The organism is Nonomuraea sp. NPDC052265 (assembly GCF_044547985.1).
GTDB lineage: Bacteria > Actinomycetota > Actinomycetes > Streptosporangiales > Streptosporangiaceae > Nonomuraea.
This window is the reverse complement of sequence record NZ_JBIUBJ010000019.1, coordinates 56249-110858: the sequence shown is the minus strand read 5'-3', so window position 1 is coordinate 110858 and position 54610 is coordinate 56249. Positions and strand designations below refer to the sequence as shown.

Annotated in this window: 57 protein-coding genes (2 of these 57 cut by a window edge); 26 read left to right on the top strand and 31 right to left on the bottom strand. The window is 72.4% G+C overall.

What is annotated here, in order from left to right; translation table 11 throughout:
- From ACIHAD_RS38455 to ACIHAD_RS38440, 4 genes are all read right to left on the bottom strand, one after another.
- Positions 1-805 carry the 5' portion of a class I adenylate-forming enzyme family protein gene (locus ACIHAD_RS38455; RefSeq protein WP_397359675.1) on the bottom strand. Its footprint begins 710 nt before the window's first position, so only the first 805 of its 1515 coding nucleotides appear in the window; its start codon is at positions 803-805; its stop codon lies off the left edge, out of view.
- A 15-nt stretch (positions 806-820) separates the two neighbouring features.
- A complete protein-coding gene (locus ACIHAD_RS38450; RefSeq protein WP_352319442.1) occupies positions 821-1144 on the bottom strand; it encodes a VOC family protein in 324 nt (107 codons plus the stop codon).
- Positions 1141-1503: a Zn-ribbon domain-containing OB-fold protein gene (locus tag ACIHAD_RS38445; RefSeq protein ID WP_397359674.1), complete on the bottom strand. Its 363-nt coding sequence runs from the start codon at positions 1501-1503 to the stop codon at positions 1141-1143. Before ACIHAD_RS38445 ends, ACIHAD_RS38450 begins: the two co-directional genes overlap by 4 nt.
- A 104-nt stretch (positions 1504-1607) precedes the next feature.
- On the bottom strand, positions 1608-3398 hold the full coding sequence (locus ACIHAD_RS38440) for a protein kinase (RefSeq protein WP_397359673.1): 1791 nt from the start codon (positions 3396-3398) through the stop codon (positions 1608-1610).
- A 178-nt stretch (positions 3399-3576) separates the two neighbouring features.
- Between ACIHAD_RS38440 and ACIHAD_RS38435 the strand changes: the two genes are divergently transcribed.
- Complete coding sequence (locus ACIHAD_RS38435; RefSeq protein WP_397359672.1) at positions 3577-4167, top strand: isochorismatase family cysteine hydrolase; 591 nt, start codon at positions 3577-3579, stop codon at positions 4165-4167.
- Positions 4167-4904 carry an SDR family NAD(P)-dependent oxidoreductase gene (locus ACIHAD_RS38430; RefSeq protein ID WP_397359724.1) on the top strand — a complete coding sequence of 246 codons (738 nt, stop codon included), beginning with the start codon at positions 4167-4169 and terminating at the stop codon, positions 4902-4904. The genes ACIHAD_RS38435 and ACIHAD_RS38430 overlap by 1 nt, the downstream gene beginning before the upstream one ends.
- A gap of 14 nt (positions 4905-4918) precedes the next feature.
- Here the strand turns inward: ACIHAD_RS38430 and ACIHAD_RS38425 are convergent, their stop codons facing one another.
- On the bottom strand, positions 4919-6145 hold the full coding sequence (locus ACIHAD_RS38425; RefSeq protein WP_397359671.1) for a serine hydrolase domain-containing protein: 1227 nt from the start codon (positions 6143-6145) through the stop codon (positions 4919-4921).
- 29 nt (positions 6146-6174) lie between these two features.
- Between ACIHAD_RS38425 and ACIHAD_RS38420 the strand changes: the two genes are divergently transcribed.
- Positions 6175-7083 (top strand): cyclase family protein, encoded by a 909-nt coding sequence (locus ACIHAD_RS38420; protein ID WP_397359670.1) that lies wholly within the window; start codon positions 6175-6177, stop codon positions 7081-7083.
- Positions 7084-7093: 10 nt separating this feature from the next.
- Here the strand turns inward: ACIHAD_RS38420 and ACIHAD_RS38415 are convergent, their stop codons facing one another.
- On the bottom strand, positions 7094-8227 hold the full coding sequence (locus ACIHAD_RS38415; RefSeq protein ID WP_397359669.1) for a cytochrome P450: 1134 nt from the start codon (positions 8225-8227) through the stop codon (positions 7094-7096).
- Between the two features lie 98 nt (positions 8228-8325).
- On the opposite strand from ACIHAD_RS38415, the gene ACIHAD_RS38410 reads away from it, so the two are divergent.
- The gene (locus ACIHAD_RS38410) at positions 8326-8916 is read left to right on the top strand and encodes a TetR/AcrR family transcriptional regulator (protein WP_397359667.1); all 591 of its coding nucleotides are present in this window, start codon (positions 8326-8328) and stop codon (positions 8914-8916) included.
- Between the two features lie 36 nt (positions 8917-8952).
- Here ACIHAD_RS38410 and ACIHAD_RS38405 read toward each other — a convergent pair whose 3' ends face one another.
- Genes ACIHAD_RS38405 through ACIHAD_RS38395 form a run of 3 tightly spaced genes read right to left on the bottom strand, consistent with a single transcriptional unit; the run spans position 8953 to position 12720 of the window.
- Positions 8953-10440: an AMP-binding protein gene (locus ACIHAD_RS38405; protein ID WP_397359666.1), complete on the bottom strand. Its 1488-nt coding sequence runs from the start codon at positions 10438-10440 to the stop codon at positions 8953-8955.
- A 2-nt stretch (positions 10441-10442) separates the two neighbouring features.
- Entirely contained in the window at positions 10443-11510 is a 1068-nt protein-coding gene (locus ACIHAD_RS38400; protein WP_397359665.1) for an LLM class flavin-dependent oxidoreductase, read from the bottom strand.
- A gap of 46 nt (positions 11511-11556) precedes the next feature.
- Positions 11557-12720: an MFS transporter gene (locus ACIHAD_RS38395; protein ID WP_397359664.1), complete on the bottom strand. Its 1164-nt coding sequence runs from the start codon at positions 12718-12720 to the stop codon at positions 11557-11559.
- 72 nt (positions 12721-12792) lie between these two features.
- Between ACIHAD_RS38395 and ACIHAD_RS38390 the strand changes: the two genes are divergently transcribed.
- Positions 12793-13794, top strand: coding sequence for an ROK family transcriptional regulator (locus ACIHAD_RS38390; protein WP_397359663.1), 1002 nt, complete (start codon positions 12793-12795; stop codon positions 13792-13794).
- Positions 13795-13876: 82 nt separating this feature from the next.
- On the opposite strand, the gene ACIHAD_RS38385 is transcribed toward ACIHAD_RS38390, so the two are convergent.
- Together ACIHAD_RS38385 and ACIHAD_RS38380 are read right to left on the bottom strand one after the other, a co-directional pair.
- The gene (locus ACIHAD_RS38385; protein ID WP_397359662.1) at positions 13877-15307 is read right to left on the bottom strand and encodes an ATP-binding protein; all 1431 of its coding nucleotides are present in this window, start codon (positions 15305-15307) and stop codon (positions 13877-13879) included.
- Positions 15304-16953 (bottom strand): FAD-dependent oxidoreductase, encoded by a 1650-nt coding sequence (locus ACIHAD_RS38380; RefSeq protein ID WP_397359661.1) that lies wholly within the window; start codon positions 16951-16953, stop codon positions 15304-15306. Before ACIHAD_RS38380 ends, ACIHAD_RS38385 begins: the two co-directional genes overlap by 4 nt.
- Before the next feature lie 84 nt (positions 16954-17037).
- Between ACIHAD_RS38380 and ACIHAD_RS38375 the strand changes: the two genes are divergently transcribed.
- Positions 17038-17610, top strand: coding sequence for a TetR/AcrR family transcriptional regulator (locus tag ACIHAD_RS38375; RefSeq protein WP_397359660.1), 573 nt, complete (start codon positions 17038-17040; stop codon positions 17608-17610).
- Here the strand turns inward: ACIHAD_RS38375 and ACIHAD_RS38370 are convergent.
- Positions 17600-18361, bottom strand: coding sequence for an SDR family oxidoreductase (locus tag ACIHAD_RS38370; RefSeq protein ID WP_397359659.1), 762 nt, complete (start codon positions 18359-18361; stop codon positions 17600-17602). The two genes, ACIHAD_RS38375 and ACIHAD_RS38370, sit on opposite strands and share 11 nt — an antisense overlap.
- A gap of 24 nt (positions 18362-18385) precedes the next feature.
- Positions 18386-19240: an RNA polymerase sigma-70 factor gene (locus ACIHAD_RS38365; RefSeq protein WP_397359723.1), complete on the bottom strand. Its 855-nt coding sequence runs from the start codon at positions 19238-19240 to the stop codon at positions 18386-18388.
- Positions 19241-19363: 123 nt separating this feature from the next.
- On the opposite strand from ACIHAD_RS38365, the gene ACIHAD_RS38360 reads away from it, so the two are divergent.
- Positions 19364-20251, top strand: coding sequence for a hypothetical protein (locus ACIHAD_RS38360; RefSeq protein ID WP_397359658.1), 888 nt, complete (start codon positions 19364-19366; stop codon positions 20249-20251).
- A gap of 3 nt (positions 20252-20254) precedes the next feature.
- On the opposite strand, the gene ACIHAD_RS38355 is transcribed toward ACIHAD_RS38360, so the two are convergent.
- Both ACIHAD_RS38355 and ACIHAD_RS38350 read right to left on the bottom strand, forming a co-directional pair.
- Positions 20255-20878 (bottom strand): MerR family transcriptional regulator, encoded by a 624-nt coding sequence (locus ACIHAD_RS38355; protein WP_397359657.1) that lies wholly within the window; start codon positions 20876-20878, stop codon positions 20255-20257.
- Positions 20879-20893: 15 nt separating this feature from the next.
- Entirely contained in the window at positions 20894-21742 is an 849-nt protein-coding gene (locus ACIHAD_RS38350; protein ID WP_397359656.1) for a LysR family transcriptional regulator, read from the bottom strand.
- A gap of 169 nt (positions 21743-21911) precedes the next feature.
- On the opposite strand from ACIHAD_RS38350, the gene ACIHAD_RS38345 reads away from it, so the two are divergent.
- On the top strand, positions 21912-22982 hold the full coding sequence (locus ACIHAD_RS38345; RefSeq protein ID WP_397359655.1) for a thiolase C-terminal domain-containing protein: 1071 nt from the start codon (positions 21912-21914) through the stop codon (positions 22980-22982).
- Between the two features lie 6 nt (positions 22983-22988).
- Here ACIHAD_RS38345 and ACIHAD_RS38340 read toward each other — a convergent pair whose 3' ends face one another.
- The gene (locus tag ACIHAD_RS38340) at positions 22989-23939 is read right to left on the bottom strand and encodes an N-acetylglucosamine kinase (RefSeq protein WP_397359654.1); all 951 of its coding nucleotides are present in this window, start codon (positions 23937-23939) and stop codon (positions 22989-22991) included.
- A gap of 79 nt (positions 23940-24018) precedes the next feature.
- Here ACIHAD_RS38340 and ACIHAD_RS38335 point away from each other — a divergent pair, with 79 nt between their 5' ends.
- The 5 genes from ACIHAD_RS38335 to ACIHAD_RS38315 are packed head-to-tail and all read left to right on the top strand — an operon-like array spanning position 24019 to position 28882.
- Positions 24019-24888, top strand: a complete 870-nt coding sequence (locus ACIHAD_RS38335; protein ID WP_397359653.1) for a MurR/RpiR family transcriptional regulator — start codon at positions 24019-24021, stop codon at positions 24886-24888.
- The gene (locus ACIHAD_RS38330) at positions 24889-25623 is read left to right on the top strand and encodes a sugar isomerase domain-containing protein (protein ID WP_397359652.1); all 735 of its coding nucleotides are present in this window, start codon (positions 24889-24891) and stop codon (positions 25621-25623) included.
- A gap of 17 nt (positions 25624-25640) precedes the next feature.
- Positions 25641-27053 (top strand): N-acetylglucosamine/diacetylchitobiose ABC transporter substrate-binding protein, encoded by a 1413-nt coding sequence (ngcE, locus tag ACIHAD_RS38325; RefSeq protein WP_397359651.1) that lies wholly within the window; start codon positions 25641-25643, stop codon positions 27051-27053.
- On the top strand, positions 27053-27964 hold the full coding sequence (locus ACIHAD_RS38320) for a carbohydrate ABC transporter permease (protein WP_397359650.1): 912 nt from the start codon (positions 27053-27055) through the stop codon (positions 27962-27964). Before ngcE ends, ACIHAD_RS38320 begins: the two co-directional genes overlap by 1 nt.
- Positions 27965-28882, top strand: a complete 918-nt coding sequence (locus tag ACIHAD_RS38315; RefSeq protein WP_397359649.1) for a carbohydrate ABC transporter permease — start codon at positions 27965-27967, stop codon at positions 28880-28882.
- Between the two features lie 151 nt (positions 28883-29033).
- Here ACIHAD_RS38315 and ACIHAD_RS38310 read toward each other — a convergent pair whose 3' ends face one another.
- Complete coding sequence (locus ACIHAD_RS38310) at positions 29034-29525, bottom strand: MarR family winged helix-turn-helix transcriptional regulator (protein WP_397359648.1); 492 nt, start codon at positions 29523-29525, stop codon at positions 29034-29036.
- 67 nt (positions 29526-29592) lie between these two features.
- Here ACIHAD_RS38310 and ACIHAD_RS38305 point away from each other — a divergent pair, with 67 nt between their 5' ends.
- The 3 genes from ACIHAD_RS38305 to ACIHAD_RS38295 all read left to right on the top strand — a co-directional run bounded on the left by ACIHAD_RS38305 (position 29593) and on the right by ACIHAD_RS38295 (position 32130).
- Entirely contained in the window at positions 29593-30447 is an 855-nt protein-coding gene (locus tag ACIHAD_RS38305) for an alpha/beta fold hydrolase (RefSeq protein WP_397359647.1), read from the top strand.
- A gap of 164 nt (positions 30448-30611) precedes the next feature.
- Positions 30612-31526: an ABC transporter permease gene (locus ACIHAD_RS38300; protein ID WP_397359646.1), complete on the top strand. Its 915-nt coding sequence runs from the start codon at positions 30612-30614 to the stop codon at positions 31524-31526.
- A gap of 52 nt (positions 31527-31578) precedes the next feature.
- Positions 31579-32130 carry a GNAT family N-acetyltransferase gene (locus tag ACIHAD_RS38295; RefSeq protein ID WP_397359645.1) on the top strand — a complete coding sequence of 184 codons (552 nt, stop codon included), beginning with the start codon at positions 31579-31581 and terminating at the stop codon, positions 32128-32130.
- Here the strand turns inward: ACIHAD_RS38295 and metE are convergent.
- Positions 32121-34265: a 5-methyltetrahydropteroyltriglutamate--homocysteine S-methyltransferase gene (metE, locus tag ACIHAD_RS38290; RefSeq protein ID WP_397359644.1), complete on the bottom strand. Its 2145-nt coding sequence runs from the start codon at positions 34263-34265 to the stop codon at positions 32121-32123. The two genes, ACIHAD_RS38295 and metE, sit on opposite strands and share 10 nt — an antisense overlap.
- An 82-nt stretch (positions 34266-34347) precedes the next feature.
- Here metE and ACIHAD_RS38285 point away from each other — a divergent pair, with 82 nt between their 5' ends.
- Positions 34348-35187 carry a LysR family transcriptional regulator gene (locus ACIHAD_RS38285; protein ID WP_397359722.1) on the top strand — a complete coding sequence of 280 codons (840 nt, stop codon included), beginning with the start codon at positions 34348-34350 and terminating at the stop codon, positions 35185-35187.
- A 7-nt stretch (positions 35188-35194) separates the two neighbouring features.
- Here ACIHAD_RS38285 and ACIHAD_RS38280 read toward each other — a convergent pair whose 3' ends face one another.
- Both ACIHAD_RS38280 and ACIHAD_RS38275 read right to left on the bottom strand, forming a co-directional pair.
- The gene (locus ACIHAD_RS38280; protein ID WP_397359643.1) at positions 35195-35875 is read right to left on the bottom strand and encodes a DNA alkylation repair protein; all 681 of its coding nucleotides are present in this window, start codon (positions 35873-35875) and stop codon (positions 35195-35197) included.
- Complete coding sequence (locus tag ACIHAD_RS38275; RefSeq protein WP_397359642.1) at positions 35872-36543, bottom strand: TetR/AcrR family transcriptional regulator; 672 nt, start codon at positions 36541-36543, stop codon at positions 35872-35874. The genes ACIHAD_RS38280 and ACIHAD_RS38275 overlap by 4 nt, the downstream gene beginning before the upstream one ends.
- Before the next feature lie 97 nt (positions 36544-36640).
- Here ACIHAD_RS38275 and ACIHAD_RS38270 point away from each other — a divergent pair, with 97 nt between their 5' ends.
- The 3 genes from ACIHAD_RS38270 to ACIHAD_RS38260 all read left to right on the top strand — a co-directional run bounded on the left by ACIHAD_RS38270 (position 36641) and on the right by ACIHAD_RS38260 (position 40068).
- Entirely contained in the window at positions 36641-37795 is a 1155-nt protein-coding gene (locus ACIHAD_RS38270; protein ID WP_397359641.1) for an acetyl-CoA C-acetyltransferase, read from the top strand.
- 124 nt (positions 37796-37919) lie between these two features.
- A complete protein-coding gene (locus ACIHAD_RS38265; RefSeq protein WP_397359640.1) occupies positions 37920-39398 on the top strand; it encodes a glycoside hydrolase family 3 protein in 1479 nt (492 codons plus the stop codon).
- A gap of 4 nt (positions 39399-39402) precedes the next feature.
- On the top strand, positions 39403-40068 hold the full coding sequence (locus tag ACIHAD_RS38260) for a pentapeptide repeat-containing protein (protein WP_397359639.1): 666 nt from the start codon (positions 39403-39405) through the stop codon (positions 40066-40068).
- Here the strand turns inward: ACIHAD_RS38260 and ACIHAD_RS38255 are convergent.
- Genes ACIHAD_RS38255 through ACIHAD_RS38240 form a run of 4 tightly spaced genes read right to left on the bottom strand, consistent with a single transcriptional unit; the run spans position 40055 to position 43320 of the window.
- Positions 40055-41092, bottom strand: a complete 1038-nt coding sequence (locus ACIHAD_RS38255; RefSeq protein ID WP_397359638.1) for an NAD(P)H-dependent flavin oxidoreductase — start codon at positions 41090-41092, stop codon at positions 40055-40057. The two genes, ACIHAD_RS38260 and ACIHAD_RS38255, sit on opposite strands and share 14 nt — an antisense overlap.
- Positions 41089-41832 carry a CoA-transferase subunit beta gene (locus ACIHAD_RS38250; RefSeq protein WP_397359637.1) on the bottom strand — a complete coding sequence of 248 codons (744 nt, stop codon included), beginning with the start codon at positions 41830-41832 and terminating at the stop codon, positions 41089-41091. Before ACIHAD_RS38250 ends, ACIHAD_RS38255 begins: the two co-directional genes overlap by 4 nt.
- Positions 41819-42595 carry a CoA transferase subunit A gene (locus tag ACIHAD_RS38245; RefSeq protein WP_397359636.1) on the bottom strand — a complete coding sequence of 259 codons (777 nt, stop codon included), beginning with the start codon at positions 42593-42595 and terminating at the stop codon, positions 41819-41821. The genes ACIHAD_RS38250 and ACIHAD_RS38245 overlap by 14 nt, the downstream gene beginning before the upstream one ends.
- The gene (locus tag ACIHAD_RS38240) at positions 42592-43320 is read right to left on the bottom strand and encodes an enoyl-CoA hydratase family protein (protein WP_397359634.1); all 729 of its coding nucleotides are present in this window, start codon (positions 43318-43320) and stop codon (positions 42592-42594) included. Before ACIHAD_RS38240 ends, ACIHAD_RS38245 begins: the two co-directional genes overlap by 4 nt.
- A gap of 46 nt (positions 43321-43366) precedes the next feature.
- Here ACIHAD_RS38240 and ACIHAD_RS38235 point away from each other — a divergent pair, with 46 nt between their 5' ends.
- Both ACIHAD_RS38235 and ACIHAD_RS38230 read left to right on the top strand, forming a co-directional pair.
- A complete protein-coding gene (locus ACIHAD_RS38235; RefSeq protein WP_397359633.1) occupies positions 43367-44095 on the top strand; it encodes an SDR family oxidoreductase in 729 nt (242 codons plus the stop codon).
- 9 nt (positions 44096-44104) lie between these two features.
- The gene (locus tag ACIHAD_RS38230; RefSeq protein WP_397359631.1) at positions 44105-45034 is read left to right on the top strand and encodes an SDR family oxidoreductase; all 930 of its coding nucleotides are present in this window, start codon (positions 44105-44107) and stop codon (positions 45032-45034) included.
- 19 nt (positions 45035-45053) lie between these two features.
- On the opposite strand, the gene ACIHAD_RS38225 is transcribed toward ACIHAD_RS38230, so the two are convergent.
- Positions 45054-45707 (bottom strand): NIPSNAP family protein, encoded by a 654-nt coding sequence (locus tag ACIHAD_RS38225; protein WP_397359629.1) that lies wholly within the window; start codon positions 45705-45707, stop codon positions 45054-45056.
- Positions 45708-45923: 216 nt separating this feature from the next.
- Between ACIHAD_RS38225 and ACIHAD_RS38220 the strand changes: the two genes are divergently transcribed.
- The 3 genes from ACIHAD_RS38220 to ACIHAD_RS38210 all read left to right on the top strand — a co-directional run bounded on the left by ACIHAD_RS38220 (position 45924) and on the right by ACIHAD_RS38210 (position 47374).
- Entirely contained in the window at positions 45924-46178 is a 255-nt protein-coding gene (locus tag ACIHAD_RS38220; protein ID WP_357983843.1) for a hypothetical protein, read from the top strand.
- A 32-nt stretch (positions 46179-46210) separates the two neighbouring features.
- Positions 46211-46468, top strand: coding sequence for a hypothetical protein (locus ACIHAD_RS38215; protein ID WP_397359628.1), 258 nt, complete (start codon positions 46211-46213; stop codon positions 46466-46468).
- 90 nt (positions 46469-46558) lie between these two features.
- Positions 46559-47374, top strand: a complete 816-nt coding sequence (locus ACIHAD_RS38210) for a RimK family alpha-L-glutamate ligase (protein WP_397359627.1) — start codon at positions 46559-46561, stop codon at positions 47372-47374.
- Here ACIHAD_RS38210 and ACIHAD_RS38205 read toward each other — a convergent pair whose 3' ends face one another.
- The 6 genes from ACIHAD_RS38205 to ACIHAD_RS38180 form a co-directional block, all read right to left on the bottom strand.
- Positions 47375-48121 (bottom strand): SDR family oxidoreductase, encoded by a 747-nt coding sequence (locus ACIHAD_RS38205; RefSeq protein WP_397359626.1) that lies wholly within the window; start codon positions 48119-48121, stop codon positions 47375-47377.
- Positions 48122-48155: 34 nt separating this feature from the next.
- Positions 48156-49361 (bottom strand): RimK family alpha-L-glutamate ligase, encoded by a 1206-nt coding sequence (locus ACIHAD_RS38200; RefSeq protein ID WP_397359624.1) that lies wholly within the window; start codon positions 49359-49361, stop codon positions 48156-48158.
- Between the two features lie 28 nt (positions 49362-49389).
- A complete protein-coding gene (locus tag ACIHAD_RS38195) occupies positions 49390-50685 on the bottom strand; it encodes a DUF2252 domain-containing protein (RefSeq protein ID WP_397359623.1) in 1296 nt (431 codons plus the stop codon).
- Positions 50686-50748: 63 nt separating this feature from the next.
- Positions 50749-51522, bottom strand: a complete 774-nt coding sequence (locus tag ACIHAD_RS38190; RefSeq protein WP_397359622.1) for an SDR family oxidoreductase — start codon at positions 51520-51522, stop codon at positions 50749-50751.
- Between the two features lie 11 nt (positions 51523-51533).
- Positions 51534-52655 (bottom strand): acyl-CoA dehydrogenase family protein, encoded by a 1122-nt coding sequence (locus ACIHAD_RS38185; RefSeq protein ID WP_397359621.1) that lies wholly within the window; start codon positions 52653-52655, stop codon positions 51534-51536.
- Positions 52642-53163 carry a flavin reductase family protein gene (locus tag ACIHAD_RS38180; protein WP_397359721.1) on the bottom strand — a complete coding sequence of 174 codons (522 nt, stop codon included), beginning with the start codon at positions 53161-53163 and terminating at the stop codon, positions 52642-52644. Before ACIHAD_RS38180 ends, ACIHAD_RS38185 begins: the two co-directional genes overlap by 14 nt.
- Before the next feature lie 288 nt (positions 53164-53451).
- On the opposite strand from ACIHAD_RS38180, the gene ACIHAD_RS38175 reads away from it, so the two are divergent.
- Positions 53452-54610 carry the 5' portion of a thiolase C-terminal domain-containing protein gene (locus ACIHAD_RS38175; RefSeq protein WP_397359620.1) on the top strand. Its footprint extends 14 nt past the window's final position, so 1159 of the gene's 1173 nt are visible here — the first part of the coding sequence; its start codon is at positions 53452-53454; its stop codon lies beyond the right edge, outside the window.

Below are 54610 nucleotides of genomic sequence, written 5' to 3'. Positions count from 1 at the left end.
TCGACGACAGGTCCACCCCCTCGTGCTCGGACGACCCCAGCAGGGCCGCGTAGAACGACGGGATCTGCGACACGTGCGTGACCCGCTCGCGCGGCACCACGCGCAGGAAGTTCGCCGGTCCCCAATCCTGCTCCAGCACCAGGCGCATGCCCGCGTACAGGGCCGGGCCGACGATCGCGGGGAAGCCGATGCCCCAGATGATCGCGCCGGTGCCGAACACCGAGTCGGGGCCGCGCGGCACGTCCAGCCAGATCTGGGCGGTCGCCAGGGAGGAGGCGTGGGTGTGCACGACGGCCTTGGGCAGGCCGGTCGTGCCCGAGGTGTAGTAGAGGGCCAGCGGGTCGTCGTGGAAGCCGGCCGGCGGCGGTTCCTCCTCCGGGCCGCCGGCCAGCTCCTCGGCCTCGATCCAGGTGGTGACCTCGGGGAGGGAGTCCCTGATCTCCTCGACGACCCGGGCGACCGTGGGGTCGTACACGAAGGCCGTGCACCCGGAGGCGGCCACCACCGCCCGCAGCGTCTCGACCGGCCAGTACGGGTTGAGCGCCGCCGTCACCGCTCCGATCTTGGCCTGGGCGAGGTAGACCTCGGCGACCAGCAGCGTCTCGTTGAGCAGCGCCGCCACCCGCTGCCCCGGGGTGATCCCGGCCCCGAGCAGGGCGTTCGCGCGGCGGTTGACGGCCCGGTTCAGCTCGTCGTAGGTGAGGCTCCGCTCGCCGCAGTACGTCAGCGCCACCCGGTCGGGCGTGCGCAGCGCTCCCGCGGTCAGGATCGCGTGGCCGTAGTTGCCGTAGGGTGATCGCGCCATGGGGGTGCCTCCAGGTCAGAGGGGCGAGTAGAGCACGAACGTGTTTCCTGAGGGGTCGCGCAGCACGGCCCGCCTCTCGTGCGGCCCGTCCTCGGGCGCGCGCACCACCTCGGCCCCGCGCGCCGCCATCTCGCGCACCGTGACCGCCACGTCGTCCACCTTGTACGACGGCGCCGCCGACGCGGTGACGTGTTCGGCGGGCCCGGCCAGCGCCACGGTGACGCCGCCGCCGTCCAGTGCGGCGAACCGGTCGCCGTCCCTGAACTTCACCGGCAGGCCGTAGAAGGCGATCGCCTCGTCCAGGTCGGCGACGGGGATGAGCACGTTGCCGAGCTTCACACTGGCCTCCAATGCGGCAGATCGTCCACGAACGTCACCCGCACCGGCATCCCGACGCGGACCTCCTCCGGCGCGCACCCCACGACGTGCCCGAACGCGCGCACCCCCTCGTCCAGGTCCACCCACGCCGGCACGTACGGCTCCCGTCCCCGGTAGCCGGGCGCGAACGACCGGTGCACGACGGTGAACGTGTGCACCGTCCCCGTGCCCTTGGCGGGTTCGGCGGCCAGCTCGCCGCCGCCGCACGCCGGGCACGACGGCTCGGGCGGGCAGCCGCGGCGGCCGCAGGACACGCAGCGCTGGATCACCAGCTCGCCACGCGCCCCCGCGGCGCCGGTGGGGGAGGTGTCACCGCTCATCGCTGCCAAGCTAGCGCACGCTTGGTTGACGGACAAGGGCCCGCCGCCGCCAGGCCGGTCGCCCCGGCCCGCAGCTCGTGCCGCTGTCCGTGCCCCGCCCGCTCCTACTCGCCGGGCACCAGCCCGCCCTCCCCCGAGGGGACGCCCGTCGAGGGCGGGAGGGCCGCCTCCGTGGCAGGCCCGACGGCCGGGGACGGCGGTCCCGGCGTGGGGTGCGCGACGGGCTCCCCGCTGGCCGGGGACGTCGAGGTCGACGGGGTGTGGGACGGCGTGGCCGGGCCGGAGCGGGTCGGGGACGGGGTGGGGCAGGCGGGCCCGTCCACGGCGACCTCGCTCACCTGGGGCCCGTTGACCGCCGCCGGCTCGGTCATGACGATGATCCCGAGGTAGGCCCGCACCCCGCAGCCCACGTTCCCGGGCTCGTGCCGGACCCCGCTGGTGTAGGCGGTGCTGCCGCGCAGTGTGAGGGTCTCCTGCCGCACGGTGGCGACCGGCCCGTCGCCGAGCCGCCGCGTGTACGCGATCTGCAGCCGCACCGGCCCCGTGCCGTCCGCGGACACCCTGATCGCGCCCGTCGAACCGCTCCACCGGGTGATGCTCGCCTCCCGCACGGCGGGCGGCGGCAGGGCGCTCCCGCTCTGCGCCTGCGTCGGCACCGGTGGCGGCGCGGCACCGGTCGGGACCGGCGGCGGGCCGGCGGAGACCGGCGGCCCGCCGGTGGAGGCGGGCGGGGGCGCGCTGCCGCGGGCCGTGGCGGGCGCGCTCCTCCGGGGCGTCGGCGTGTGGGCGTCGACCGGCGCCGGGTCCAGCTCGGCCGACGGCTTCGGCTGCGGCATCAGGATCGTGCCCGCCCCGGGCGACAACCGTCCTCCGGAGATGACGAGGGCGATCGCCACGGCGACGACCGTCGCGCCCGCCACCCACAGGTGCGGCGGCAGCGCGGGCAGCCGGACCGCCCGCCCCCGGACCTTGGCCGGGGCCCGCGTCTCCTGCTCGGTCCGGGCCGCCAGCGGGAAGCGCAGCGCGAGCAGCGTGGCCAGCTCGGCGAGCCGGCGGCGGCCCCGCTGCTCCCAGCCGGGCCCGTAGCCCGCGACGGCGTCCTCCTCCAGCTCGGCCGCGAACTGCCGGGCCGAGGCGTACCTGAGCGCCGGGTCCTTCGCCAGCCCGCGCCTGAGCAGGTCGCGCAGGGCGTCCGGGACCACCTCCAGCGGCACCGGCTCCATCAGGTGCAGGTCACGCAGCGCCGCGACGTCCTGCTCGCCGTCGTGTCCACCGTCCGGGCCCCCCTTGTACGCCCGGTAAGGCGGCCGCCCCTTGACCGCCTCGAACAACACGCAGGCCGCCGCGTACAGGTCGGCCGGCGGCCCGGCCCGTCCCTGCGTCCACAACTCCGGCGACATGTACGCCGGGCTCCCCGCCGGCACCCCCGGCTCCTCGGCGTGCACGACCACGCCGAAGTCGGCGAGCTTGCTCGTGCCGTCCGCCTGGACCAGGACGTTCTCCGGCTTGACGTCCCGGTGCGGCACGCCCTTCTCGTGCGCGGCGGCCAGGGCGGCCAGGATGCCCTTGAGCAGCACGAGGGCCGCCTCCGGGGCCGTCCGGCCGTGCTCGGCCAGCAGCGTGCGCAGCGAGACGCCGTCCACCAGTTCCATGACGACGGCGGCCCGGTCCGGGGTCTCGACGTACTCGTAGAGGCGGACCACGTTGGAGTCGTCGATCTCGACGAGCTGATGGCTGTCGGTCCTGAAGCGGTCCATGAACTCGGGGTCCCTGCGCAGGGTGGCGTTCAGGTATTTGATCGCGACGTAGGCGCCGGTGGACTGGTAGGTGGCGAGGAACACGCGGCCGGTACGGCCCGCGCCGAGCTGGCGAACTTCACGGTAACCAGGGACCAAGTCCAACCCCCATCAGGCATGCCGTCGTGCATTCGACGGTCTCACCCGGGGTGTGGGTTGTCACGTCTGGAGAAATTTCCCCGTTTGTGGTGAAAAGTGACGCCCAGTGAGGCGAGGGGGGCGGTGTTATGCTGAGGCGAACCCAAGCAAGCGCTCGGCTAAATGATGGAGGCTGCGGGTGGAGCGGTCGGCCGTGCTGGTGATGGAGATGCAGCGGGGTGTCGTCGGCGATCTCACGAAATTCCCGGAACTCGTGGCGGCCTGTGCCCGCCACGACGTCGTGCCCAACGCCGCCCGCGTCCTGCGCACGGCCAGAACGGCCGGCCTCCCGGTGATCCACTGCACGGCCGCCTTCCGGCCGGACCGGGCGGGCTCGCACACCGGCAACTGCCCGTTCATCGTCTCCCTGCTCAAGGACCCCGCGCACATGCTGGAGGGCACGGCCGCCGTGGAGGTGCTGCCCGAGCTGCGCGAGGACGGCGACCTGGAGAGCCGGCGGCACCACGGGTTCTCGCCGTTCACCGGCACCTCGCTGGACATGACGCTGCGCTCCCTGGGCGTCTCGTCCGTGGTGGCGATGGGGGTCTCGGTCAACCTGGGCATCCCCGGGCTGGCGCTGGAGGCGGTCAACCTGGGCTACCGGGTGACGGTGGTGAAGGACGCGGTGGCCGGCATCCCCGAGGACTACGCGAAGGCCGTCCTGCGGAACACGATCGGCCTGCTGGCCACCCGCGCGGCCGCGGCCGACCTGGTGGAGGCGTGGACGTAGTGGACGGCCTGCGCCTGGACGGCCGCGTCGCCGTCGTCACCGGGGGAGCGGGCGCGATCGGCACGGCCGTCGCGACCGACCTCGCCGCGCTCGGCGCCCGCGTCATCGTCGCCGACGTGGACCTGGAGGGCGCCCGCCGGACGGCCGGCGCCCTGGCCGGGGCGCGGGCGCTGGCCGTGGACCTGGCCTCGCCCGCCTCCGTCGAGGCGTTCTGCGCCGAGGCGGGGCCCGTGGACGTGCTCGTGCACAACGCCGGGGTGTCGGTCGTGGAGCCGTTCACGGCGAGCGACCCGGCGGACTGGGACCTCATGTGGCAGGTCAACCTGCGTGGCCCGATGCTCATGACCAAGCTGCTCCTGCCCGGCATGACGGCCGGGGGCTGGGGGCGGCTGGTGTTCGTCTCCTCCGACGGGGCCAGGGCCGGGTCGGGCGGCGAGGGGGCGTACGCGGCGACCAAGGCGGGCCTGTTCGGCCTGGCCAAGACGCTCGCCCGCGAGGCCGCCAGGGGCGGGGTGACCTCGAACGTGGTCTGCCCCGGGCCGACCGACACGCCGATGCTCCGGCGGGTGTCCGAGGCCGAGCCGGGGCTCGTGGACAAGATCGCCAGAGGGATCCCGCTGCGGCGGCTGGGCACGCCCGCCGACGTGTCGGGGCTGATCGCGTACCTGTGCACCGACCGCGCCGCCTACATCACCGGCCAGACGCTGTCGGTGAGCGGCGGCGTGACCATGCAGTGAAGCGCGCCGTGGGGTCACAGGGAGCGGTACACGGCCTCGATCAGGCGCAGGCCGCGCAGGTTGCCGGTGAGGCTGTCGGCCATCCGGTTCATCACGTACCCGAAGGCCAGGCCGCGGCCGGGGTCGCCCACGCCGAGCGAGCCGCCCATGCCCGAGTGGCCGAACGCCGTCCCCGACGGCATGGGGAACGTGAACGACGGGCGCATGTAGCCGAGCCCGAACGCGGTGTCCATGAACAGCACGCGGTCGGGGCCGCTGACGCGGGGGCGCAAGGCGTCCTGGAGGGTCGCGGAGGTCAGGAGGTCGCCGCCGACCAGCGCGCGGTAGAACCCGGCCAGGCCCTTGGCGGTGGTGACGACCCCGGCGGCGGGCCAGCCGGCGCGCAGGATCACCGGGTTGTTCGCGCCGCCTTCGAGCAGGCGGATGGCCGGGTTGCCGAGCGCCCGGTTCATCAGGCTGCCGGGATCGAGCGCCGCCCGGGTCATCTCGCCCAGCAGATCCCGCCCCCCGCCCGCGGCCCCGCCGGCTCCGGGCACGGTCCCTCCGGCACCCGGCGCGGAAGCCTCGGAGGCGGGCGCGGAGGCGGGTGCGGGGGTCTCGGGGGAGGGGCGGGGGCGGGTGGGGGCCTTGAGGCGGGCGGCGCGGGGGATGACGTCGTCGGGGGCCCCGACCCAGAGGTCCAGCCCCAGCGGCCCGGCGATCTCCGCCGCCACCAGCTCGCCCACCGACTTCCCGGTGACCCGCCGCACCACCTCCCCGACCAGGAAGCCGTACGTCAGCGCGTGATAGCCGTGCGCCGTCCCCGGCTCCCACAGCGGCCTCTGGCCGGCGAGCCGGGCCGCGATGGCCGGGTGGTCCTCGAACTCCTCCACCGGCACCGGCGTCTCGATCACCGGCAGCCCGCAGGAGTGCGTCAGCACGTGCTCGACCGTGACCGCCTCCTTGCCCCCGGCGACGAACTCCGGCCACACGTCCGCGACGGGCGCGCTCACGTCCACCAGCCCGCGTTCGGCGAGCCGCAGCAGCACGGTGGCCGTGATCGCCTTTGTGCACGAGTACGCGAAGGCCGGGGTGCCGGCCTCCCAGGCCCGTCCCGTGTGCCGGTCGGCGACCCCGGCCCACAGGTCCACGACCAGCTCGCCGTCGAGATGGACGGCCACCGCCGCGCCCAGCTCCTCGCCCTCGGCGAAGTTCCGCTCGAACGCCTCGCGCACGCGGGAGAACCGGGGATCGCAGTACATCAGACCTCCGCAAGAAAGGAAGCGCTTACTTGGTGCACGAGCCTAACAACTGGGGACGATTCGGCCCAGACGATCAGCGCGGAACCCTCAACCTGCTGACCCCCGCCCTCGTCCTGGAGGCCCTGCGCAGCGCCGTCACGGGCGAGGTGCTGAGCCTGGCCATGCCGATCAGGGGCGCCACCTCCTCGGCCGCCCCCACCACCGTCCCCCACCTGCGGGGCCGTCCGCTGCCGCAGCACTTCATGTCCGTGGACGGCGGCGACTACGCCGCGGGCGCCCGCCCCGTCGGAGACGGCCTGTGCGTGGCCGACGACGCCCTGCTGGTGACCCACCACGGCACCACCACCCACATGGACGCGCTGTGCCACATGTGGACCGGCGACCGGCTCTACAACGGCCACCCGGCCGCCCGGGTCCGCTCCTACGGCGCCACCAGGTGCGGGATCGAGCACGTGGGCGGCGTGGTGGCCAGGGGCGTGCTGTTCGACGTGCCCCGGCGCCTCGGGCTCGACCACCTGCCGGCCGGCTTCCGGATCCCCGCCGGGCTGCTCCAGGAGATCGCCACGCCGCGCCCCGGGGACGTCGCGGTGGTCCGTACGGGCTGGCCGCTGGTCTGGGAGCGGTCGCGCGAGGAGTACTGGGCGGGGCAGCCGGGACTGTCGGCGGAGGCGGGCGCCTGGCTGGCCGCCCGGGACGTGTCGGCGGTGGCCTGCGACAACGCGGCGATCGGCGGCCTGAACGACCGGCAGCTCGCCGACGAGTGCGCCGCCGACGACCTGCACCTCATCCTGCTCCACCGGCACGGCGTCCACCTGGTCGAGATGCTCTGGCTCGAAGAGCTGGCCGCGGCCGGACGGACGGAGTTCGTGTTCGTGGCCGCGCCGCTGCGCATCGAAGGAGGCACCGGCAGCCCGATCACCCCGCTCGCCGTCCTGTGAGCCGACCGGGTCACCAGGTGACGGGGAGGCTCCGGACGCCGTACACCGAGGCGTCGTGCTTGACCGGCACCTCGGTCGCCGGCACGGCCGGTCTCAGGCCCGGGAAGCGATCGAACAGCGCCCGGTAGCCGATGCGCAGCTCGATCCTGGCGAGCTGCTGGCCGAGGCACTGGTGCACGCCGTACCCGAAGGCCAGGTGGCGGCGTGCCTCCGGACGGTCCGGGATCAGCCGGTCGGGGTCGGCGTACACGGCCGGGTCGCGGTTGATCACGGGCAGGGACAGGGCCACGGTCTCACCCGCCCTGACCGTCACGCCCGCCACCTCCACGTCCTCCAGGGCGGCTCTGGACGGCGCGCCGAGATGCAGGATCGACAACCACCGCAGCAGCTCCTCGACCACGCCCTCCTCGTACGGGCGCCCGTGCTCCAGCAGCGCGAACACCCCCAGCGCCAGCATGTTCGCCGTGGTCTCGTGGCCCGCCACCAGCAGGATGACCGCGAGTCCGGCGAGCTCGTCGTCGCCGAGCTCGCCGGTCAGGTCGCCGATCAGGCCGCCGTCCGGCTCCAGGCGCCTGCGGCGGGCCAGCTCGCGCAGGTAGCCGACCAGTTCGGCCAGCGCCCCCGCGCCGTCCGCGCCGAAGGTGACCAGCCGGGCGCTGAGCTCCTGGAACAGGCCGTGATCGGCGTACGGGACGCCGAGCAGCTCGCAGATGACCAGCGACGGGATCGGCAGCGCGTACGCCGTCACGAGGTCGGCCGGCGGCCCGGCGGCGGCCATGGCGTCGAGGTGGTCGGCGGCGATGCGCTCGATCCGCGGTTCGAGCAGGCGCATCCTGCGCAGCGTGAACCGGCCGGTGAGCAGCCGGCGGTAGCGGGTGTGCTCCGGGGGGTCCATGGCCGCGAAGAAGCCCGGTGGCGCGGGCGTGCCGATCCCGGCGGGATTCGGGTGCACGGCCTGGTGCTTGAGCTCCTGCCGGGCGCTGAAGCGGGGATCGCCCAGCACCGCGCGGGCGGCCTCGGCCGTGGTGGCCAGCCAGCCGAGATGGCCGTCGGCGAACTCCAGACGGCTCATCGCCGGAAGCCCCGCCAGCCCGGCCGGGGGATCGAAGGGACATTCCGCCGGACGTTCGATGGGAAGTCGCATAATTGTGAGAGTAGACTCTCAAATGAGAGTTGTATAGCAATATCCATCGGTCTCCGACGAGTGGACGATCGGGACGCCGGCCCGGAGAATGCCGTGACATGAGCGAACGACCCGCCCAGGGCCTGCGCGAGCGGAAGAAGGCCAGAACCCGCGCCCTGATCCAGAAGGAGGCGCTGCGCCTGTTCCGTGAGCAGGGCTACGCGGCGACGACCGTCGAGCAGGTCGCCGAGGCGGCGGAGGTCGCGCCCAGCACCGTCTTCCGTTATTTCCCGACGAAGGAGGACCTGGTGCTGCTCGACCAGTTCCCGCCCTTCGTCGAGGCGCTCAGGGCCGTGCCCGCCGAGGTCGGGCCCGTCCAGGCCGTACGCGCGGCCATGCGGGCGGTCACGGACGCCCAGACGCCGCAGGAGATCGCCGACGGCATGGAACGGGAGAAGCTCATGCTCACCGTCCCCGAGTTGTGGGCGGCCAGCCTGGAGAACGTCACCGGCGTGCTCAGGACGCTGCGGGAGGAGCTCGCGGCGCGCCAGGGCCGGGACGCGGGCGACCCGGAGATCAGGAACGTCACGGGGGCCGTCACGGGCGTGATGGTGGCCCTGTGGTTCGAGTGGGTCCGGAACCCGGCCATGGACGGCCCCGCCGAGCTGGACAAGGCGCTCGCGCACCTGGAGGCCGGGCTCCCGGTGTAGCCCGGCCCGCTTCGGCAGGCCGGGCTCCGGCGCGGGTCAGGCGCCGGGGTAGTTGCCGCCGCCGTACGCGGCGTCGAGGGCGTCGTAGTCGGGGGTGAAGCCCTGCTTGGGGATGGCGTCGGCGAACACCACCGCCCTGGGCCTCTTGTACGCCGCCAGCTCACCCCTGACGTGCGCGACCAGGTCCTCCTGGGTGGCGGCGGCGTCCGGCTTGAGCACCACGACCGCCTTGACCGCCTGGTGCCAGTCGGGGTCGGGCACGCCGATCACCGCCGCGTCGGCGACGGCCGGATGGGTCCTGAGCGCGCGCTCGACCTCGGCGGGGTAGATGTTCTCGGCGCCGGACTTGATCATGCGGAGCCGGGGGCCGATGAAGGTGATGGTGCCGTCGGGCTCGCGGCGGCCGAGGTCGCCGGTGTGATGCCAACCAAACCGCGACTTCGCCGCATTTAAGTCGGGCCGGGCGAAATATCCGGAAAAGAGGGTCTTGCCCCTCGCGCAGATCTCGCCCGCCTCGCCCACCGGCACCTCCACGCCCTCCGGATCCAGGATGCGCACCTGGACCAGCGGCGACGGCCGTCCCGCGAACCCCGCGCCGCCCTCGGCCAGCCCGAGGAAGGTGAGCATGCCGCCCACCTCGGTCTGCCCGTACCCGCCCATCTTCGAGCGGCACCAGGGCGAGTCGTCCACGGTGATCATGTCGTCCCACTCGGCGGAGTGGGCCACGAAACGCAGCGAGGACAGGTCGTACTTGCCGCCCGCGTTCGCCGCCGCGACCGCGTCGATCATCGGCCCGAACAGGAACGCCTGCGTCACCCGCTCGGCGTCGACCAGCCGGCAGACCTCCTCGGCGTCAAAGGCGGGCGTGAACACGTTCGTGCCGCCGATCTGGAGGGTGGCCAGGCAGAACATCATCGTCCCGACGTGGAAGAGCGGCCCGTCGTTGAGGAAGGTGAACCCCGGCTCCATCTGGCGTACGACGAGCAGCGTGGCGCTGTGGGCGACCAGGGCGGCGCTGCTGAGCAGGGCGGCGCCCGGCCGGCCCCCGAAGGCGGCGGTGTAGAGGGCGAGTACCGGTTCGGCGTCGTCCACCTGCGGGAACTCCCGCGGCGAGCCCCCCGCGACCAGCTCCTCGTACGCCTCGCCCGCGCGCACCCACGTGGCCGCGTCCGCCAGCTCGGCGGCCGGGTCGGAGTGCTCCCAGACGACGACCCTGGGCGCCAGGTCGGACAGGACGAAACGCAGCTCGTCCGCGGACTGCCGCCAGTTGGCCGGGCAGAGCACCGCGCCCAGGCGGGAGCAGGCCAGCAGCAGCTCCAGCACGGCGTGCGAGTTCTGGCCGAGCCACATCACCCGGTCCCCGGCGGCCACGCCGCGCCCGGCCAGGGCGTCGGCCAGCCGCGTGACGCGGTCGTCCAGCTCGGGGTAGGTGAGCCGCACGTCCCCGTCCACCACGGCGGTGACCTGAGGGCGGCTGCGGGCGTGGTCGGCCAGGACGTCGGACAGCGTCAGACTGTGGATCATCGTCATCCTCCTGCGGGGGCGAAGGCCGGCATGACCTCGGCGGCGAAGAAGCGCATGACCCGCTTCATGTCCTCCAGCGGCATGGGCCTGGTGCTGCCGAAGTCGCACAGGAGGTCGGTGAAGCCGGCGTCCCTGAGCAGCGAGACCTGCTCGATCACCCGGGCGGGGTCGCCGATGACCTCAAGCTGCTCCCAGCGGAAGTCCGGCGAGACCGAGCCGCCCTTGAGGTAACGGTCCTGGTAGTACTCGAAGCCCTGGGCGGCCTTGCCGGTCCGCGGGTCGATGGGGGCGCTGCGCTCGTTGAAGATGCGCGAGCGGTCGAAGGAGGCCTCGAACCTGGCCTGGTCCTCCCGGGCCCGCTCCAGCGTGGGGGCGACGTACACGCTGCGGGCCACCACCAGGTCCGCGCCCGCCGGGTGGCCGGCCCGCGCGGCCGTCTCCCGCCAGGTCTCGGCCGCCTTGACGACCTTGCGGAACGTCGCGGCGGGGTCGGCCAGGACGGGCAGGCCGCGCTCGGCGTACATGGTGACGGTCTCGGGGGAGACGGCGGCGACGTGCAGCGGCGGGTGGGGCGACTGCAGCGGGCGGGGCGCGAGCGAGACCTCGGCGCCGGTCCGGTAGAACTTCCCCTCGTGCCGGTACGACTCCCGCGTCCACAGCCCGAGGATCACCTCCAGCGCCTCGTTGAACCGGTCGCGCGCCTCGGCCAGGTCGATCCCGAAGCCCTCGAACTCGAAGCTCTGGTACCCCCGGCCGATCCCCAGGTCGAGCCGCCCGCCGGAGAGCACGTCCACCTGCGCGGCCTCCTCGGCCACGTGGATCGGGTTGTGCAGCGGCAGCACGACGATGCCGGTGCCGAGCCTGATCCGGGAGGTGCGGGCGGCGGCGTGGGCGAGCATGGTGAACAGGTTGGGCGCCACGCCGTAGTCGCGGAAGTGGTGCTCGGCCAGCCGTACCCCGTCGAAGCCCAGCTCCTCGGCCAGCTCGATGAGCTCCAGATGGTAGTCGTAGACGTCCTTGAAGCTCTGCCCGTCGAAGCGGTGGAAGAGGTGGAAGGTCGAGAACTTCATGCGGCGGCCTCTCCGTATCTAAACCAAGCGCTCGCTTGGGAGCGTATCACGCCGATTGCCGCTCCTGGGCCACCTCGGCGGCGGCCGGGCGCGGCCGCAGCACCGGCGCCAGCACCGTGAGCGCCACCAGCACCCCCGTGATCAGCGTGAACGCCGCCGGGTACGACACGCTGTCGGCCACCCAGCCGGTCACCGCCGGCGCGGTCAGCCCCGACAGGTACGTGATCGTCGCGACCCCGGCGACCCCCTCGCCCGGTGTGGGCCCCGCGTTCCCCGCCGCCGCGAACACCAGCGGCACGATGACCGCGACCCCCAGCCCGACCAGCGCGAACCCGGCGACGCCCAGCGCGGGCGTACGGGCCAGGACCACCAGCACACCGCCCGCGACCGCGACGATCCCGCCCGCCCGGACCGCCCGCACGGGGCCGGTCAGGCGCACCACCCGGTCGCCCGCCAGCCGGGCCCCGGCCATGCAGAGCATGAAGATCGTGTAGCCGGCGGCGGCGACCCCCGGCCCGGCGTCGGCGACGTTGGTCAGGTAGACCGCGGCCCAGTTGGAGCTGGCGCCCTCGGCGAACGTGCCGCAGAAGCCGACCACGCCGATGGCCGCGATGGCGCGCGAGGGCAGGGCGAAGCGGCGCGGCGCGGGTGCGCCGGCGGCCTGCGGCCCGTCGGGCAGCAGCCCACGCCCGGCGATCCCGCCCAGGACCACCAGGACGGCGGCGACGGTTCCGAGGTGCAGGCGGGCGTCGATGCCCACGTGCGCGGCCAGGGTGCCGAGGCCGCCGGCCGCCAGGCTGCCGACGGCCCACATGCCGTGCAGGCCCGAGATGACGGGCTTCTTGAGGTGGCGTTCGAGGGTGACGCCGTGGGCGTTCATGACGACGTCGCACATGCCCGCCGACGCGCCGTACAGCAGGAAGATGGCGAACAGCCATGCGGGCGCGGGGGCGAAGGCGGGCAGCGCGAGGCCGCCGCACCACAGTGTGAGCAGCACCCGCGTGGTGGCCCGGCTGCCGAACCGGTGGGCCAGGCGACTGGCCAGCGGCATCGCGGCGAAGGCCCCGATCGAGGGGCAGAGCAGCGCGAACCCGAGCATGCCGGCGCTCAGGTGGACGTGCTCCTGGAGCCAGGGGATGCGGGTGGCGAAGCTGCCGGCGACGGCGCCGTGGGCGGCGAAGACGGCCGCGATGGCGCGATGAGGGCTCATGTCGGGAAAACTATCAGGCAACCTTCCTGATGAAAAGACTATCAGGCAGCCTTCCTGACTATTATGGGCGGCGTGAAGACCGCGACCCCGTCCATGGCCCGTGCGATCAACGACCGGCTCGCCCTCGACCTGCTGCTGGAGCACGGTCCGCTGACCGCTCCGCAGTTGCGCGAGCTGACCGGGCTGTCCAGGCCCACCGTCTCCGACCTGATCGAACGGCTCAAGGGCGGCGGTCTCATCGAGGAGGCCGGCGAGCGCGGCGAGGACCGGCGCGGCCCCAACGCCCGCCTCTACGCGCTGGTCGCCGGCCGGGCCCACGTCGCCGGGGTGGACCTGCGCCGCACGGCGATCAACGTCGCGGTCGCCGACCTGACCGGTCGCGTGGTCGGGTCGGCCGTCCGCGAGATCTCCGGTGACCTGGCCGTCCTCGTCGCGGCCACGGTCGCCGAGGCCGCCGCCGGCCGTCCGCTGGACAACGTGGTCATCGGCGCGCCCGGCCTGGTCAAGCCCAAGGACGGCGAGCTGACGGTGGCCAACGACGTGCCCGGATGGCGGCCCGGCCTGGTGACCGGCGTGCGCGAGCGGCTGGGCGTGCCCGTCGTCCTGGAGAACGAGGTGAACCTGGCCGCCGTCGCCGAGCTGCGCACCGGCGCGGCCCAGGGCAGCGACGACTTCGTGCTGCTCTGGCTGGACGACGGCATCGGCGCCGCGGTCGTCCTCGGCGGACGGCTGCTGCGCGGCGCGTCCGGGGGCGCGGGCGAGATCGGCTTCCTCGACGTGGAGGGCACGCCGTTCTGCCTCCTGCTCCAGGCCACGACCCGGCCCGAGGAGTGGGCGCGCCGGGTCGCCAAGGGCGCCTTCGCCTTCGTCACCCTGCTCGACCCCGGCCTGGTGGTGCTCGGCGGGGCCAAGGGCCAGGAGGGCGGCGACGAGCTGGCCGGGCGGATCGCCGTACGGCTGCGCGAGCTGTCGCCCGCGCCCACCGAGGTCAGGGCCACCCGGGTCGAGGGCAACGCCGTGCTGGAAGGGGCCGTGCTGACGGCCCTCGACACGGCACGGGACAACGTCTGGTGACCCGCGCCGCGCCGGAAGACCCGGCTCAGAGGGCCGGGTCTCAGCGTGCCCGGCTCAGCGTGCCCGGCTCAGCGTGCCCGGCTCACTGGGTGGCGACGGGCTCGCGCAGCGGCAGGCGCACCTCGAACCAGGTCTCGCTCGGCACCGAGCGCACCTTGAGCTCGCCGCCGTGCCGTCCGGCCACGATCCGGTAGGAGATGTCCAGCCCGAGCCCGGTGCCCTCGCCCACGCTCTTGGTGGTGAAGAACGGCTCGAAGATCCGGTCCTTGATCGCGTCGGGCACGCCGGGGCCGGTGTCGCCGATCTCGACGATCGCCTCGTCCTCGTCGTGGGCCGTGCGGACGGTCAGCGTGCCCTCCTCGCCCATGGCGTCGAGCGCGTTGTGGATCAGGTTCGTCCACACCTGGTTGAGCTCGCCGGCGTAGCACGGGATGAGCGGCAGCGTGCGGTCGTAGTCGGTGACCACGCTGACGCCCGGCGGGATCTTGCCGCGGAAGATGGCGATCGTGCTGTCGAGCAGGTCGTGCACGTCGATCATCTGGAACGGCGCCCGGTCCATCTGCGAGTACTGCTTGGCCGAGCGGATCAGCGTGGTGATGCGCTCGGTGGCCTCGGTCACCTCGTTCAGCATCTGGGAGATCTCGATGGCCTCGGCCAGCCAGTGGAGGGCGGCCGGGGTGTGCTCCTCGCCCACCTTGCCACGGATCTTCTGCAGGTACTCGGCGGTGAAACCGGCGTTGACCAGCGCGGGGGCCAGCTCCCACGCGTCCTCGACGCCGACGTCCTCCAGCGCATCGGCCAGCTCGTCCTCGGCGTCGGAGATCTCCAGCGGCGAGCGCTGCGGCTGGTTGCCCAGGTTGCTCGTGCACGCCTCCTGGGCCTCGATCAGGGTGCGCAGCTTCTCCGGCGGGATGCCGTCCTCGGCGAGCTGGGCGAGCTGGATGCGGGAGGCCTTGATCAGCGAGCGCAGCTCGCTCACCGCGCGCACGGCCGCCGCCGCCGGGTTGTTCAGCTCGTGCGTGAGCCCGGCCGTGATCGTGCCGAGCGCGGTCAGCCGCTGCCGCCGGTCGATGATCTCCCGCTGCATGCGCCCGCCCGACATCATGCCGTCGAGCAGGTGCATCGCCATCGGGAACCACTCGGCCACGATGTAGGCGAACTTCTTGGCCGGCAGCAGGAAGATCCGCGAGGGCGCGGTCGCGCGCAGCGTGTGCTGGTAGGTCTCCGGCGCCCGGTCGCCCAGGTACGCCGAGGTGGCGCCGCCGTAGACGCCGGGCTGGGAGGCGCGCGGCATGGCGACGGTCCCGGCGCTGACCGTCTCGTTGATCATCTGCACCTCGCCCTCCAGCAGCACGGCGAAGCACTCGGCCGGCTCGCCCTGCCGGACGATGTCCTCGTCCTGGGCGTACGAGCGCACCCGGCCGCTGGCGGCCAGCTTGGCGAGCTGCTCGTCGGTCAGCCGCTCGAACAGGAAGAGTTTGCGCAGTTCGTCGATGTCGACGGTGTCGGTCATTGCTTCTCCAGATAACGATGCACCAGCGCGACGGCCATCGCGCCCTCACCGACGGCGGAGGCCACCCTCTTGATCGACTCGGCCCGTACGTCGCCCGCGGCGAACACGCCCGGCACGTTGGTCTCCAGGTAGTAGGGCTCGCGGCGCAGCGTCCAATTGCGCGGACGCCTGCCGCCCTGCACCAGGTCGGGCCCGGTCAGCACGAACCCCTTCGCGTCCCGCTCGACCGTCTCGCCCAGCCAGGACGTGTACGGCTCGGCCCCGATGAACACGAACAGGTACTGGGCGTCGACCGTGCGCTCCTCGCCCTTGGTCGACAGCGTGAGCCGTTCGAGGTGGTCGTCACCGGCGCCGCCGACGACCTCGGTCAGGAGGCTGACCTCGATGTTGTCGATCGCGTTGATCTGCTCGATGAGGTAGTGGGACATGGATCTCTCCAAACCATCACTCCTCACCAACAAATGGACCTTGCTCGCGAATCCCGCCAGGTAAACGGCCGCCTGCCCGGCCGAGTTGGCCGCGCCGACGATGTAGACCTCGTTGTCCTTGCACGAGGGCGCCTCGGTCAGCGCGGCGCCGTAGAAGACGCCCCTGCCGACGAACTCGTCCAGGCCGGGCGCCTCCAGCCGCCGGTAGGTGACGCCGGTGGCCAGGATCACCGCGTGGGCGGCGATCTCCCCGCCGTCCTTGAACCCGATCACCCGCGCCTGCCCGCGCGGCTCCAGATGGGTGACCTTGCGCGCGCTCAGCAGCTCGGCCCCGAACTTCAGCGCCTGCCTGCGCGCCCGGTCGGCGAGCTGCTGCCCGGACACGCCGTCGGGGAAGCCCAGGTAGTTCTCGATCCTGGAGCTCTGGCCCGCCTGACCGCCCGAGGAGTGCGCCTCGACCAGCACCGTGTTCAGCCCCTCCGACGCGCCGTAGACCGCCGCGCCGAGGCCCGCGGGCCCGCCGCCGACCACGATCAGGTCGTAGAAGTCGGTGGCCGGGGTGGTGGACAGCCCGACGGCGGTGGCCAGCGTCGCCTGGTCGGGGGACTCCAGCGTGGTGCCGTCCTCGGTGACGACCAGCGGCAGGTGGCAGCCCTCGCCGGCGGCCTTCACGAGCTGCGCGCCCTCGGGGTCCTCGGCCAGCATCCACTGGTAGGGGACGTGGTTGCGGGCCAGGAAGTCCCGCACCTGGTACGAGCGCGCCGACCAGCGGTCGCCCACCACGCGCAACTCCGGACGCGCCGTCCGGTCGGTCCGCATCCAGGCGTCGAGCTGGCCGTCGATCACCGGGTAGAACTTCTCGTCCGGCGGGTCCCACGGCTTGAGGAGGTAATGGTCGAGGTCGACCACGTTGATCGCCTGGATCGCGGCGTCGGTGTCGGCATAGGCGGTCAGCAACACCCGGCGCGCGTACGGATACATGTCCATGGCGGCCTCGAGGAACTGCACGCCGTTCATCTGCGGCATCCGGTAGTCGGCCAGGATCGCCGCCACCTCGTCGCCGCGCAGCCGCATCTCCTTGACCGCCTCGATGCCGTCGCGGGCCGTCTCGGCGCGGACAATCCTGTACTCATGGCCGTACCGGCGCCTGAGGTCACGCGCCACCGCCCGCGACACCCCCGGGTCGTCGTCAACCGTCACGATGACCGGCTTGTCCATTCCCCTACCTTCTCCCCAATGGTCTCTAAGGGAAGGATGTCATGCACGCGTGGGTTGGTGAGCACTCGCTCATATCATGGGCGGATGAGCACCCGCGAGCGCATCCTCGACGCCGCCGAGCAGGCCATTCGGGAGTTCGGCATCTCGGGCGCGACGACCAGGCGCATCGCCCAGGCGGCCGGCTGCTCCGAGGCTCTGCTCTACAAGCACTTCGCCGGCAAGGAGCAGATCTTCCTCGCGGTCCTGCTCGAACGGCTGCCCGCGCTCGCCCCCGCGCTGGCCCGGCTGCGGCTGAGCACGGGGGAGGGCGACCTGGCGGCCAACCTCACCCGGTTCGCCGTGGCGGCGCTGGAGTTCTACACCGAGGCCGCCACCATCGCCTCCGGCATGCTGGCCGACCCCTCGCTGCTGGCCCGGTTCAGGCACATGCTCGCCACCACGAACACCGGCCCCCACCTGCCGATCCGCTCGCTGGCCGAGATCCTTGAGGCCGAACGGGCCGCGGGCCGCGCCGACCCGGGCCTCGACCCCGGCGCGGCGGCCGCCCTGCTGATGGGCGCCTGCTTCCACCGCGCCAACCTGTCCTACTTCGTCGACCCGGCCGACAAGGACGAGGAGTGGGCGGCGGGCGTCGTCGCCACCCTGCTCAGGCGATGACCCGGCTGGCGCCGCCGTCGACCAGCATCGAGATCCCGTTCACGTACGAGGCCCGCTCGCTGGCCAGGAACGCGATCACGTCCCCGACCTCCTCGGCCTGCCCGACGCGCCCGACGGGCACGGCCCGGCCGCGCGCCTCGACCACGTCGTCGCCGCCCGACACGCCGCGCAGGCGTTCGGTGTCGATCGCCCCCGGCAGCACGTTGTTGACCAGCACGCCGTCGCCGCCCGCCTCGCGGGCCAGCGTGCGCACGATCCCGGCGACGGCCGGGCGCATGGCGTTGGACAGCGCCAGCCCGTCGATCGCCTCGCGGACGGACGAGCTGGTGACGGTGACGATCCGGCCCCAGCCGCGCGAGCGCATCTCGGGCAGCACCGCCCGGATCAGCCGGACGGTGCCGAGCAGGTTGCGCTGCACGGCGACGTCCCAGTCCTCGAGGTCCACCTCGTCGGAGCGGCCGGTGGGCGGGCCGCCCGCGTTGGCCACCAGGATGTCGACCGGGCCGAGCACGTCGCGCGTCTCGTCGGCCACGCGCTGAGCCGCCGCCGGGTCCTCCACGTCGGCCAGCACGGCGTGCACCACGCCACCGAACCGCTGCAGCTCCACCACCGCGTCCGCGAGCCGTTCGGGGTCGCGCGCGCTGACGCACACGTCGCAGCCCTCGCGGGCGAGGCTCGTGGCGGCGGCCAGGCCGATGCCCGCGCTGCCGCCGGTGACCAGGGCGACCTTGCCCGAGATGCCGAGATCCATAAGGCGACTATAGTGACGGGCCGATCAGCTCGGCCGCACCCGGGTCAGCTTGTCCGGGTTGAGCATGCCGTAGAGCCCCTGGATGCGGCCGTCGCGCACGTCGAGGGCGATGAGCTGGTCGTTCCCCGCCACGTGCGTCCACAGGGCGGGGCGGCCGTTGGCCTCGACGAGGTGCGCCCGGCTGAAGTCGTAGCGGGCCACCAGGCCGCCGATGAAGGCGCTCACCTTGCGCCGGCCCAGGATCGGCCGCAGGGCCGCCCTGACCTTGCCGCCGCCGTCGTTCCACATGACGACGTCCTCGTGCAGCAGCTCGGTCAGCGCGTCGAGGTCGCCGCCGCCGGCCGCCTCCATGAACTTCGTCAGCAGCCTGGCGTGGTCCTCGTTCGTCGGCGTGAACCGGTCACGGCCCTGCGACACCCGGACCGAGGCGCGGTGGTGCATCTGCCGGGCGTTGGCCACCGACGAGCCGACGATCTCGGCGATCTCGTCGTACGGCAGCTCGAACGCCTCCCTGAGCACGAACACCGCCCGCTCCGGCGGCGACAGCTTCTCCATCAGGTGCAGGGTCGCGTACGAGACGGTGTCGCGCAGCTCGGCCGTGTCCAGCGGCCCGGCCTGGCCCGTCGCGACCGGCTCGGGCAGCCACGGCCCCGTGTACGCCTCCCGCCGCACCCGGGCCGAGCGGAGCTGGTCGAGGGCCAGCCGCGAGACCACGGTCAGCAGGAACGCGCGCGGCTCCCTGATCCGGCTCCTGTCGGTGCCCTCCCACCGCAGCCAGGCCTCCTGCACGACGTCCTCGGCGTCCCACATGCTGCCGAGCAGACGGTAGGCCAGGCCCAGCAGCATCGGCCGGTATTCCTCGAAGTCCACGTCCGGCATCATGCCGTGTCATCCGGCAGGGCGGCCTGGCGGGGTCGCGGGAGGGTGGCCAGGCCCCGCAGCCCGTGCGGGCGCGTCCGGTACGTACAAGACCCGGAGCCGTCCGGTGGGCACGATGGCCTCATGAACGTGAATCTCCCGGCGGTCGCCGGCTTCATGGCCACGCACGCGCGGCTCCTGGACCGGCGCCGCTACCACTTCCTCATGGAGGAGACCGGCCCGGCCTCCGTGCTCGACGCCCTCGACGCCTACCGCAACCCCGACGGCGGCTACGGCTGGGGTCTGGAGCCCGACCTGCGCTCGCCGGAGAGCCAGCCGGGCGCGGCGCTGCACGCCTTCGAGGTGTTCGAGGAGATCGGCCCCGGCACCGCGCCGCAGGCCGTCGCGCTGTGCGACTGGCTGGGATCGGTGACGATGCCCGACGGCGGGCTGCCGTTCGCCCTTCCGCTCACCCTGGCCGAGGGCACCGCGCCCTGGTGGGCGGGCGCGGACCACGCCACCTCGTCGTTGCAGATCACGGCCGTCTCCGCGGCGGCGGCCCACGCCGTGGCCGCCCACGATCCCGCCGTGGCCGCGCACCCGTGGCTGGAGCGGGCCACCCGCTACTGCCTCGACGCGATCCAGGCGCTGGAGGAACGGCCGCACGCCTACGTGCTCTCCTTCGCCGTGCACTTCCTCGACGCCGTCCACCGGACGCGGCCCGAGGCGGCCGGGCTGCTCAAGCGGCTGGCGGCGCACATCCCCGACGACGGGCGGGTGCCCGTGGAGGGCGGCACCGCGCAGGAGCGGCTGAACCCGCTCGACTTCGCGCCCTACCCGGGGCGGCCGGCGCGCGAGCTGTTCGCGCCCGAGGTGATCGCCGCCGACCTCGACCGGCTGGCCGGGTCGCAGCGGGACGACGGCGGCTGGGCCGTGGACCACGCGGCGATCTCGCCCGCCGGCGCGCTCGAATGGCGGGGCGCGGCCACCGTACGGGCCGTCAGGATCCTGCGCGCCAACGGCGTGCTCTGACCGCTAGCGGAGGCCCACCCGGTGGGCCGACTCCGACTCCTGGGCCATGCGGCGCAGCGTGTCGAACGCCTTGCCGTACAGGACGGTGCCCAGCACCAGGGCCTCCACGGCGGCGTCGCGCGGCCCGTCGAAGGGGATGGTGGCCATCTCGACCTCGGTCACCAGCTTCCTGACGGCCTCGACGTACGGCGTGAGGTCGACGTGCAGGCCGAGCTGGCGCATGCGGACCAGCGTCTGGGCCAGCTCGTCGCGGGTGGGGGCGTCCTCGGTGACGGTCCAGCCGACCTCGTCGAGCAGCCGGTCCACCTCGGTCCGGGCGGCCCGCCACTCCTCGCTCTGCTCGGGCTCGACGGTCGGGCCGAGCGCGTAATGCGCTATTCCCAGCATGTGGTGCATGGGGAGCGTCTCGTCCTCGACGGCGGCGATGACCTGCTTGATGGCGGCCACGGGGAGCCTGCCCACCTCCAGGAGGGCCCGGATCAGGCGGAGCCTGCGCAGGTGGGACTCGTCGTACTCGGCGCGGGTCGCCGCGGTCTGCTCGCCTTGGTGCAGCATGCCCTCACGCAGGTAGTACTTGATCGTGGGGATGGCGACACCGGATCGGGCGCTCAGTTCTGAGATGCGCATCGTTAGATAATAGCGCTATCCAGATCGGGCGACGTGGCGGGCCGCGCTCACCACCTCGTGGACGTCGGCCTGCCGGTTCCACAGGAAGACCGCCTCCAGCGGCGGCACGTCCTCCTTGATGGGGACGAACACGAGCGCGTCGGGCACGGTGCTGCCCTCGTGGACGCACAGGCTGTAGCCCGCCCCCGCGCCCACCATGTCGATCACCAGGTCATGGGTGGCGGCGGCCGGGCCCAGCCGGGGATGCAGCCGGTGCCGGACGAACCCCTCCAGGAACCGCCGGGCCCCGGCGACCGCGTCCGACTCCGGCATGATCAGCGGCTCCGAGGCCAGGTCCGCCAGCGACAGCGCCTCCCGCCCGGCCAGGGGGTGGTCGCGCGGGAGCAGCGCGCGCACGGGGAAGCGGTGGACGAGCATGCGCGCCACGCCCCTGGGCAGCGAGCCGGGGGCGTAACCGAGGCCGGCCTGCAACGTGCCGTCGGCGATGGAGACCATCTGCTCGGCCGTGCTCATCGGCGCGATCCGCACCGGCACGTTCTGGAGCTGCGCGAGCAGGCGGGCGGCCACGTCGGCCAGCCCGTCGGCCACGCCCAGCCGGGTGGTGCGGCCCTTGCTGCGGGCGGCGGCCACGGCCCGTTCGTACGCGTCGAGCGCGACCGTGGCCTGGGCCAGGAACGCCTCGCCCGCCTCGGTGAGCCGCACGCCACTGGACGAACGGCTGAACAGCTCGACGCCAATCTCCTTCTCCAGCGCCCTGAGCTGCTCGGACAGCGTGGGCTGCGCGATGTGCAGCGCGGTCGCGGCGCGGCGCAGGCTGCCGGCGCGCGCGATCGCCATCGCGTACCTGACGTAGCGTAGATCCATCTCTCACCTCGGGGTGATGATGATGGGCTATCGGCTGATCACCTCTCCGTATTACAAGACGTGGCAGCCCGCGTGAAGACGTCCAGTCACGGCTTCTGTGCTCCCGCTGGTCAGGACCTCGTGGCGGCATTGCCAAGCAAGCGCTTGTATTGCTGTGGTAGCGTGCGGTATGCAGTCCTTCGCCGGGTGCGCGGCCGTGGCCGGGATCGGGATGACGGCGCTGACCAGGCGGTCGGGGCGCGGCGAGCTGGAGCTGGCCGCCGAGGCGTGCCGGGCCGCCTGCGCGGACGCCGGGATCGCGCCGGGCGAGATCGACGGGCTGCTGAGCTACCACATGAACGACTCCGCGCCGGTCGTCCAGGTCGCCCGCGCGCTGGGGATCGAGCGGCTGCGCTGGCACAACGACATCGCCGGGGGCGGGACGCAGGCGGCGTCCGTGCTGGGGGACGCGGCCATGCTGATCCACGCCGGCGTGGCCAGGAACGTCCTGGTCTTCCGGGCGCTCAACGGACGGTCGGGAACGCGGATGAACACCGCCTCCACCGGCCCCCTGGAACGCCACACCTACGGCCTGGCCGGGCCGATCCCGCTGTTCGCCATGGCCGCGACCCGCTACCTGCACGACACCGGCCTCACCGCCGAGCACCTGCACGCCGTGGTCGACCAGTCCAGGCGGAACGCCGCCGGCAACCCCCGCGCCCTGCGCCGCGACCCCCTGGACCTGGCCGCCTACCTGGCCAAACCGTACGTCTGCACGCCGCTGCGCACCGCCGACTGCTGCCTGGAGACCGACGGCGCGTGCGCGCTGGTGGTGAGCGGCGTCCTGGACGGGCCACGCATCCGGGCGGTCGTCCGCGGGGGCGGGCCGGGGTGCTCCTCCATGGACCGCTCGCCGGACGTGACGGCCGTCTTCTCCTCCTACGTCGCGCCCCTGTTGTGGGAGGCGTCCGGCATGCGGCCCTCGGACGTCGAGGCGGCGCTGCTCTACGACGCCTACTCCTGGCTGGTGCCCCGGCAGTTGGAGGACTTCGGGCTGGTGGCGCGGGAGGACCTGGGGGCGTACCTGCTGGAGCGGCGGCACGCCTGGGTGAACCCGCACGGCGGCCTGCTCTCCGAGGGGTACGTGCACGGGCTCAACAACGTGGCCCAGGCCGTGCGGGAACTGCGCGCCGGCCGCGGGACCGCCCTGGTGACCGGCTTCGGCGGCAGCTACGGCAGCGCGGCCCTCATCACCCGTTGAACGTGCTCAGGGAGTGAGCGTGAACGCGGCGTGCGAGGCCCTGCCGTCGTCGCCGGGCAGCACGCCGCGGGCCGCCAGCCAGGCCGCCGCGCCCGCCGCGTCGCGCGCCGTCGCCACCCGCTCGCCGGACAGCCGCGCCAGCACGGCCCGGCGCACCGGCCCCTCGCTGGTCAGCACGCTGCCCGCGAGCACGACGTCCCCCGAGACGTGCACCCGGCGCAGGGTGGCCACCAGGCGGTCGGCGGCCTCCTCGGCGACCTTGAGCGCCATCGGGTCGCCGGCCTCGGCCGCCCGGCTGACCAGGGCGGACAGGGCGGCCAGCCGCATGTGGTCGGCCTGCGCCAGCCGGACGAGCCGGTCGGCGACCGCGCGCGGCGACCCCGGACGCTCCTCGCCCAGGAAGTGCTCCACGACGAGCGCGACCAGGCTTCCCGGGGCGGCCGTCACGCCCTGGTCGAGCGCGGAGACCACGGCCTTGGCGGCGGCCCGGCCGATCCAGAAGCCCGAGCCCTCGTCGCCCAGCAGCCAGCCGAGCCCGTCGGCGATCGTGTCGATGCGGTGGCCGGTGATCCCGGCCGCGACCGCGCCCGTGCCCGACAGCAGCAGCGAGCCGTCGGGCTCGGCGGTGCCGGCGGCGTAGGCCACCGCCACGTCGCGCTCGATCAGCGGGCCCGCCTCGATGCCGTGGCCGGCCCACACCTGGGCCAGCTCGGGGACCAGCGTGTCGACCTGGCCCGCGACCCCGGCCAGCGAAGCCACGACCAGGCCGCCGTCGTGCGGCCCCAGCGCCTGGCCGAGCGCCGTGCCGATCGCCGCCACCGCCTTGGCCAGGCCGTGTGCCGAAGGGTTGCCGGCGCCCGCCCGCGCGTAGCCGACCCGGGTGCCGTCGAGGGTGTGGACGGAGACGCGCGTCGAGGTGGCTCCCGCGTCGACACCGACCACCAGCGATTTGGTCACGGTCAAATTCTGGGGGTTGACGTGACCGGGAAGCAAGAATAATTTTCGCCAGAAGACCGAGTATTCGGAAGGAATATTCGTGACTTCAGGAGCACTTGGGCGCGTCGAAACGGAACTGCCCGGTTTGCCGGAGGCGTTGCGCCGGGTCGGCGAGGTGATACTCGGCGATCCCGCCGAGGCCGCGCGGTCGACCATCATCGCGCTGGCCGAGCGGGCGGGCAGCTCGCCCGCCACCGTGACGAGGTTCTGCCGGGCCTTCGGCTTCTCCGGCTACGCCGAGCTGCGGGTCGCGCTCGCCACGGAGACCGGCAGGGCCGCGCAGGCCGGCTGGGGCGCCGGCGTCGGGCACGAGATCGGCCCCGACGACCCGCTCGACGCGGCCATCGAGGTGATGGCCGCCGCCGACGCCAGGCTCATCCAGGACACCGCCGCCCAGCTCGACCTCGCGGTGGTCGCCCAGGTCGCCGACGCCGTCGTCAGGGCCCGCCGGGTGCTCCTGATCGGCGTCTCCACCAGCGGGAACGTCGCCACCATGCTCGAAGGCAGGCTGCGTCGCATCGGCATCCCCGGCTGGAGCGCGGGCGACGCGCACGTGGCGCTGTCGGAGGCGGCGCTGCTCGGCGCGGACGACGTCGCCATCGGCATCAGCCACCGGGGCCGTACCCGCGAGGTCATGGAGGCGCTGGCCGAGGCGGGCAGCCACGGCGCGACCACGGTCGCGGTCACCTCCTTCGCCCGCTCGCCGCTGGCCGAGCTGGCCGACCTGGTGCTGACGACCGCCAGCAGGGAGACCACGTTCAGGCTGGGCGGGCTGGCTGCCGTGCACTCGCAGCTCTTCGTGCTCGACGCCGTCTACGTGGCGGTCGCGCAACGCACGTACGAGCGCACCAACGAGGCGTTCGAGCTGACGATCAGCGCGGTGGAGAGCCACCGCGTGGAGAGAGGCTGAATGAGGTACGCGTCCACGGCCCTCGCCCTCGCCGGACGGGTCGCCGAGAGCCAGGCGGAGCCGGTGCGCCGGGCCGCCGCTCTGATCGTCGCCGCGCTGCGCGACGGCGGGGTGGTCAACGCGTTCGGGTCGGGGCACTCCGAGGCCATCGCCATGGAGATCGCCGGACGGGCCGGCGGCCTGGTGCCCAGCAACCGCCTCTCCCCGCGCGACCTCGTCCTGTACGGCGGCCGGCCCCCGAGCGTGCTCACCCCCGAGCTGGAACGCGACCCGGCCGTCGCCCACGAGATCTACGACCTGGCCCCCGTCGAGCCGCAGGACGTGTTCGTCCTGGTCTCCAGCTCCGGCGTGAACGGCACGGTCGTGGAGCTGGCCACGCTGGTCAAGGAGCGCGGCCACCCGCTCGTCGCGATCACGTCGGTCGCGCACAGCACGCGCATGACCTCGCGCCATCCCTCGGGCGGCAAGCTCATGGACCTGGCCGACGTCGTGCTCGACAACGGCTCCCCGTACGGGGACGCCGTTCTCGACCTGCCGGACGGCGGCACGTACGGCGCGGTCTCCACGATCACCTCGGCGCTGCTCGCGCAGATGGTGGTCACCGAGGCGGTGGAGGAGCTCGTCGCCCTGGGCGAGCGGCCCCCCGTCTACCTGTCGGTCAACGTGACCGGCGGCGACGAGCACAACAAGGCCCTGGAGAGCCGATACGCAGGGCGCATACGACGAGGATCATGAAAATCTAGGAGCCATCAATGTCTGACACCCCCCATATCAGTCGTCGTCATCTCCTGCGCGGCGCGGCTCTCGTCCCCGTCGCGGGGGCGCTGGCCGCCTGTGCCACCCCCGCCGCCAAACCCACGGCCACCGCCTCGTCGGCCCCGGTGGCGACCAGCGCGGCCAACCCGTTCGGCGTGGCGGACGGCAAGCCGCTGGAGGTGTGGATCTTCGACGGCGGCTTCGGCCAGGACTACGCCAAGACCATCCACGAGCCGCTGTTCACGTCGAAGTACCCGAAGAGCACGATCAAGCACAACGCGACCAAGGAGATCACCAAGGTCCTCCAGCCGCGGTTCGCCGGCGGCAACCCCCCGGAGGTGATCGACAACTCCGGCGCCAACTTCATGGACTTCGGCGCCCTGTCCCAGGACGGCCAGCTCCAGGACCTCACCGCGCTGCTCGACGCGCCGAGCTGGGACGATCCCGCCGTCAAGGTCAGGGACACCATCGACCCGTCGGTCATCGAGATCGGCACCTACGACGGCAAGTTCAGCGTGCTGGGTTACGTGAACTACATCCACGGCATCTGGTACTCACAGAAGGTGTTCAGGGAGAACGGCTGGGAGATCCCCAAGACCTGGGACGAGTTCACCAAGCTCTGCGAGACGATCAAGAAGTCCGGCAAGATGGCGCCCTTCACGTACGCGGGCAAGTTCCCGCAGTACCTGTACGAGCCGCTGCTGACCATGGCCGCCAAGATCGGCGGCAACGAGGTGCTGGTCAACATCGACAACCTGGAGGACGGCGCCTGGACCACCGAGGCCATGAAGACCGCCGCCACGGCCTGGGCCGAGGTGGGCGCCAAGTACCTCATGGAGGGCACCACCGGCCTCGACCACGTGCAGACCCAGACGGCCCAGAACAAGTACAAGGTGGCGATGCTGCCGTCCGGGTCGTGGCTGGAGAACGAGCAGAAGAGCACCACCCCGCCCGACTTCGAGTACGGCATGTTCCCGATCCCCGACGTCACCGGCTCCGACAAGATGCCGTACGGCACCCTGCACACCCAGCCCGGCGAGAACTTCATGGTCTCGGCCAAGAGCCCCAACCCCCAGGCGGGCGTCGAGTACCTGCGCGGCATGTTGTCGAAGAAGGCGGCCGGCGACTTCAGCGAGATGGTCAAGACGGTGACCGCGGTCAAGGGCGCGACCGAGGGCCGGACGATCTCGCCCGGCGTCACCAGCGCCTCCAAGGCCGTCGCCGACGCGGGCGCCAACACCGTCTACTACCGCTGGTACACCTGGTACGGCCAGCTCAAGGACGAGGGCATCGCGGCCACCGGCGAGCTGATGTCCGGCGGCCTGACGCCGGAGAAGTACCTGGAGCGCATGCAGAAGAAGGCCGACGAGATCAAGAACGACTCCTCGATCAAGAAGTACAAGCGCTGATGTTGTTCAACAGGTATCGCCGTGGGCTGTTCATCACCGCGTTTCTGGCAGCCCCGGTGATCCTCTACCTCGTCTACGTCATCTCGCCGCTGCTCCAGGCGTTCAAGATCTCGATGACCGACTGGCGCGGCGTGACGGCCACACCGGACTTCATCGGGCTGGACAACTTCGTCCGGCTGTTCAAGGACGGCGTCTTCTGGAAGGCCGTCACCCACAACGCCATGCTGCTCGTGCTGCTGCCGCTGCTCACGATCGTGATCGCGCTGTTCTTCGCCTTCCTGCTCAACGTGGGCGGGCGCAAGGGCTCGTCGGGCATCGCGGGCTCGAAGTTCTACCGCGTGGTGTTCTTCTTCCCGCAGGTCCTGGCGGTGGCCGTGGTCGGGGTGCTGTTCCAGCAGGTGTTCCGGCCCGACGGCAGCGGCATGCTGAACGGGCCGCTGATCGCGCTCGGCGCCAAGCCGGTCGGCTTCCTGTCGGACCCGGACGTCGCCTTCTGGTCGGTGCTCGGCGTGCTGGTCTGGCAGGCGGTCGGCTTCTACGTCGTGCTGTTCTCGGCCGGGCTGGCCTCCATCCCACGCGACATGTTCGAGGCGGCGCAGATCGACGGCGCGGGCCGGTTCAGCCTGTTCTTCCGCATCACGCTGCCGCTGCTGTGGGACACGATCCAGGTGGCCTGGGTCTACCTCGGCATCCTGGCGCTCGACGCGTTCGCGATCGTGTGGGTGATGACCGACCAGCACGGCGGCCCCGACTGGTCGACCACCGTCATGGCCGCCGAGATCTACCGCAACGCCTTCCAGTACTTCCGCTTCGGCTACGCCTCGGCCCTGGGCGTCATGATGTTCTTCTTCACCGTCGGCTTCGCCATCCTCTCGCTGCGCCTGTCACGCCGCGAACGAATCGAGTACTAGATGACAACGACGACCACGTGGACGGTGGCGAACTCCCGCAAACTGGCCCGCCAGGAGCGCCGGCGGCGGCTCGGGCCGATGGCCGTGCTGTCCCACGTCGCGCTCCTGGTGTGGACGGTGCTCGTCGTGGTGCCGATCCTGTGGACCTTCCTGGCCTCGGTGAAGAGCGAGGACGAGATCTTCGGCGAGGCCTGGGGGCTGCCGGCCAAGCTCAACTGGGACAACTTCGCCCGTGCCTGGGAGCAGGCCCACATCGGGCAGTACATGCTCAACAGCGTCATCGTCGTCACCTTCAGCGTGGCCGGGACGATGCTGCTCGGCTCGATGGCCGCGTACGTGCTGGCGCGTTACCCCTTCCGCGCCAACCGGCCGATCTACTTCCTGTTCGTCTCCGGGCTGGCCTTCCCGGTCTACCTGAAGCTGACGCCGCTGTTCTTCGTCGTGCAGAACATGGGGGCGGTGCCGCTGGTGGGGCCGTACATCGGGCTGAACACGCACGCGGGGCTGGTGCTGGTCTACATCGCCTACTCGATGCCGTTCACGGTGTTCTTCCTGACGGCGTTCTTCCGGACGCTGCCCACGGCGGTGGGGGAGGCGGCCATGGTGGACGGCGCGTCGCACACCCGCGTCTTCTTCCAGATCATGTTGCCGATGGCCCGGCCCGGCATCATCAGCATCACGATCTTCAACGTGCTCGGCCAGTGGAACCAGTACCAGCTCCCGCTGGTGCTGTTGCAGGACCGGGACAAGTGGGTGCTCACGCAGGGGATCGCCGACATCTCGACGGCCGCCGGGTACGACCAGGACTGGTCGGCCCTGTTCGCCGCCCTGACGCTGGCGATCCTGCCGATGCTGGTCGTGTACACGGTCTTCCAGCGCCAGATCCAGTCCGGCCTGACCTCGGGAGCCCTCAAATAGGGGGTGTCGCCGAGCTCAATGGTCTTCGCCGAGGGGGCGCCAGCGGCCCGGTCGTTGGACTGGTTGACGAGGATGTCGTCGTCGTAGCGGAACAGCGAGGCGTACAAAGTGGTGGAGTGCCGACCACGCTCACCTTCGCCGAGCCGTTGACCTAGTGCTGGGCGGCGCGTTCCAGGGTGACGGCCTCGTGCACGTCGTTGAGGAAGCGCTCGATCGTCGCCTGCTCCGTGGCGTCGAACCGGCCCATGAGGGCGACGATCTCCCGGATGAGCGGGCCGAAGAAGCTCCAGCCGAGTGCGACGGCGCTCTCGTCCACCTTCAGCAGCACCCGCCGGCGGTCTCGGGTGTCGCGTTCCCGGCGTACGTGACCGAGTCTCTCCAGGCGGTCGATCACCGCCGTGGTGCCCGCGGAGTTGAGGCCGAGGTGCGCGCCCAGCGTTCCGGGGGTGGCGGGGGAGCCGGTGCGGGCGGCGTCCAGGAGGCAGATGAGGGCGCGCACGTCGGTCGGGTGAAGGGCGTTCCCGGCGGCGAATCTTTCTCCCATGCGGTCGATCTCCACGGTGATGGCGCGCAGCAGATGGACCAGCCGCATCCCGGCGTCCTGATCGTCCACGTTCCCGGCATGCTCCCGCCGCATCGTCATGCCACCAGTATGGCATTATCTCGCTGAACGAGATTGTTGTTGAGCGAGCTATTCAGCGAGGTGCGGCATGTCCGACGCGGCCACGGCCTTCCTCTCCGCCTACGACGCGGTTCTTGAACGCTGGCCGGTTCCGGTCGAGGCGATCGATCTGCCGTCGGCGTACGGCACGACCCGGGTGAACGCGTGCGGCCCCGCCGACGGCCCGCCGCTGGTCCTGCTGCACGGCGGCGGCACCACGGCGGCGATGTGGTTCGCCAACGTCGCCGCGTTCGCACGGCGTCATCGGGTGTACGCCGTGGACCGCATCGGCGAGCCGGGGCGCAGCCTCCGGGGCGAACGCCCTCCTCGGGACGTCGGCGACCTGCTCGGCTGGCTGGACGGGGTGCTCGACGGGCTCGGGATCGACAGCGCCGCGGTGTGCGGGCACTCCCACGGCGGGTGGATCGCCCTGACGTACGCCCTCCACGCGCCCCGGCGGGTCCGGCGGCTCGTCCTCCTCGACCCGACGCGGTGCTTCGGCGGGTTCCGGGCCGGATACCTGGCCCGCGCGTTGCCGTTCCTGCTGCGGCCGACGGCCTCGCGCGCGCGGGCCTTCCTGGCGTGGGAGACCGGCGGCGCGCCCGCCGACCCCGCCTGGCTGCGGCTCTACGGCCTGGCCGCGGAGTTCCCGGACACGAAGGTCGTCACCGGGAAGCGGCCCGAGCCCGGATCGCTGCGCGTGCTCACCACGCCGGCCCTCGTGCTCGTCGCCGGGCGTGGCAAGGCGCACTCCCCGCACCGCGTCGCCTCCGCCGCCGCCCGCCTGCTGCCGCACGCGCGGACCGCGGTGCTGCCGCGCCTGTCCCATCACGCGATGCCGTGGCACGAGCCCGCCGACCTCAACGCCCGCGTCGTCGATTTCCTCGACGGACGAGCCACCTGACTCGACGTCTGCGCCTCCGACCCCCTCAGCCTCCGACCCCCTCAGCCGCCGGCCCCCTCAAGTGGAACCGCGTCCCTCGGAGGCGCGCGAGGACGCCCGTCCCGCCGCCCCGGAACCTAGACTCCTTGGCATTCCGCGATCGCAGCAGGCCGTGAGGAGACTCCATGTCATCAGCGCCCGAGCAGAACTCACTCGCCGCACTCGCGACCCGTCACGGGCTGCGGCGATCCGTGGCCCGGCCGGACATGCACGTCTACCTGCGCCGATTATGGGAGCGCCGGCACTTCATCCTGGTGTACGCGACCTCGCGCACCGCCTCGAAATACTCCGCCTCCGCGCTCGGGCAACTCTGGCAAGTGGTGACGCCGCTGCTGAACGCCGGCATCTACTGGGTCATGTTCGGCCTCGTCCTGGGCGGACAGGACCACATCGAGAACTACGCGGCGTTCCTCGTCACGGGGATGTTCGTCTTCACCTACAGCCAGCGGTCGGCCTCGGCGGGGGCCAAGTCCGTCTCGGGGAACCTCTCGCTCATCCGCGCCCTGCACTTCCCCCGCGCCGCGCTGCCCCTGGCCTACACCCTTCAGGAACTGCGGCAGTCGGCCATCTCCATGGGCGTGCTGCTCGTCCTCGTGGTCGTCATGGGGGAGTTCCCCACCTGGTTCTGGCTGCTGATCCCGGTCGCCCTGCTCCTGCAGACGATGTTCAACACCGGGCTGAGCCTGGTCCTGGCGCGGTTGGGGGCCTCGCTGCGCGACGTGAACCAGCTCCTGCCGTTCGTCCTGCGGACCTGGCTGTACGCCTCCGGGGTCTTCTTCTCGATCCAGTACAAGATCGTGGGATATCCGGACCCGGTCACCGGCAAGCCGGTCGGCGGGGTCGGGCTGCCGCAGTGGGTGGCCGACGTCATGTATCTCAACCCCGCCGCCTCCACCATCGAGTTCATGCGCGACATCCTGATCCACGCCTCCAGCCCTCGCCAGCTCGTCTGGCTGAGCTGCGCGTTCTGGGCGGTCGCCGGACTGGTCCTCGGGCTCTGGTATTTCTGGCGGGCCGAGGACACCTACGGGCGCGGGTGAGGGCCGGAAAAGGGTTCGCGTGTGGGGGGCGTGCTCTGGTTTGCTCCACATCATGACGTCTGCGTGGGTGGGCGAGCGCGTGCGCCTGAGAGCCATCGAACCGGAGGACTGGGAGGCGTTCCTCTCCTTCGACGAGGACACCGACGCGGCCAGGAACGGCTGGCGGCTGCACCCGCCCCGCTCGGCCGCCCAGGCGAAGAAGTGGGCCACCGAACTGGCCGAGCAGGAGTCCGACCTGGACGAGCTCCGCCTGGTGATCGCCGCCGCGGACGACGGCCGCCCGGTCGGCATGATCAACACCCACGAGGTCGAGCGCATGCACGGCACGTTCTGCTACGGCATCTCCGTCGGCACCCCGTACCACCGCAAGGGCTACGCCACCGAGGCGGTCGTCCTGCTGCTGCGCTACATGTTCGCCGAGCGCCGCTTCCAGAAGGCCGAGGCGTGGGTCTACAGCTCCAACGAGCCGTCGCTGACCCTGCACCGGCGGCTGGGCTTCGTCGAGGAAGGCCGCCGGCGCAGGAGCCGCTTCGCCGCCGGGCGTTACGACGACGAGGTCCTGTTCGGGATGACGGTCGAGGAGTTCACCGCGCTCTACGGCTGAAGCTCGGCCCGCAGCCGCCGGGTGGCCTCGACGACGTGCGCCAGCGAGGCTTCCACCTCCTCGTACGTGCGCGTCTTCAACCCGCAGTCGGGGTTGACCCACACCCGCTCGGCCGGCAGCGCCGCCAGCGTCCTGCGCAGCAGGCCCTCGACCTCGTCCGCGCCGGGCACGCGCGGGGAGTGGATGTCGTACACGCCGGGCCCGAGGCCGCGGCCGAACGCGCGCACCGCGCCCAGGATGCGCGCCCCCGAACGGGCCGACTCGATCGTGGTGACGTCGGCGTCCAGGCCGTCGATGGCGGCCAGGATCTGGTCGGCGTCCGAATAGCACAGGTGGGTGTGGATCTGGGTGCGGTCGGCCGCGCCCGAGGTGGCCCGCCGGTAGGCCGTCACCGCCCACTCCAGGTAGTCGGCCTGCGCGGCCCGCCGCAGCGGCAGCAGCTCGCGCAGCGCGGGCTCGTCCACCTGGATGATCGACACCCCGGACGCCTCCAGGTCGCGCACCTCCTCGCGCACCGCGTCGGCGACCTGGAACACCACGTCGCGCAGCGGCAGGTCGTCGCGGACGAACGACCAGGCCACGATCGTCACCGGCCCGGTGAGCATGCCCTTGACCGGCTTGTCGGTGAGCGACTGCGCGTAGGAGGCCCAGCGTACGGTGATGGGCCCCGGACGGCCGACGTCGCCGTGCAGGATCGGCGGCCGGGTGCAGCGCGACCCGTACGACTGGACCCAGCCGTTCCTGGTGACCGCGAACCCGTCCAGGTGCTCGGCGAAGTACTGCACCATGTCGTTGCGCTCGGGCTCGCCGTGCACGAGGACGTCCAGGCCGAGGCGCTCCTGCACCCTGACGACGCGCTCGATCTCGGCCTCGACGCGCCGCTCGTAGCCGTCCTCGGACAGCGTGCCGGCCACGACGGCCGCCCGCGCCGCGCGCAGCTCGCCGGTCTGGGGGAAGGAGCCGATGGTGGTGATCGGCAGCGCGGGCAGGCGCAGGTGAGCGGCCTGGGCGGCGGCCCGCACCGCGTACGGCGCCCGCTCCTGCGGCGCGGCGGGGGCGGTCAGCGCCACCGAGGGCCCGGCCGGGACCGGCCCACGGAAGTCCGACCGGGCCAGCGCCACGACCTCGGCCACCTTCTGCTCGGCGAACGCCAGCCGTTCCCGCAGCGCCGGATCGAGGTCGGGTTCGGCGTCCACGTCGTAGGGCACGTGCAGCAGCGAGCACGACGTGCTCACCGTCACCCGGTCCGCCCGCACGCCGCCCAGGGCGGCCAGCGCGCGTTCCGGCGAGGTGCGCCAGACGTCCCGGCCCGACACCACGCCCGCGACCACGGTCTTGCCCGGCAGGTCGGGTACGGCGCCGCCGCGCACCAGGTCCACGCCGACCGCCTCCACGGGCGTGCCGGCCAGCACCGGCAGCGCGGCGCCGAGGTCGCCGAAGTAGGAGGCCACGAACAGCCCCGGGCGGGAGGTCGCCGACCCCAGCCGGTCGTAGGCGCCGCGCACGGCCTCCAGCTCCTCGGGCGTGCGGTCGCCGACCAGCGCCGGCTCGTCGAGCTGCACCCAGGCGACGCCCTCGGCGGCCAGCGCCGCGAGCAGCTCCTCGTAGCAGCCGAGCACGTCCTCCAGCCGATCGGGCGCCCCGGCCAGCAGCAGGAACGTCACCGGCCCGACCACGACGGGACGCGTCTCGTAACCCAGCGCGCGGGCCTCGCGCACCTCGGCGAGCGGCTTGGAGGCGTCCAGCTTGAAGACGGTCTCCGGGCCGATCTCCGGCACGATGTAGTGGTAGTTGGTGTCGAACCACTTCGTCATCCGCAGCGGCGCCAGGCCCTCGGTGCCCCTGGCCATCGCGAAGTAGGGGTCCTCGGCCGCGCGGTAGCGCTCGGGCACCGCGCCCAGCAGCACCGCCGTGTCCAGCACGTGGTCGTACAGGGAGAAGGTGTTGGACGGCAGCCCTTCGAGGCCGAGCTCGGCCAGCCTGCGCCAGGTCCGCTCCCTGATCTCCGCGCCCGTCCGCTCCAGCTCCGCCCGGCCGGACCGCCCGTCCCAGTACGACTCCAGCGCCCGCTTCAGCTCCCGTCGCGGCCCGATCCTCGGATATCCGAGCACCGTGGACGTGGGGAATGGCGACATCTCAGCTCCTCGATCACGTCGGTCAGATGGCGGAATCGTGTCGGGCGCCGCCGAGGTCATGCATCATCGATAAGTGCTGCTTATGCTCAAGGAGATCCACTGCTTCCTCCTGGTCGCCGAGCGGCTCGGCTTCTCGGCCGCCGCCGCCGACCTCGGTATGTCGCAGCCGGCCGTCAGCCAGGCCATCACCCGGCTCGAACGCGCCGCCGGGGTCAGGCTCTTCGAGCGCAACGCCCGCGAGGTGCGGCTCACGGCCGAGGGGAAGGGCCTGCTGCCGTACGCCCGGCAGATGCTCGAATCGGCGCAGGCGTTCACCGCCGAGGCCGCCAGGCTGGCCCGCCCGACCATTCATCTGGCTTATCCACCCCTGGTGGGGACGCTCGCCGCGCGCATCGCCAGGCGGCTGGCCGGGCGCGCTCCGGCGATCGGCGTGGAGCTCGTCGTGGCCGGCCGGGGCGCGGCGGCCCAGGCACTGGGGAGCGGGGAGGTCTCGGCCGCGATCCTGGCCACGCCGGCGCCCGCGCAGTTCGTCACGGCGGCCCGCTTCCACGTCACCGTGGACCATCTGGCCGTCCCGCTCGGGCACCGGCTGGCCGGGTACGGCAGGGTCACGCCGGACGATCTGGGCGGGCAGGTGCTGCTGACGCCGGGCAGCCGGCCGTGGGCGGGGCTGCCGGGGCGTTCGCGGATGGTGGCCGACGACGACTTCGCCGCCGCGCTCGACCTGGTGGCCGCCGGGGCGGGGCTGCTGCCGATCCCGCAGCTCCTGGTCAGGGCCGTCAGGCGGGAGGACGTGCGGTTCGTGCCGCTGGAGGCGGGGGAGCTGCGCATCACCTACGCGCTGGCCTGGGCGCGCGAGCGGGTGACCCCGGAGCTGATGGCGCTGGTCCAGGCGGTGCAGGACGCGCTGTGGACCAGGTGAGGAGGGTCTAGCCGGCGGGCAGGTTCTTCAGCGCCTCCCGGCGGCTCAGGCCCGAGATGCCCTTGGCGCGGACGTACCGGACGACCTCGTCGGGGTTGGTCTTGGCGTACTCGCGTAAGGCCCAGCCGATGGCCTTGCGGGCGAAGAAGTCGGTGTCGGACAGGCTGGGCTCGATGCAGGCGTACAGCAGGGCGGTGTCGGTGCGGGACTTGAAGCGGTTCTGGCACAGGATCGCCGTACGGCGCTTCCACAGGTCGTCGGCGGCGGCCCAGTCCAGCATGAGCGGGCGCATGGTGTCGGGGAAGGCGGTCAGCAGGCCGCCGACGCGGTGGGTGGCCAGCTCGTCGACCAGGTCCCACCAGGCGCCCGTGACGACCATCTCCTCGTACATCGGCACGGTGTAGAGGGTCTGGAAGTCGCGGTAGTAGTGGTAGCCGGTCAGCTCGACGGCGGCGTAGCGCTCCTCGCGGTACTCGGCCTCCCGCCACAGCGAGAGCACCGCGCGCCGCCACTCCGGCGCGGAGTCGATGCGGTGGTCGGCGAACACCCGCCTGAGCGCCGCCCGCCTCGGCGTCGCCTGCACGCCGAGGAAGGGCATCTCCGACTTCATGTACGCGCGCATCGGCTCGGCCTTGTGCGGCTCGGCGATCTCCTGCAGTGCCAGCCGCACCGCCTTGCCGAGGCTCATCCCTGGCGCTGGGTCGTGCGCTCGCCGGTGGCGAGGCCGTCGAACAGCACGGTGATGTAGTGCTCGGCCAGGGCGGTGGTGTTGAGCCTGCCGCCGGGACGGAACCAGCGCACGGCCACCCAGATGGTGTCGCGGATCATCCGGTAGGTCAGCTTGGGGTCGACGTCGGCCCTGAACAGCCCGGCCGCCTGGCCGGCCTTGATCTGGGCCACCCAGATCTGCTCGACCTCGTCCTCGGCCTTGACCAGGTAGTTGAAGCGCTCGAACTGGCGCAGGTAGTTCCAGTCGTTCTGCATGACGGTGATCGCGGCGCGATGGGGCTCCAGCGTGCCGAAGCCGATGCGGACCATCTCCGACAGGACCGTGCGGGCGTCGGCGTTGTTGTCGACGGCGGCGCGGTAGCGGGCGATGAGGTCGTCGAGGAAGGTGGACAGCACCTCGTCGACGATCGTCTCCTTGGAGTCGAAGTGGTGGTAGAGGCTCCCGGACAGGATGCCCGCCTCGTCGGCGATCTCGCGTACGGTCGTGGCCTGGAAGCCCTTGCGCGCGAAGAGCTCCGCGGCGAGTTTGACGAGGTGGTCGCGCCGCTCTGACGCCGCCCCCGAGGAGGTGGCGCGCTGGCGCTTCGCCGGTGACGTGGTGGTGCCGGAGTTCTTTCGCGTGGTCACGTTTCCATTATGAGCCCTCAGACAATCGCTTGTTCACGCATCAGCCCCAGCTCATACGGCGTTACCTTGCGTACCAAGCGCTTGTTAGGATGCGAAGATGAACGAGGCTTACATCGTCGCAGCCGTCCGCAGCCCGGTCGGGCGCAGGAACGGCGGGCTGGCCGCGGCCCACCCGGCCGACCTGGGCGCGCACGTGCTGCGCGAGCTGATGGACCGCGCGGACGCCGACCCCTCCGCCGTCGAGGACGTGATCTTCGGCTGCGTGGACACGATCGGGCCGCAGGCCGGCGACGTCGCGCGCACCTGCTGGCTGGCCGCCGGGCTGCCCGAGGAGGTGCCGGGCGTCACCGTGGACCGCCAGTGCGGCTCCTCGCAGCAGGCCCTGCACTTCGCCGCCCAGGCCGTGCTGTCGGGCACGAGCGACCTGGTGGTCGCGGGCGGCGTGCAGAACATGAGCATGATCCCGATCTCCTCGGCCATGCTGGCGGGCCGGCCGCTCGGGCACGAGAACCCCGTCGCCGGGTCCAAGGGCTGGGCCGCGCGGTACGGCACGGCGGAGGTCTCCCAGTTCGCCGGAGCCGAGCAGATGGCGGTGGCCTGGGACCTGTCGCGCGAGGACATGGAGCGCCATGCCTACGAGTCGCACCGCCGCGCGTTGCGGGCCGTGGACGAGGGGCGCTTCCGGCGCGAGATCGTCTCCTACGAGGGTGTCGCCGACGACGAGGCGCCGCGCAGGGACACCACGCCGGAGAAGATGGCCGCGCTGAGGCCGCTGGCCGAAGGGGGGCGGCTCACGGCGGCGCTGGCGTCCCAGATCTCCGACGGCGCGGCGGCGCTGCTGGTCGCCTCGCCCCGGGCCGTACGCGACCACGGGCTGACCCCGCGCGCCCGCGTGCACCACCTGTCGGCGCGCGGCGCGGACCCGATCATGATGCTCTCCGCGCCCATCCCCGCCACGGCTCACGCCCTGGGCAGGACCGGCATGGCCATCGACGACTTCGACGCGATCGAGATCAACGAGGCGTTCGCCTCGGTCGTGCTGGCCTGGATCAAGGAGACCGGCGCCGACCCGGCCCGGGTGAACCCCAACGGCGGCGCCATCGCGCTCGGCCATCCGCTCGGCGCGACCGGCGCGGTCCTGACCGTGAAGCTGCTGCACGAGCTGGAGCGCACCGGCGGCCGGTACGGCCTGCAGGCCATGTGCGAGGGCGGCGGACAGGCGAACGTCACCGTCATCGAGCGCCTCGCCTGAAAGCCGCGCGGCGGCGATCGGAGTGGCCATTTCCGGCAATGGTTGAATTCGACACGGAAGGAACCGGGCTGACATCAGAAAATGCCTCTAGCAAATAGGAAACTTTCCTATTAGATTTCGGTTCATGCCCCTCAGCGGTGACCTTCTTCGCCTTGCCGACGCCGTCCTTCTCCCCGGCTTCGTCGGACGGACGCCTCCGGACTGGATCCTCCGCCGACTCGGCGAGGGGCTGGCCGGTGTGGTGCTGTTCTCCCGCAACATCGCCGACCCCGCCCAGGTGGCCCGGCTCACCGCCGCACTGCGCGCGGAGAACCCCGCGGTGCTCGTCGGCACCGACGAGGAGTCCGGCGAGGTCACCCGGCTGGAAGTGAGCACCGGCAGCAGCCGTCCCGGCGGGTACGCGCTGGGCGTCGTGGACGACGTCGGCCTCACCGAGGCCCTGGCCAGGGACCTGGGCGGCGAACTGGCGACGGCCGGCATCACGATCGACTTCGCCCCCTCCGCCGACGTGAACTCCAACCCGGACAACCCGGTCATCGGCCTGCGCGCCTTCGGGGCCGACCCCGCGCTGGTGGCCCGGCACACCAGGGCGTTCGTCCGGGGCCTGCAGTCGGCCGGGGTGGCCGCCTGCGCCAAACACTTCCCCGGCCACGGGGACACCACCGTCGACTCCCACCACGGCGTGCCCGTGGTGGCCGACGCCGGCATCGAGGAGGCGCTCTTCCCGTTCCGGGAGGCGATCAAGGAGGGGGTCAGGTCGATCATGACCGGCCACCTGCTCGTGCCCTCCTACGACGCCGAACTGCCCGCCACGCTCAGCCCGAAGGTCCTCACGGGCCTGCTGCGCGAGGAACTGGGCTTCCAGGGAATGATCATCACGGACGGCATGGAAATGGCCGCGGTGTCGGGGGCGTACGGGATCGGGGGCGCCTCCGCCCGGGCCCTAGCCGCGGGGGCCGACGCGATCTGCGTGGGCGGCGAGCGGGCCGACGAGGCCACCGCCGTCGAGGTCCGCGACGCCATCGCCGCCGCCGTGACCGAAGGACTGCTGCCCGAGGAGCGACTGGCCGACGCCGCACGCAGGGTCCGCGAGCTGGCCGCCTGGACCACCTCCTCGGGCAGCCCCGTACCGGAGGACGGCTACCTCGGGCTCTCCGCGGCCCGCCGGGCCGTACGCGTCACCCGCAGGTCGACGGTGGCCGTGCTGCCGCTCACCGGGGCGGCGCACGTGGTCGAGCTGACGCCCGAGATGAACCTGGCCATCGACAAGGGCACCCCGTGGGGCGTCGGCGAGCCGCTCGGCCGGCTGCTGCCCGGCACCGCCGTCACCCGGCTCGCGGCCGGGGACACGACCGGGGCCCGGCTGGAGCGGCTGATCGGCGAGGCGGCGCAGCGTCCGCTGGTGATCGTGGTCCGCGACGCCCACCGCTACGCCTGGCAGGGGGAGGCGCTGCGGCACCTGCTCAGCGCCCGCCCGGACGCCGTCGTCGTCGAGATGGGCCTGCCCGCCCGCTCCGACCTCGGCGCCGTGCACATCGCCACGTACGGGTCGGCGCGGGTCTGCGGCCAGGCGGCGGCGGAGGTGCTCACCGGTACGCTGTGACACCGTGAACCTCGACGGCGAAGACCTCTCCCACAGCCGCCCCGCCCTCCACGGCGACGGGCCGCACGTCTTCCGCGGCTGCGACCTGACCGAGGCCGACCTGTCCGGAGCCGCGCTGGCCGGCGCCCGGTTCGAGTCCTGCGTGCTCGACGGCGCCGACCTGCGCAAGGCCGACCTCGACGGCGCCGTCTTCACCGGCGGCGGCGGCATGCGCCCGAGGTTCAACGACGCCGACCTGATCGACGCGACGTTCACCGACGTCGACCTGTCCTCGGCCCAGTTCGGCGGCGCGCTGCTGACCGACACCTCCTTCACGGGCTGCCGCATGATCGGCGCCGCGCTCACGGCCTCGCGCGGCACCGGCTTCAAGATCGCGCGCAGCAACCTGACGCTGGCCAACCTCGGCGGCTGCTCGCTGCGCGGCGAGTTCATCGAGGGGGTGCGCTTCGACGACGCCGACCTGTCGGGCTGCGACTTCACCGAGGCCACCTTCAGCGACTGCCGGCTCATCGGCACGCGGCTGCTCAACACCACGTTCGCCAAGGCCGACCTGCGCGGCGCCGACCTCGGTCAGCCCGACGACGCCAAGCTGCGCGCCTTCACCGGCGCGATCATCAACCAGGCCCAGGCCAACGCGATCCTCGCCGCCCGGGGCATCACCGTCCTGTGAGCCGGGCCAGGCTCCCGCGCACGTCCTCGGCCTCGGCCATCACCCGCTCGATCAGCTCGGCGCACGACGGCAGGTCCTCGATCACGCCCACCACCTGACCGGAGGCCATCACCCCGAGGTCGGCCCGCCCGTCCACCATCGCCGCCCGCAGCAGCACCGGCGTGTTGGCCGCCTGGAGCACCTGCGCCCAGGTCAGCTCCCGGCCGCGCCGCATCCGCCGTCCCTCGCGGACCAGCGCGGCCCACGACAGGCCGGACAGCCGCCTGAACCGGGCGCCGTTCAGCACCGCGCGCAGCAGCCGCGACCGTTCCAGCGAGGCCACGAACGGCGTGCTGAGCACGCGGTGCGGCACGCCGTCCACCGCGGTCGTCACGACGGTCTCGCGGGCGGCCAGGTAGACGTCCTTGACCCCGCCGGGCACGGGGGACTCGCGGGTCAGCAGGAACCGGGTGCCCATGGCGACGCCGCACGCGCCGTAGGCCAGCGCGGCGACCAGGCCCCGGCCGTCGAAGAACCCGCCCGCCGCGATCACCGGGATGTCCACCGCGTCCACGACCTGCGGCAGCAGCAGCGTGGTGGCCAGCGGGCCGGTGTGCCCGCCGCCCTCGCCGCCCTGGACGATCACCGCGTCCACGCCCCACGCGGCCACCTTCTCGGCGTGCCGGCGCGCCCCCACCGAGGGGATGGTGACGACCCCCGCGTCCTTGAGCCGGGCGATCAGCTCCCGCCGGGGCGCCTGGGCGAACGACGCCACCCGCACGCCCTCCCTGATCATCACCTCCACCCGCTCGGCCGCGTCGTCGGCGTCGGAGCGGATGTTCACCCCGAAGGGCGCGTCCGTGCGCTCCTTCACCCGCCTGACCGCCGCCGTCATCTCGGGCACCGACATGGTGGCCGCGCCGATCACGCCCAGCCCGCCCGCCGCCGAGACGGCCGCGGCCAGCCGGGCGCCCGCGACGTACCCCATGCCGGTCTGGACGACGGGATGGCGGCAGCCGGTGAGCTCGGTCAGGGCGGTCCTCACGCCGCCACCTCGCGGTCGCGCGCCCGGCCGGGATCCAGCCGGTCCAGGACGGCCAGCTCACCGGCGTCCGGCTCCCGCGTCGCGGGCACGTCCGGCGGGATGACCAGGTCGAAACCGGTGGCGGCCACCACGTCGGCCACGCTCACGCCCGGATGGGTGGACACCAGGCGCATCGAGCCGTCGGCGGTGGCGAAGTCGAGCACCGCCAGGTCCGTCACCACCCGCCGCAACTCGTGCGCGCCCCGGTCGGTGCCGAGCCCGCTCACCATGTCCACCTCGGGCACGAACACCCGCCGCGAGTGCCGCGGGATCCAGTAGCTCGTCGGGTCGCACCGCGTGTTCCCCGGCGCCCCGCGCACCCCCAGGAGCTGGGCCTTGGGCCGGGCCCAGTCGCCGATGCAGGAGATGTTGCTGTTCCCGTGCCGGTCGATCTGGCTCGCGCCGAGCATCACGTGCCGCCGGCCGTTCAGTACCAGCCACAGGTGCTCGCGGAACGGCAGCCAGCCCTCCACCACCCCGGGCGCCGCCCCGAGCGCGGGCACGTCGCCGGTGAGCAGGCAGACGCCGTCGTGGGTGAGCAGATCGGGCTCGAACGTCAGCCGGGCCAGCCGCGCGGCCAGCACCGTGACCGCGCCGCCGATCCCGGCCGCCAGGATCTCCCCGTCGCCCCTGAACGCCTCCGCGCAGGCCAGCACGCACACGTCGGCCCTGCTCACAGCCCTGCCTTCAGCTCTGCTCATCGAGGCCGCCCGCCACGTAACGCCGCTGCCGTTCCTCGTCGCGCCCGTAGTCCGGCTCGCACGAGGTGAAGCCCGCCCCGCCGGGCGCCTCGACCACGCCGGTCACCATCGACCGGCTGATCAGCAACGACTGCACCGGCCCCTCCTTCAGCAGGTCGGCGGTGTCCACCAGCCGCTCGCACGACACGTAGCAGCGCCCGGCCGCCTTGGCGTACAGGTCGTCGAAGTACGGGTCGGGGCCCAGGTACTGGGCGTTCCCGCGGGCGTCGGCCCGGTTCAGGTGCACCAGCGCCACGTCCATGGTCAGGGCGGGCACCGCGACCAGCTCCTCCCCGTCCCCGTACGGCGAGCGCACCGTCCGCAGGTCCGGGTTGACCCGCATCACGCCGGACCCCAGCCCCGCCCGCGTCGGCAGGAACGGCAGCCGGTGCGCCGCCGCCAGCAGCCCGAACATGAACATGCCCTCGTCGTACTCGGCGAACTCGATCGCGCCCGCCTGCCGGGCGGCCCGGAAGTGCGGTTCGAGGGGGATGGAGTCGAGCGTGACGAACGGCGCCACGACCTTGCGCACCTTGCCCGCCGCGCACAACATGCCGACGTCCGGGCCGCCGTAGGAGACGATCGTCAGGTCCCGGACGGGCGTCCGCAGCAGGCCGTCCACCAGGGCCATGGGCTTGCGCCGCGAGCCCCAGCCGCCGATCCCGACCGTCATCCCGCTCTCCACCGAGGCCGCGACCTCCTCGACGGACATCACCTTGCTCATCGGAACCGCTCCCTGTGCTCGTCGCCCATGCCCATGAGGTTCAGCTCGAAGGTGAAGCCCTGCTCGAAGCGGTAGCTGCGCCGGACGTCCACGGGGTCGATGCCGTTCAGCGACTCCTTGGCGCGGCGGATCACGTACGGGTCCTTGGCCGCGATCTGCCCGGCCACCTCCATGGCCGTCTCCCGCAGCTTGTCGCGCGGCACCACCTCCAGGACCGAGCCGAACGCGCGCAGCTCGGCCGCCGTGACGTTCCTGCACGTGTAGACCATGGCCCGCATGAGGTGCTGGGGCACCAGCCGGGCCAGGTGCGTGGCGGCGCCGAGCGCTCCGCGGTCCACCTCGGGCAGCCCGAAGTAGGCGTCCTCGCTGGCCACCACCACGTCCGCGTTGCCCGCCAGGCCGACCCCGCCGCCCAGGCAGTGGCCGTGCACCGCGGCGATCACCGGCACCTCGCATTCGTAGACGGCCGCGAACGCTTCGAAACACTGCCGGTTCGCCCCGACCAGCGCCGTGTGCCCGGGATCGGCCTGCATCTCCTTGATGTCCACGCCGGCGTTGAACCCGCGTCCCTCGGCCCGCAGCACCACCACCCTGGTCGCCGGGTCGCGTCCGGCCGCGCGCACCGCCGCCGCCAGCTCGGCCCAGCCCTGGACGGTCAACGCGTTCACCGGCGGCACGTCCACCACGACCTCGGCGACCGGCCCGTCCCGCAGTGTGATCCCCATCGCGCTCCCTGGTCGCACCTAACGCTTGCTTGGTACGGTAGCACCCGTGACGGTCACTTACGACTACACAGGCAGGTCCGTGCTGGTGACGGGCGGCACCCAGGGCATCGGCGCGGGCATCGCCAGGGCCTTCCGCGAGGCGGGCGCCGACGTGACGGTCTGCGCCAGGAAGGACCCGGGCCCGCTGGACGGCCTGCGCTTCGTCCGGGCCGACGTGCGCGAGCCGGAGGACGTCGAGCGTCTGGTCGCCGCGTTCGACCGGCTCGACGTGCTGGTCAACAACGCCGGCGGCACGCCGCCCGCGCCCGTGTCGGGCACCTCGCCGCGCCTGCACGCCCGCGTCATCGAGCTCAACCTGACCGCCCCGCTGCTGGTCTCCCAGCGGGCCCACCCGCTGCTGGCCGCCGCCCGCGGGGCGATCGTGATGATCGGCAGCGTCAGCGGCGCCCGTCCCTCGCCCGGCACCGCCGCGTACGGCGCCGCCAAGGCGGGCCTGCACCACCTGGCCCGCTCCCTGGCCGCCGAGTGGGCCCCCGAGGTCAGGGTCAACTCGGTCGTCGTCGGCCTGGCCGACACCACGGCGGCCGAGCGGTACACCGGCCACGGGCGGGCGGACGCGACCATCCCCGCGGGCCGCCCCGCCACGCCCGCCGACGTGGCCGCGGCGTGCCTGTGGCTGGCCGCCCCCGGCTACGTGACCGGCGCAGAGGTACGGGTGGACGGCGGCGGCGAGATCCCCGCCTGGCAATTCCTAGCTTCCGACGATATTTCCTGATATCTGTGCATGATCCCCTTGGGAGGTCTTGTGGGCATTTGCGCTGGCCGCGTGGTGATCGTGACAGGCGCCGGACGCGGCATCGGCAGACAGCACGCCCTGGAGTTCGCCCGCCAGGGCGCCCGCGTCGTGGTGAACGACCTCGGCACCGCCCGCGACGGCGGCGGCGCGTCCGCCGGCCCGGCCCACGAGGTCGTCGCCGAGATCGAGGCCCTCGGCGGCCGGGCGGTGGCCAACTGCGACGACGTATCCGACTGGGCCGGCGCCGCCCGCCTGGTCAAGACCGCCGTCAGCGCGTACGGCCGGCTGGACGTGCTGGTGAACAACGCCGGCTTCCTGCGCGACCGGATGCTGGTCTCGATGACCGAGCAGGACTGGGACGACGTCGTCCGCGTGCATCTCAAGGGCCACTTCCTGCCGCTGCGGCACGCGGCCGCGTACTGGCGGGAGCGGTCGAAGGCGGGCGAGGAGGTGTCCGGCAGGGTGGTCAACACCTCGTCGGGCGCGGGCCTGCTGGGCAGCGTCGGCCAGGCCGGCTACTCGGCGGCCAAGGCCGGGATCGCCGCGCTCACCCAGGTCGCCGCCGCCGAGCTGGCCCGGTACGGCGTCACGGTCAACGCCATCGCGCCCGCCGCCCGCACCCGGATGACCGAGGAGGTGTTCGCGGCGACCATGGCCAGGCCGGAGTCCGGCTTCGACCCCATGGACCCGGCGAACGTCGCCCCCCTCGTGGTCTGGCTCGGCTCGGCGGCCTCCGCGCACGTGACGGGCCGGGTGTTCGAGGTCGAGGGCGGCGCGATCTCCCTGGCCACCGGCTGGCGCCACGGCCCCGCCGTGGACCGGGGCGTCCGCTGGTCACCGCGGGAGGTCGGCGAGGCCGTCGCCACGCTCCTGGAGGCCGCGCCCGCCCCCGAGCCCGTCTACGGCGCTACCCCCTGACGCCCTCCTGAGAAGGGCGTCAGCGCATCGACGACCGGGCGGTGGGACGCAGGCGGAAGCGTACCGGCGGGGCGGTCAGGCGGGCCTCCAGCATGGGCAGGTCCGCCTCGCGCTCGTCCTCGGGCCGGGCGAAACGGGTGAACCACACGAACACGTTCTCCCTGGTCCGGACGGGCAGGCGGGGAAAGGTGTTCTCGGCGTGCTCGCTCTCCAGGCAGCCGACCGGCGGCGTACCGGCCTCGGCCAGCGCGGGTGCGACCCGCCGGGCGAAGAACCCGGCGAAGCCCTCCTCGACGTGGCAGATCGTCGCGACGTAGAGCGCGGCGGGCGGTCCGGCCGCGCTCGTGGGCGGCCGTTCCCAGGAGGGAGGCGGCGGGCCGGACGGGCGGAGCAGGAGCACGTCGTCGGAGTCGATCATCGTGGCGTTGGCGGCGTCGCGGTGGGCCTTCCAGACCGGGCCGTCGTAGAAGCCCTCCAGCGCCGCCCGCCGCGCCACCATGTCGGGGAAGGCGCGCAGCCAGGTGAAGGTGTCGGGGGCGTCGAGGTCGCGGAAGGTGCCGGCGACCCGCATGCCGAGCGCCTCCTGCGGCTCGACGAACTCGCGCTCGAACAGCGTGATCAGCGTGTCGCGCCGCCCGGGGTGAAGGGTGTACCGCCGCAGTTCGTAGATCATGGCCGGGACCTTAGGGGCGCATCGCTGCCATCTCATGTCAGGGTACGCCACGAACAATGTTCTGATCACTCCTAGCTACCGAACGGCAACGCAGAGTTATATAGTCGCATTGACCTTGATCCCAATGGGTCACAGAAGGTCAAAAGGGGTGCGGTGGTTGCCCAGGGCCCTGGCGCCCCGCCGCTTCCCAGGGGTCCTCACCGGTAAGGAGCAGAAGTGATCAAAAGGCTGTGCGCCGCAGGTGCCGTCCTGGCCGCGGCCGGCGTCGCCATGGCGGCCGTTCCCGCCCACGCTGACACCTGGTCCGACAACTGGAGCAGCAACAGCGACTCGTCGCAGTCGGGCAACAACTTCGGCGACGTCTCCGCGGCCAACCGTGGTGGCTGGGACTCGACCAACGTCAACAACATCAACGGCGTCGCGACCACCGCCACCGACGGCGGCATCGCGGTGACCTACATCTTCTACTGACCTCCGTACAGCTCCGAGGAAGGGACATCGACATGATGAAGAAGCTCTGCGTGACCACCGGCGCCGTCGCCGCGGCCGCCGCCCTGACGCTCCTGTCCGCCCCGGCCCACGCCGACGTCACCGGGGGCAACTCCAGCTCCAACCACGACACCTCCCAGTCGGGCAACACCTTCGGCAACGTCGTGAACGTCAACGTGAGCGGCACCGACGCCACCAGCGTCAACAACGTCAACGGCAACGCCACGACCGCCACCGACGACAGCCACGCCGGCACCAGCGTCGACTCCTAGCCGGACCCGGGGGCGTCCTCCGGCGCGGAGAGGGCGCCCCCGTGCGGGCCGGGTCGAGACGGCCCGGCCCGCCCCCACTACCATCCGTGGATGAAGAAATGCGCATATGTCACCTTTGACGACCCGACCGGCCAGGACGACGAGCGTGACCTCGCGCTCTCCCACTGGCAGGCCGCCGGCATCGAGGGCCGCGCCGAACGCTGGGACGACCCCGAGGCCGACTGGAGCGCCTACGACGCCGTCGTCGTCCGATCGGTCTGGGACTACATCGACCGGCGCGAGGAGTTCCTGGCCTGGGCCCGCCGCGTCGAGTCCGTCACCCGGCTGCTCAACCCGGTTGCCGTCCTGGAGGGCAACACCGACAAGACCTATCTGAGAGACCTGGGCGTGCCGACCGTGCCCACCCACTGGTCCGCCGACGACCTGCCCGAGTGGCCGGAGTACGTCGTCAAGCCCGCGATCTCCGCCGGGGCCCGCGACACGACCAGGACGACCGACCGCGGCAGGGCCGCCGAACTGGCCGCAGCCCTCCAGGTCGCGGGGCGGCAGCCGATGGTCCAGCCCTACCTCGACATGGTGGAGTCGGAGGGCGAGACCTCCCTGCTGTACTTCAACGGCCGCCTCAGCCACGCCGTCCGGCGCCATCCGATGCTGGCGGCGGGCGCGACCTTCGACCACAACGCGCGGGCCGAGCTCCGCACCCCGGCCCCGGACCAGGTCGACCTGGCCGAGAAGGTGCTCGCAGCCATTCCCCACGCCCTTCTCTACGCCAGGATCGACCTGGTCCGGCTGTCCGACGGCACGCCGGTGGTCATCGAGCTGGAGCTGACCGAGCCGTACCTGTTCCTGCGTTACGCGCCGGACGCCGCGGCGAACCTCGCCAGGGCCCTGGGCGAGCTGGTCTGATCAGCAGGAGATCCCGCCGTCCACCGGGATGACCGTCCCCGTCAGGTACGCCCCCGCCCGCGAGGACAGGAAGATGGCCGCGCCCGCCATGTCGTCGGGCCGGCCGATCCGTCCCAGAGGGATGTTCGAGGCGATGGCGGCGCGGGTGGCGGGGTCGTCCAGGGCGAAGGCCATCATCTTGGAGTCGAACGGGCCGGGGGCGATGGCGTTGACGGTGATGTGGTCCTTGGCCAGTTGTTTGGCCAGGTGGCGGGTCAGCATGTGCACGGCCGCCTTGGTGGAGGAGTAGGCGTAGCTCTCCAGGGCGGGCACCCGGATGCCGTCGATCGAGCCGACGTTGATCACCCTGGCCGGGTCGTCCGCGCCGGCCGCCTCCCGCAGGTGCGGCAGGAACTTCTGGGTCAGGTAGAACACGCCCTTGACGTTGATGTCCCAGAGCTTGTCGAAGGCGTGCTCCGGATACTCCTCCAGGGGCGCGCCCCAGGTGGCCCCGGCGTTGTTGACCAGCACGTGCAGCGGGCCGCCCACCGCCGTGACCAGCGTGTCCACCCCTTCGGACGTGGACAGGTCGGCCTGGACGGCCGTGCACCCGAGCTCGGCGGCGGTCTTGTCGACCTCCGCCGCCTTGCGCGCCGATATGACGACGGTCGCGCCCGCCTCCACGAACCCGGCGGCGATCATGCGGCCGATGCCGCGCGACCCGCCGGTGACGACGACCGTCTTGCCTTCCACCGAGAACAGAGTCATGTTCCGGAAGCATGCCATACCGACTGGTCGGTTACTAGCTGCCCTCGTCCTTCACCCAGAGTCGCAGCAGCCCGCGGAAGTGCTCGGTGAACCGCTCGCGCTCGGCCGCCGGGTACGTGGCCGCCACCGTGTCGACCAGCAACCGGTCGAACTCCGGCCCGGCCACCCAGTCCAGGACGATCTCGTCGATGTGCCCGAGATGGGTGCGGCAGAACTCCTCGTACCGGTCCACCTCGAAGTACCGGTCGGCCAGCTTCCGGTACTGGGCCAGCCGTTCGCCGTAGTCGCCGGTGACCTGGAAGTAGTCGTGCGTCTCCAGGTCGATGCGCGGCCGGCGGCGGGTGGCCACGCAGAACACGCTCCACTTCACCAGCGCCTTGATCGCCCAGGGGAAGTAGTAGTGGAGGCTGGTCAGGGCCACGTCGGGGCAGGCGTTGGCGTAGTCGATCGGGTGCACGTCCGTGCCCTTGACCAGGGTCTCGCAGGAGTTGAACTCCCAGCGGAAGAACGCGTTCACCAGCCGCCCGACGGTGACGACCTCCTCGCCCACGGACGGCGAGAGGAACTCGTGGTCCACGGCGTACCGGGCGTGCATGGGCTCGTCCGGGCGGAAGTGCATGACCATGGTCTCCGCGCCGATCGACAGCGACCTGGCGAAGGCGTCGTACCCCTCGACGGATTCCTGGAGGTGCATGAGCATCTCGCCGCTCTGGTCGTAGGCGCGGTGCAGCTCGTCGCGGTCGCGCACGCGGGAGACGCCCCGCCAGGCGCCGCCGTCGTACGGCTTCATGAACAGCGGGTAGCCGATGCGCTCGGCGACCGCGTCGAGGTCGAAGGACTGGTTGTAGCGCTCGGCCGTGTAGGCGTACCGGGCGTTGTCCACCGGGTTCTTGTACGGCACCAGCACCGTCTCCGGCACCTTGAGTCCCAGCCGCATCATCGCGCAGTACGCCGCGTGCTTCTCCATCGACTGGAACGTGAACGGGCTGTTCAGCAGATAGACGTCGTCCATCATGGCGATCTTCTTCAGCCACTCGCGCGGATGGTAGTACCAGTACGCCAGCCGGTCGATCACCAGCTCGTGGCGTGGCTTGGCGCGCAGGTCGAACGGCTCGATCGTGATGCGCTCGACGTCGAACTCGCCCACCCCCTTGATCGGCCCCAACCGGCGTAACACGGTCTCGAACGCCGCGGGCCAGTCCTCCTCGGTCCCCAGCAGCAGCCCCATGAGATGACGCACGATGCTCCTCCGCGGTCGCCGCGAGGGCTCACACGCCGGGCAGGCGACCGTTCCTGAACAGGTCGACGAACCGTTGATGGTCTTCACGAGCCTGTGCCCCATAACGGTGGGCGAAATCCACCAGCATGCCGACAAATCCGGATTGATCGCCGTCGATGACCGTCACGATCGCCTCCTCCGTCGAGAAGTCCACCAGGTCGTGGCTGGACTCGTCGTCGGCCACGGAGTGCATGCGCGCCACCGCCCGTCCCAGGTCGCGCATGATGGAACGCAGCTCGTCGGGCTCGTTGACGTCGCCCCAGTCGAGGTCGGCCGAGTACGGCGACACCTCGGCCACGAGCTGGCCCACCCCGCCGAGCGAGGCGTACCCGAGCCAGGGGTCGGCGTAGGCCTGCAGCGCCCGCTGCGACTCCGCCGTGCGGTGACCCTGGTGCAGGAAGTAGGAGGCCGCCTTCTCGTTGTCGACGTAACGGGCCACGGCCGGGGCCTGGGCCTGCTTCATGTAGAGGATGACGTCGTTCTCCAGCGCCTGCGAGCGTCCCTCCAGCAGCAGGTTGTACGACGGCAGCCCCGCCGACCCGATCCCCACGCCCTTGCGCAGCGCCACGTCCTTGACGATGTGCTCGACCGGGCTGGACGGCGTCGGCAGCGTCCCCAGGTAGCCCTCGAACGCCGCCAGCACCCTCTCCCGGGTCGCGGCGTCGACCTCCTCCCGGCCGTCCATGAGGGCGAAACGCCGGTCGTAGTCGTCGATCACGGTCTCCACGTCGAGCATCGCCACCCGCGTGCTGAGCCGCGCCGTCTGCAGCACCCGGTGCAGCACGCCACTGGTGGTCTCCAGGGTGAGCGAGCCGATGGCGTCGTCGCCGCCGGTCGCGATGCCGTGCAGTTCGGTCAGGTACGCCCGCGCGAACTCGCCCACCAGCGTGCTGATCGTCTCGTCCGACAGCGCCTTGGCGTAGCCGATCAGCGCCACGCTGGCGGCGAAGCGCTTGAGGTCCCAGACGTAGGGGCCGACGTAGGCCTCGTCGAAGTCGTTGACGTTGAAGACCAGCACCCCGGAGGCGTTCATGTACGTGCCGAAGTTCTCGGCGTGCAGGTCGCCGTGGATCCAGACCCGGCCGGTGGGCTCGTCGAGGTAGGAGTCGTCGGCGAAGTCGCCGGTCAGGTCGGCGTAGAACAGGCCGGCGCTGCCCCGGTAGAACGCGAAGGGGGAGGCCGCCATCTTGCGGAACTTGCGCCGGAAGGCGGCCGGGTCCCGCTTGATCGACTCACCGAACTCGCTGATCAGGACGTCGAGCAGGAAGGAGGAGCGTGTGCCCATGACACGGACGGTAGCCCGCCGGCTGCTCGCCGCCTACCCCGAATTCTCCCTGACAGGGCCAGGTCAGGGATGTTGCGAGGAGACCGAGACGGTCTCGCCCGTCATGTACGAGGAGTAGTCGCTGGCCAGGAAGACGATCACGTTGGCCACCTCCCACGGCTCGGCCGACCGTCCGAACGCCTCCTTGGCGGCCAGCTCGGCCAGCAGTTCCTCGCTCGTCACCTTCGCCAGGAAGGGATGCACGGCCAGCGACGGCGCCACCGCGTTCACCCGTACGCCGTGCTCGGCGACCTCCAGCGCGACGCACCTCGTCAACGCCATCACCCCGGCCTTGGCCGCCGCGTAGTGCGCCTGCCCGCGCTGCGCCCGCCAGCCGACCACGGAGGCGTTGTTCACCACCACGCCGGAGCCCTGGCCGATCATGTGCCGGACCGCCGCCCTGGTGCAGCGCATGGTGCCGTTGAGGGTGACGTCGACGACCGCGTGCCACTGCTCGTCGGTCATCTCGGCCAGCGGGGCCGTACCGCCGAGGCCGGCGTTGTTGATCACCACGTCGAGCCGGCCGTGCGCCTCCACCGCCGCGTCGAACAACGCCAGCACCTGCGGCTCCGACGTCACGTCGCACGGCACCGCCAGCGGCTTGACGCCGGTCAGCTCGGTCAGCGCCTCCGCCGCGGCGGACAGGCGGCGCTCGTGCCGGTCGGAGAGGACGATCGTCGCCCCCTCCTCGGCGCAGCGCCTGGCGGTGGCGTAGCCGATGCCCGCGCCCGCGGCGGCGGTCACCAGCGTGACCTTGCCGTCGAGCAGGCCGTGCGACTTCGGATAGGGCGGTGCCATCCGTGCTCCAATCAGCGGGGGAGTCCGAGAGTGCGCTCGGCGATGATGTTCCGCTGGATCTCACTCGACCCGGCATAGATCGTGTCCGCCCGGCTGAACAAATACAAGCGCTGCAGGTCGTTCAGCCCGTCCTCGGCCACGAGCCCGGCCTTGCCCTGGACCTCCTGCGCCAGCTCGCCCAGCCGGCGATGCCACTCCGACCAGTAGAGCTTGGCGATCGACACCTCCGGGCCCGGGTCCGGGCGCAGCATGCGCAGGGCGTTCAGCCGCATGATCTCCAGTTCCAGCCACGACCGGACGAGCCGGTCGCGCAGCACCGGATCCTCGGCCGCCCCGGTCCGCCGGGCGGTCGCGATCACCTCGGCCAGCTCCCGCCGGAACCCGATCTGCTGGCCCAGCGTGGACGCGCCGCGCTCGTGGCCCAGCGTGGCCATGGCCACCCGCCAGCCGTCGCCCGGCGCCCCGAGCAGGTTCCCCGCCGCCGTGCGCGCGCCGTCGAAGAACACCTCGTTGAACTCGGAGGTGCCGGTGAGCTGCCTGATCGCACGTACGGTGACGCCCGGCCCGCCCATCGGCACCAGCAGGTACGACAGCCCCCGATGCCGCTGCGACCCCTCCTCGGTACGGCACAGGACGAAGCACCAGTCGGCGACGTGGGCCAGTGACGTCCACACCTTCTGCCCCGAGACGACCCACTCGCCGCCTTCGAGACGCGCCCTGGTCTGGACGTTCGCCAGGTCGGAACCGGCCTCGGGTTCGGAGTAGCCCTGGCACCACAGCTCCTCGCCGCGCTGGATCGGCGGGAGGAAACGGTCCTTCTGCTCGTCGGTGCCGAACTCCAGGATGGTCGGGCCGATCAGGCCCTCGCCGATGTGGCCGACCCGGGCGGGGGCGCCGGCCCTGGCGTACTCCTCGTAGAAGGCGACCTGGTCGTCGAGGGAGGCGGCGCGGCCGCCGTACCGCTCGGGCCAGCTCAGGCAGGTCCAGCCCGCCTCGCCGAGCCGGCGCTCCCAGGCCAGGCGCAGGTCGTGCCCCTCGTGCTCCCTGCCGGGGCCGCCGAGACCGCGGGCGTGCGCGAACTCGCCGGACAGGCTCTCCTCCAGCCAGGCGCGGGCCTCCTCACGAAGGCTCAACAAATCCCCCGTAGCCGCCCTGGAAGAAGACCAGCGGGCCGCCGTCGGCGTGCGTGTCGAGCTGCAGCACCCGGGCCACCACGATCATGTGGTCGCCCGCCGGGTGCTCGGCCTCGATCACACAGTCGATCCAGGCCAGCGCGCCTTCGAGCACCGGGTTGCCGCCGGGGGAGCCGGTCCAGGTCAGGCCGGCGAACTTGTCGCCGCCCTTGGCCGCCATCTGCGCGCAGACCGGCTGCTGGTGCTCGGCCAGAACGTTCACGGTGACGACCTTCGCGCCGCGTACCCGGGGCCAGCTCGTGCTGGTGTGGGCCACGCAGAAGGCCACCAGCGGGGGGTCGAGCGAGACCGAGGTGAAGGAGTTGGCCGCCAGGCCGCAGGGCTGGTCGTCGGCCGGGTCGAGGGCGGTGATCGCCACCACGCCGGTCGCGAACCTGCCGAGGACCTGCCGGAACCGGCGGCTGTCGAGGTGGCCGTTCCCGCTGTGCTGTGAAGGGCCGGGCGGCATGGCGGCTCCGTTGCGAGTCCTGCTGCGCTGGTAGGGCGCCGGAAGGCCGCGACAGCCGTCCGGCGCGATGAGCCGGGCAGCGTGTGTGCTCATGGGGTCCGCCTCCTCGTCACCGACTGCGCCCATCATACATACCAAGCGCTTGCTTGGACACTAGGCTTCCCCCGAAAACCCTGTCAACCCACCCCCACCCCAGCCCGCCGGCCCCCGGCCCCACCTTCGCGGGCCCTCGCTCTCGCTTCGTCCTTTGGTTGACATGGGGAAAAGGGTGGGCATAGCGTGACGGATGTGGCCAAGCGCTTGCTTGATTTCCGGGACACCACCGCCATAGCGGGAGTCGGCTACACCCCCTTCACCAAGAACTCGGGCGTCAGCACCCTCACCCTGGCCTGCCGCGCGATCCTGGCCGCCCTCGACGACGCCGGCCTCCCCCCGGACGCCGTGGACGGCCTGGCCACCCACCGCGTCGGCGACTCGGCCCCGCCCTCCCTGGTGGCCCCCGCCCTCGGCCTGCCCGACCTCGCCTGGCACCTCGACCAGTTCGGCGGCGGCAGCGTCTCGCACGCCGTCGTCGGCCAGGCCGCCCTGGCCGTGGCCACGGGGACGGCCGAGACCGTCGTCTGCTACCGCGCCGTCAACGCCCGATCCGAGTTCCGCATGGGCGGCACCGGACGCGGCGTCCCGGCGAGCCCCGAGGTCCAGTACCAGGCCCCGTACGGCTTCTTCGCCCCGCCGCAGCAGTACGCCATGTACGCCCGCGCCCACATGCTCCGGTACGGCACCAGACCCGAACACTTCGGCCGGCTGGCGGTCACCCAGCGCGCCAACGCGGTCAAGAACCCGCGGGCGCTCATGCGTACCCCCATCACGCTGGAGGACTATCTGGCCAGCAGGTGGATCGCCGAGCCGTTCCGCCTCCTGGACTGCTGCCTGGAGACCGACGGCGCCTGTGCGGTCGTCGTCACCACGGCCGAACGCGCCCGCGACCTTCGCCGCCATCCCGTCCTGATCTCGGCGGCGGCCTGGGGCGGCGGCACGTCCCACCTGTCGGGCACGGGCCCGGCCGACCCCACGGTGACCGCGGCCGCCACCCTGGCTCCCCGCCTGTACGCGCAGGCCGGCCTCGGTCCAGGCGACGTGGACGTGGCCGAGATCTACGACTGCTTCACGTACTCGGTGATCGTGCAGCTGGAGGACTACGGCTTCTGCGCCAAGGGCGAGGGCGGCCCGTACGTGGAGTCGGGGGCCACGGCCCCGGACGGCGAGCTGCCCGTGAACACCCACGGAGGCTTCCTATCGGAGGGGTACGTGCACGGCGTCAACCACATCGCCGAGGCGGCCGCCCAGCTCCGGGGCGAGGCGGGCGACCGGCAGGTGCCCGGCGCCGAGGTGGCGCTCTCGACGGCCCAGCCCGGCTACGTCCTGCCCGCCACCTCCGCCCTGATCC

Coding starts and splice junctions, on each gene's coding strand:
- ACIHAD_RS38445 (WP_397359674.1), bottom strand. CDS start 1,503: ATGAGCGGTGACACCTCCCCCACCGGCGCCGCGGGGGCGCGTGGCGAG.
- ACIHAD_RS38425 (WP_397359671.1), bottom strand. CDS start 6,145: ATGTACTGCGATCCCCGGTTCTCCCGCGTGCGCGAGGCGTTCGAGCGG.
- ACIHAD_RS38415 (WP_397359669.1), bottom strand. CDS start 8,227: ATGCGACTTCCCATCGAACGTCCGGCGGAATGTCCCTTCGATCCCCCG.
- ACIHAD_RS38410 (WP_397359667.1), top strand. CDS start 8,326: ATGAGCGAACGACCCGCCCAGGGCCTGCGCGAGCGGAAGAAGGCCAGA.
- ACIHAD_RS38405 (WP_397359666.1), bottom strand. CDS start 10,440: ATGATCCACAGTCTGACGCTGTCCGACGTCCTGGCCGACCACGCCCGC.
- ACIHAD_RS38400 (WP_397359665.1), bottom strand. CDS start 11,510: ATGAAGTTCTCGACCTTCCACCTCTTCCACCGCTTCGACGGGCAGAGC.
- ACIHAD_RS38395 (WP_397359664.1), bottom strand. CDS start 12,720: ATGAGCCCTCATCGCGCCATCGCGGCCGTCTTCGCCGCCCACGGCGCC.
- ACIHAD_RS38385 (WP_397359662.1), bottom strand. CDS start 15,307: ATGACCGACACCGTCGACATCGACGAACTGCGCAAACTCTTCCTGTTC.
- ACIHAD_RS38380 (WP_397359661.1), bottom strand. CDS start 16,953: ATGGACAAGCCGGTCATCGTGACGGTTGACGACGACCCGGGGGTGTCG.
- ACIHAD_RS38375 (WP_397359660.1), top strand. CDS start 17,038: ATGAGCACCCGCGAGCGCATCCTCGACGCCGCCGAGCAGGCCATTCGG.
- ACIHAD_RS38370 (WP_397359659.1), bottom strand. CDS start 18,361: ATGGATCTCGGCATCTCGGGCAAGGTCGCCCTGGTCACCGGCGGCAGC.
- ACIHAD_RS38365 (WP_397359723.1), bottom strand. CDS start 19,240: ATGCCGGACGTGGACTTCGAGGAATACCGGCCGATGCTGCTGGGCCTG.
- ACIHAD_RS38360 (WP_397359658.1), top strand. CDS start 19,364: ATGAACGTGAATCTCCCGGCGGTCGCCGGCTTCATGGCCACGCACGCG.
- ACIHAD_RS38355 (WP_397359657.1), bottom strand. CDS start 20,878: ATGCGCATCTCAGAACTGAGCGCCCGATCCGGTGTCGCCATCCCCACG.
- ACIHAD_RS38350 (WP_397359656.1), bottom strand. CDS start 21,742: ATGGATCTACGCTACGTCAGGTACGCGATGGCGATCGCGCGCGCCGGC.
- ACIHAD_RS38345 (WP_397359655.1), top strand. CDS start 21,912: ATGCAGTCCTTCGCCGGGTGCGCGGCCGTGGCCGGGATCGGGATGACG.
- ACIHAD_RS38330 (WP_397359652.1), top strand. CDS start 24,889: ATGAGGTACGCGTCCACGGCCCTCGCCCTCGCCGGACGGGTCGCCGAG.
- ngcE (WP_397359651.1), top strand. CDS start 25,641: ATGTCTGACACCCCCCATATCAGTCGTCGTCATCTCCTGCGCGGCGCG.
- ACIHAD_RS38320 (WP_397359650.1), top strand. CDS start 27,053: ATGTTGTTCAACAGGTATCGCCGTGGGCTGTTCATCACCGCGTTTCTG.
- ACIHAD_RS38315 (WP_397359649.1), top strand. CDS start 27,965: ATGACAACGACGACCACGTGGACGGTGGCGAACTCCCGCAAACTGGCC.
- ACIHAD_RS38310 (WP_397359648.1), bottom strand. CDS start 29,525: ATGACGATGCGGCGGGAGCATGCCGGGAACGTGGACGATCAGGACGCC.
- ACIHAD_RS38305 (WP_397359647.1), top strand. CDS start 29,593: ATGTCCGACGCGGCCACGGCCTTCCTCTCCGCCTACGACGCGGTTCTT.
- ACIHAD_RS38300 (WP_397359646.1), top strand. CDS start 30,612: ATGTCATCAGCGCCCGAGCAGAACTCACTCGCCGCACTCGCGACCCGT.
- ACIHAD_RS38295 (WP_397359645.1), top strand. CDS start 31,579: ATGACGTCTGCGTGGGTGGGCGAGCGCGTGCGCCTGAGAGCCATCGAA.
- metE (WP_397359644.1), bottom strand. CDS start 34,265: ATGTCGCCATTCCCCACGTCCACGGTGCTCGGATATCCGAGGATCGGG.
- ACIHAD_RS38285 (WP_397359722.1), top strand. CDS start 34,348: ATGCTCAAGGAGATCCACTGCTTCCTCCTGGTCGCCGAGCGGCTCGGC.
- ACIHAD_RS38280 (WP_397359643.1), bottom strand. CDS start 35,875: ATGAGCCTCGGCAAGGCGGTGCGGCTGGCACTGCAGGAGATCGCCGAG.
- ACIHAD_RS38270 (WP_397359641.1), top strand. CDS start 36,641: ATGAACGAGGCTTACATCGTCGCAGCCGTCCGCAGCCCGGTCGGGCGC.
- ACIHAD_RS38265 (WP_397359640.1), top strand. CDS start 37,920: ATGCCCCTCAGCGGTGACCTTCTTCGCCTTGCCGACGCCGTCCTTCTC.
- ACIHAD_RS38250 (WP_397359637.1), bottom strand. CDS start 41,832: ATGAGCAGAGCTGAAGGCAGGGCTGTGAGCAGGGCCGACGTGTGCGTG.
- ACIHAD_RS38245 (WP_397359636.1), bottom strand. CDS start 42,595: ATGAGCAAGGTGATGTCCGTCGAGGAGGTCGCGGCCTCGGTGGAGAGC.
- ACIHAD_RS38240 (WP_397359634.1), bottom strand. CDS start 43,320: ATGGGGATCACACTGCGGGACGGGCCGGTCGCCGAGGTCGTGGTGGAC.
- ACIHAD_RS38230 (WP_397359631.1), top strand. CDS start 44,105: ATGATCCCCTTGGGAGGTCTTGTGGGCATTTGCGCTGGCCGCGTGGTG.
- ACIHAD_RS38225 (WP_397359629.1), bottom strand. CDS start 45,707: ATGATCTACGAACTGCGGCGGTACACCCTTCACCCCGGGCGGCGCGAC.
- ACIHAD_RS38215 (WP_397359628.1), top strand. CDS start 46,211: ATGATGAAGAAGCTCTGCGTGACCACCGGCGCCGTCGCCGCGGCCGCC.
- ACIHAD_RS38210 (WP_397359627.1), top strand. CDS start 46,559: ATGAAGAAATGCGCATATGTCACCTTTGACGACCCGACCGGCCAGGAC.
- ACIHAD_RS38205 (WP_397359626.1), bottom strand. CDS start 48,121: ATGACTCTGTTCTCGGTGGAAGGCAAGACGGTCGTCGTCACCGGCGGG.
- ACIHAD_RS38195 (WP_397359623.1), bottom strand. CDS start 50,685: ATGGGCACACGCTCCTCCTTCCTGCTCGACGTCCTGATCAGCGAGTTC.
- ACIHAD_RS38190 (WP_397359622.1), bottom strand. CDS start 51,522: ATGGCACCGCCCTATCCGAAGTCGCACGGCCTGCTCGACGGCAAGGTC.
- ACIHAD_RS38180 (WP_397359721.1), bottom strand. CDS start 53,163: ATGCCGCCCGGCCCTTCACAGCACAGCGGGAACGGCCACCTCGACAGC.